Origin of the sequence: Listeria weihenstephanensis, from assembly GCF_003534205.1 — a bacterium.
GTDB classification, from domain to species: Bacteria; Bacillota; Bacilli; order Lactobacillales; family Listeriaceae; genus Listeria_A; species Listeria_A weihenstephanensis.
The window spans coordinates 3,145,620-3,203,290 of the sequence record NZ_CP011102.1 but is presented as its reverse complement, the minus strand read 5'-3'; the positions used below and the strand labels follow the sequence as shown (position 1 = coordinate 3,203,290).

The 57,671-nt window shown below is 43.2% G+C and carries 55 protein-coding genes and 1 riboswitch (2 of these 56 cut by a window edge); of the genes, 43 read left to right on the top strand and 12 right to left on the bottom strand.

The genetic code is table 11. The features are described from left to right. The 5 genes from UE46_RS15385 to UE46_RS15365 form a co-directional block, all read left to right on the top strand. Positions 1–1,560 carry the 3' portion of a right-handed parallel beta-helix repeat-containing protein gene (locus UE46_RS15385; protein WP_036063152.1) on the top strand. It extends 339 nt beyond the left edge of the window, so only the last 1,560 of its 1,899 coding nucleotides appear in the window; its start codon lies beyond the left edge, outside the window; its stop codon occupies positions 1,558–1,560. A 231-nt stretch (positions 1,561–1,791) separates the two neighbouring features. Further along, entirely contained in the window at positions 1,792–2,397 is a 606-nt protein-coding gene (locus UE46_RS15380) for a PBECR4 domain-containing protein (RefSeq protein ID WP_051493068.1), read from the top strand. A 96-nt stretch (positions 2,398–2,493) separates the two neighbouring features. Beyond that, the gene (locus UE46_RS15375) at positions 2,494–4,197 is read left to right on the top strand and encodes a DUF6044 family protein (protein ID WP_036063151.1); all 1,704 of its coding nucleotides are present in this window, start codon (positions 2,494–2,496) and stop codon (positions 4,195–4,197) included. Beyond that, a complete protein-coding gene (locus tag UE46_RS15370; protein WP_036063149.1) occupies positions 4,187–5,158 on the top strand; it encodes a glycosyltransferase family 2 protein in 972 nt (323 codons plus the stop codon). Before UE46_RS15375 ends, UE46_RS15370 begins: the two co-directional genes overlap by 11 nt. Continuing rightward, complete coding sequence (locus tag UE46_RS15365) at positions 5,155–5,619, top strand: 2-thiouracil desulfurase family protein (RefSeq protein ID WP_036063147.1); 465 nt, start codon at positions 5,155–5,157, stop codon at positions 5,617–5,619. The genes UE46_RS15370 and UE46_RS15365 overlap by 4 nt, the downstream gene beginning before the upstream one ends. Here UE46_RS15365 and UE46_RS15360 read toward each other — a convergent pair. Further along, a complete protein-coding gene (locus tag UE46_RS15360) occupies positions 5,606–6,550 on the bottom strand; it encodes a DMT family transporter (RefSeq protein ID WP_036063145.1) in 945 nt (314 codons plus the stop codon). The genes UE46_RS15365 and UE46_RS15360 overlap by 14 nt on opposite strands. Positions 6,551–6,761: 211 nt before the next feature. Then, positions 6,762–7,226, bottom strand: coding sequence for a universal stress protein (locus UE46_RS15355; RefSeq protein ID WP_118907754.1), 465 nt, complete (start codon positions 7,224–7,226; stop codon positions 6,762–6,764). A 180-nt stretch (positions 7,227–7,406) separates the two neighbouring features. Then, positions 7,407–7,513, top strand: a riboswitch (TPP riboswitch). A gap of 85 nt (positions 7,514–7,598) precedes the next feature. Between UE46_RS15355 and tenA the strand changes: the two genes are divergently transcribed. Genes tenA through thiE form a run of 4 tightly spaced genes read left to right on the top strand, consistent with a single transcriptional unit; the run spans position 7,599 to position 10,499 of the window. Next, positions 7,599–8,294: a thiaminase II gene (tenA, locus tag UE46_RS15350; protein WP_036063143.1), complete on the top strand. Its 696-nt coding sequence runs from the start codon at positions 7,599–7,601 to the stop codon at positions 8,292–8,294. Beyond that, positions 8,272–9,075, top strand: coding sequence for a hydroxyethylthiazole kinase (gene thiM, locus UE46_RS15345; protein WP_036063141.1), 804 nt, complete (start codon positions 8,272–8,274; stop codon positions 9,073–9,075). The genes tenA and thiM overlap by 23 nt, the downstream gene beginning before the upstream one ends. Beyond that, positions 9,076–9,879 (top strand): bifunctional hydroxymethylpyrimidine kinase/phosphomethylpyrimidine kinase, encoded by an 804-nt coding sequence (gene thiD, locus UE46_RS15340; protein ID WP_036063139.1) that lies wholly within the window; start codon positions 9,076–9,078, stop codon positions 9,877–9,879. It abuts the gene before it with no gap. 2 nt (positions 9,880–9,881) lie between these two features. Beyond that, positions 9,882–10,499, top strand: coding sequence for a thiamine phosphate synthase (gene thiE, locus UE46_RS15335; RefSeq protein ID WP_118907835.1), 618 nt, complete (start codon positions 9,882–9,884; stop codon positions 10,497–10,499). 36 nt (positions 10,500–10,535) lie between these two features. On the opposite strand, the gene UE46_RS15330 is transcribed toward thiE, so the two are convergent. Continuing rightward, on the bottom strand, positions 10,536–13,919 hold the full coding sequence (locus tag UE46_RS15330) for an FtsX-like permease family protein (RefSeq protein WP_036063135.1): 3,384 nt from the start codon (positions 13,917–13,919) through the stop codon (positions 10,536–10,538). Between the two features lie 10 nt (positions 13,920–13,929). After that, positions 13,930–14,631 carry an ABC transporter ATP-binding protein gene (locus tag UE46_RS15325; RefSeq protein WP_036063132.1) on the bottom strand — a complete coding sequence of 234 codons (702 nt, stop codon included), beginning with the start codon at positions 14,629–14,631 and terminating at the stop codon, positions 13,930–13,932. A 230-nt stretch (positions 14,632–14,861) separates the two neighbouring features. Between UE46_RS15325 and UE46_RS15320 the strand changes: the two genes are divergently transcribed. Genes UE46_RS15320 through UE46_RS15310 form a run of 3 tightly spaced genes read left to right on the top strand, consistent with a single transcriptional unit; the run spans position 14,862 to position 15,841 of the window. After that, a complete protein-coding gene (locus UE46_RS15320) occupies positions 14,862–15,164 on the top strand; it encodes a hypothetical protein (RefSeq protein WP_036063129.1) in 303 nt (100 codons plus the stop codon). Between the two features lie 14 nt (positions 15,165–15,178). Further along, positions 15,179–15,547, top strand: coding sequence for an ArpU family phage packaging/lysis transcriptional regulator (locus UE46_RS15315; protein WP_036063127.1), 369 nt, complete (start codon positions 15,179–15,181; stop codon positions 15,545–15,547). A 39-nt stretch (positions 15,548–15,586) separates the two neighbouring features. Next, the gene (locus UE46_RS15310) at positions 15,587–15,841 is read left to right on the top strand and encodes a BhlA/UviB family holin-like peptide (RefSeq protein WP_051493067.1); all 255 of its coding nucleotides are present in this window, start codon (positions 15,587–15,589) and stop codon (positions 15,839–15,841) included. A gap of 79 nt (positions 15,842–15,920) precedes the next feature. Here UE46_RS15310 and UE46_RS15305 read toward each other — a convergent pair whose 3' ends face one another. From UE46_RS15305 to UE46_RS15295, 3 genes are all read right to left on the bottom strand, one after another. Next, positions 15,921–16,823, bottom strand: a complete 903-nt coding sequence (locus UE46_RS15305; protein WP_036063176.1) for an ABC transporter permease — start codon at positions 16,821–16,823, stop codon at positions 15,921–15,923. A gap of 5 nt (positions 16,824–16,828) precedes the next feature. Continuing rightward, entirely contained in the window at positions 16,829–17,779 is a 951-nt protein-coding gene (locus UE46_RS15300; protein ID WP_036063125.1) for an ABC transporter permease, read from the bottom strand. A gap of 146 nt (positions 17,780–17,925) precedes the next feature. Further along, positions 17,926–19,488 (bottom strand): ABC transporter substrate-binding protein, encoded by a 1,563-nt coding sequence (locus tag UE46_RS15295; protein ID WP_036063123.1) that lies wholly within the window; start codon positions 19,486–19,488, stop codon positions 17,926–17,928. A 190-nt stretch (positions 19,489–19,678) separates the two neighbouring features. Between UE46_RS15295 and UE46_RS15290 the strand changes: the two genes are divergently transcribed. Further along, on the top strand, positions 19,679–20,641 hold the full coding sequence (locus UE46_RS15290) for a DNA polymerase beta superfamily protein (protein ID WP_036063121.1): 963 nt from the start codon (positions 19,679–19,681) through the stop codon (positions 20,639–20,641). 37 nt (positions 20,642–20,678) lie between these two features. Here UE46_RS15290 and UE46_RS15285 read toward each other — a convergent pair whose 3' ends face one another. Further along, on the bottom strand, positions 20,679–21,236 hold the full coding sequence (locus UE46_RS15285) for a DUF1269 domain-containing protein (protein ID WP_118907753.1): 558 nt from the start codon (positions 21,234–21,236) through the stop codon (positions 20,679–20,681). Positions 21,237–21,390: 154 nt separating this feature from the next. Here UE46_RS15285 and UE46_RS15280 point away from each other — a divergent pair, with 154 nt between their 5' ends. From UE46_RS15280 to UE46_RS15260, 5 genes are all read left to right on the top strand, one after another. Beyond that, positions 21,391–21,756: a VOC family protein gene (locus UE46_RS15280; RefSeq protein WP_036060752.1), complete on the top strand. Its 366-nt coding sequence runs from the start codon at positions 21,391–21,393 to the stop codon at positions 21,754–21,756. A 130-nt stretch (positions 21,757–21,886) separates the two neighbouring features. Further along, positions 21,887–22,066, top strand: coding sequence for a type II toxin-antitoxin system Phd/YefM family antitoxin (locus UE46_RS15275; RefSeq protein ID WP_077912509.1), 180 nt, complete (start codon positions 21,887–21,889; stop codon positions 22,064–22,066). A gap of 20 nt (positions 22,067–22,086) precedes the next feature. Next, a complete protein-coding gene (locus UE46_RS15270; protein ID WP_036060750.1) occupies positions 22,087–22,593 on the top strand; it encodes a GNAT family N-acetyltransferase in 507 nt (168 codons plus the stop codon). 242 nt (positions 22,594–22,835) lie between these two features. Continuing rightward, positions 22,836–23,057 carry a hypothetical protein gene (locus UE46_RS15265; RefSeq protein ID WP_036060749.1) on the top strand — a complete coding sequence of 74 codons (222 nt, stop codon included), beginning with the start codon at positions 22,836–22,838 and terminating at the stop codon, positions 23,055–23,057. A 3-nt stretch (positions 23,058–23,060) separates the two neighbouring features. Then, positions 23,061–23,405 (top strand): type II toxin-antitoxin system RelE/ParE family toxin, encoded by a 345-nt coding sequence (locus UE46_RS15260; RefSeq protein ID WP_036060748.1) that lies wholly within the window; start codon positions 23,061–23,063, stop codon positions 23,403–23,405. A gap of 52 nt (positions 23,406–23,457) precedes the next feature. Here the strand turns inward: UE46_RS15260 and UE46_RS15255 are convergent, their stop codons facing one another. Continuing rightward, the gene (locus UE46_RS15255) at positions 23,458–24,486 is read right to left on the bottom strand and encodes a LacI family DNA-binding transcriptional regulator (RefSeq protein WP_036060747.1); all 1,029 of its coding nucleotides are present in this window, start codon (positions 24,484–24,486) and stop codon (positions 23,458–23,460) included. Between the two features lie 230 nt (positions 24,487–24,716). Between UE46_RS15255 and UE46_RS15250 the strand changes: the two genes are divergently transcribed. The 10 genes from UE46_RS15250 (at position 24,717) to pgmB (ending at position 36,717) form a co-directional block, all read left to right on the top strand. Then, a complete protein-coding gene (locus UE46_RS15250; RefSeq protein ID WP_036060746.1) occupies positions 24,717–26,399 on the top strand; it encodes an alpha-amylase family glycosyl hydrolase in 1,683 nt (560 codons plus the stop codon). Positions 26,400–26,449: 50 nt separating this feature from the next. Continuing rightward, positions 26,450–27,709 carry an ABC transporter substrate-binding protein gene (locus tag UE46_RS15245; protein WP_411431061.1) on the top strand — a complete coding sequence of 420 codons (1,260 nt, stop codon included), beginning with the start codon at positions 26,450–26,452 and terminating at the stop codon, positions 27,707–27,709. 15 nt (positions 27,710–27,724) lie between these two features. Next, on the top strand, positions 27,725–28,606 hold the full coding sequence (locus UE46_RS15240; RefSeq protein ID WP_036060744.1) for a carbohydrate ABC transporter permease: 882 nt from the start codon (positions 27,725–27,727) through the stop codon (positions 28,604–28,606). Continuing rightward, positions 28,593–29,444, top strand: coding sequence for a carbohydrate ABC transporter permease (locus UE46_RS15235; RefSeq protein ID WP_118907752.1), 852 nt, complete (start codon positions 28,593–28,595; stop codon positions 29,442–29,444). Before UE46_RS15240 ends, UE46_RS15235 begins: the two co-directional genes overlap by 14 nt. A gap of 335 nt (positions 29,445–29,779) precedes the next feature. Continuing rightward, the gene (locus UE46_RS15230; protein WP_036060743.1) at positions 29,780–30,832 is read left to right on the top strand and encodes a zinc-dependent alcohol dehydrogenase; all 1,053 of its coding nucleotides are present in this window, start codon (positions 29,780–29,782) and stop codon (positions 30,830–30,832) included. A 16-nt stretch (positions 30,833–30,848) separates the two neighbouring features. Then, positions 30,849–31,640: a sugar phosphate isomerase/epimerase family protein gene (locus UE46_RS15225; protein ID WP_118907834.1), complete on the top strand. Its 792-nt coding sequence runs from the start codon at positions 30,849–30,851 to the stop codon at positions 31,638–31,640. A 57-nt stretch (positions 31,641–31,697) separates the two neighbouring features. After that, on the top strand, positions 31,698–32,732 hold the full coding sequence (locus UE46_RS15220; RefSeq protein WP_118907751.1) for a Gfo/Idh/MocA family protein: 1,035 nt from the start codon (positions 31,698–31,700) through the stop codon (positions 32,730–32,732). Between the two features lie 5 nt (positions 32,733–32,737). Continuing rightward, positions 32,738–34,921 carry a glycoside hydrolase family 65 protein gene (locus tag UE46_RS15215; protein ID WP_036060769.1) on the top strand — a complete coding sequence of 728 codons (2,184 nt, stop codon included), beginning with the start codon at positions 32,738–32,740 and terminating at the stop codon, positions 34,919–34,921. 21 nt (positions 34,922–34,942) lie between these two features. After that, positions 34,943–36,058, top strand: a complete 1,116-nt coding sequence (locus tag UE46_RS15210) for a glycerate kinase (RefSeq protein WP_036060742.1) — start codon at positions 34,943–34,945, stop codon at positions 36,056–36,058. After that, a complete protein-coding gene (gene pgmB, locus UE46_RS15205; RefSeq protein WP_118907750.1) occupies positions 36,055–36,717 on the top strand; it encodes a beta-phosphoglucomutase in 663 nt (220 codons plus the stop codon). The genes UE46_RS15210 and pgmB overlap by 4 nt, the downstream gene beginning before the upstream one ends. Positions 36,718–36,767: 50 nt before the next feature. Here pgmB and UE46_RS15200 read toward each other — a convergent pair whose 3' ends face one another. Beyond that, a complete protein-coding gene (locus tag UE46_RS15200) occupies positions 36,768–37,322 on the bottom strand; it encodes a helix-turn-helix domain-containing protein (RefSeq protein WP_118907749.1) in 555 nt (184 codons plus the stop codon). A 115-nt stretch (positions 37,323–37,437) separates the two neighbouring features. On the opposite strand from UE46_RS15200, the gene UE46_RS15195 reads away from it, so the two are divergent. The 4 genes from UE46_RS15195 to UE46_RS15180 all read left to right on the top strand — a co-directional run bounded on the left by UE46_RS15195 (position 37,438) and on the right by UE46_RS15180 (position 41,130). Then, positions 37,438–38,028 (top strand): LysE family transporter, encoded by a 591-nt coding sequence (locus UE46_RS15195; protein WP_036060740.1) that lies wholly within the window; start codon positions 37,438–37,440, stop codon positions 38,026–38,028. A gap of 88 nt (positions 38,029–38,116) precedes the next feature. After that, entirely contained in the window at positions 38,117–39,541 is a 1,425-nt protein-coding gene (locus UE46_RS15190) for an MBOAT family O-acyltransferase (RefSeq protein ID WP_036060739.1), read from the top strand. A gap of 18 nt (positions 39,542–39,559) precedes the next feature. Further along, entirely contained in the window at positions 39,560–40,726 is a 1,167-nt protein-coding gene (locus tag UE46_RS15185) for a DHHW family protein (RefSeq protein ID WP_036060738.1), read from the top strand. An 11-nt stretch (positions 40,727–40,737) separates the two neighbouring features. After that, positions 40,738–41,130 carry a DUF1398 domain-containing protein gene (locus tag UE46_RS15180; RefSeq protein ID WP_036060737.1) on the top strand — a complete coding sequence of 131 codons (393 nt, stop codon included), beginning with the start codon at positions 40,738–40,740 and terminating at the stop codon, positions 41,128–41,130. Positions 41,131–41,203: 73 nt separating this feature from the next. On the opposite strand, the gene UE46_RS15175 is transcribed toward UE46_RS15180, so the two are convergent. Beyond that, positions 41,204–42,082, bottom strand: a complete 879-nt coding sequence (locus UE46_RS15175; protein WP_118907748.1) for a helix-turn-helix domain-containing protein — start codon at positions 42,080–42,082, stop codon at positions 41,204–41,206. Between the two features lie 141 nt (positions 42,083–42,223). Here UE46_RS15175 and UE46_RS15170 point away from each other — a divergent pair, with 141 nt between their 5' ends. The 6 genes from UE46_RS15170 to UE46_RS15145 all read left to right on the top strand — a co-directional run bounded on the left by UE46_RS15170 (position 42,224) and on the right by UE46_RS15145 (position 48,727). Then, complete coding sequence (locus UE46_RS15170) at positions 42,224–42,667, top strand: MarR family winged helix-turn-helix transcriptional regulator (protein ID WP_036060736.1); 444 nt, start codon at positions 42,224–42,226, stop codon at positions 42,665–42,667. A 3-nt stretch (positions 42,668–42,670) separates the two neighbouring features. Continuing rightward, a complete protein-coding gene (locus UE46_RS15165; protein ID WP_118907747.1) occupies positions 42,671–44,023 on the top strand; it encodes an MATE family efflux transporter in 1,353 nt (450 codons plus the stop codon). A gap of 138 nt (positions 44,024–44,161) precedes the next feature. After that, complete coding sequence (gene xylA / locus UE46_RS15160) at positions 44,162–45,469, top strand: xylose isomerase (RefSeq protein WP_118907746.1); 1,308 nt, start codon at positions 44,162–44,164, stop codon at positions 45,467–45,469. Between the two features lie 15 nt (positions 45,470–45,484). Next, a complete protein-coding gene (gene xylB / locus UE46_RS15155) occupies positions 45,485–46,966 on the top strand; it encodes a xylulokinase (RefSeq protein WP_036060735.1) in 1,482 nt (493 codons plus the stop codon). Positions 46,967–47,284: 318 nt separating this feature from the next. Beyond that, complete coding sequence (locus UE46_RS15150) at positions 47,285–47,743, top strand: ASCH domain-containing protein (RefSeq protein ID WP_199897176.1); 459 nt, start codon at positions 47,285–47,287, stop codon at positions 47,741–47,743. A gap of 105 nt (positions 47,744–47,848) precedes the next feature. Then, the gene (locus tag UE46_RS15145) at positions 47,849–48,727 is read left to right on the top strand and encodes a DUF3800 domain-containing protein (protein WP_051492907.1); all 879 of its coding nucleotides are present in this window, start codon (positions 47,849–47,851) and stop codon (positions 48,725–48,727) included. A gap of 248 nt (positions 48,728–48,975) precedes the next feature. Here the strand turns inward: UE46_RS15145 and UE46_RS15140 are convergent, their stop codons facing one another. Continuing rightward, entirely contained in the window at positions 48,976–50,130 is a 1,155-nt protein-coding gene (locus UE46_RS15140; protein ID WP_036060733.1) for an ROK family transcriptional regulator, read from the bottom strand. Positions 50,131–50,283: 153 nt separating this feature from the next. Between UE46_RS15140 and yicI the strand changes: the two genes are divergently transcribed. The 5 genes from yicI to UE46_RS15115 all read left to right on the top strand — a co-directional run. Then, positions 50,284–52,551: an alpha-xylosidase gene (gene yicI / locus UE46_RS15135; protein WP_118907744.1), complete on the top strand. Its 2,268-nt coding sequence runs from the start codon at positions 50,284–50,286 to the stop codon at positions 52,549–52,551. A 252-nt stretch (positions 52,552–52,803) separates the two neighbouring features. Next, positions 52,804–54,189: a glycoside-pentoside-hexuronide (GPH):cation symporter gene (locus tag UE46_RS15130; RefSeq protein ID WP_036060729.1), complete on the top strand. Its 1,386-nt coding sequence runs from the start codon at positions 52,804–52,806 to the stop codon at positions 54,187–54,189. A 443-nt stretch (positions 54,190–54,632) separates the two neighbouring features. Then, entirely contained in the window at positions 54,633–55,877 is a 1,245-nt protein-coding gene (locus UE46_RS15125; protein WP_036060727.1) for an ABC transporter substrate-binding protein, read from the top strand. A 97-nt stretch (positions 55,878–55,974) separates the two neighbouring features. Continuing rightward, positions 55,975–56,841: a carbohydrate ABC transporter permease gene (locus tag UE46_RS15120; protein WP_036060762.1), complete on the top strand. Its 867-nt coding sequence runs from the start codon at positions 55,975–55,977 to the stop codon at positions 56,839–56,841. A gap of 2 nt (positions 56,842–56,843) precedes the next feature. Beyond that, positions 56,844–57,671 carry the 5' portion of a carbohydrate ABC transporter permease gene (locus UE46_RS15115; protein ID WP_036060726.1) on the top strand. The gene runs 9 nt beyond the window's last position, so only the first 828 of its 837 coding nucleotides appear in the window; the start codon lies at positions 56,844–56,846; its stop codon lies off the right edge, out of view.

The following is a 57,671-nucleotide window of genomic DNA, read 5'->3' as shown; positions in this document are numbered from 1 at the left end:
GTAAATGGGAAATACATAAAGAATATCTCGATTCGCGACCTAAGCATTCGCTATGACATTGATCCAGTCATAATGAGTGGATATGCTTACACTTTTTCACTGATTAATTTTGCGGGGGATTATAAAGATGACAGTACATCACTTGCGGAACCTTATGAATTGCTGGATAATATTCAGATTGACAACATTATTGCGGACGGAAACGAGCAGGCGAACTCGATTATTTACTTGGGTGGAATTAAGAACGGCTCCGTCGAAAACTCGAAAATTCGCAATTCGAATTTGCAGAGCGGCATTGTAATGGAGTATTGCCAAACGATGCTGATTGAGAATAATAAAATCGAGAATATGGGGCGCGTTGGGATTGTGATGTATCGCGGAAATGGTGGCAGTGGCACAAAACAAATCAGTATCATTGGAAACGAGATTAAAAATTGGATGCAGCGCTATGGAACGAAGCATTTTTATGCACCTGCCAACATGGAATATTCAGCGGAGGATCGTAAAGTGATGGTAGACGGCGGAATCGATAGCTATGGCGCTGGGAACACCAATATTGTCATTGATCGCAACAGCCTCATCGGTGGCGAGGGAAGCAACAAATACAATCCAAGCAATATAGTGATCAACAACACTGAACGTAAAAAGAAGGACCCACAAGCTACTGATTTAACGCCGCAACATGTGGTTCAAATGGATGACGCAGGCAAAATTATTCCAGGAACGCTAGATGATTCGTTGCAGAAAAACATGACTGGGTATATTGGAATCCGGTTATCGGGTGCTGAAAATGTGAGAGTTACGAATAACTTTGTTCAGATGGATAGCTATGATAATTTTGCGTTTATGGCACTGTACGAACGAGATCGCCAAGGTGTGAAGACAACGCCGAAAAATATTATCATCAAAAACAATGATTTTCATGCAAGTGGCAGGATTCGGTACCCAATTCGAATTTTATCAGGAACGATTAATAAATCACGCGGAATTAGTATCGAAAATAATACTTTTGACGTCAATGGTTTTGTAGATAATTATTATAAGGCAATGATCGAAGTTAGAAATCCTGTGGAGCTTTTGACCGTTACGGAAAATAAGGTGAGTTGGGATAAACAGGTGAATGGTTGGGTGACTGTCGCGAGTACGGGCTTGCCGAATTATGTAAATAACCTTGCTGTATGGGGAAATACGGGAACGAAGAAGAGTGATGTAACGAGATCTTTAGTGAATACGACCCCTTCTAGCTTGAGTATAACAACTGTGCCATTACCATCAAATACGACGCCGTTTATAGGAAATTTATACACGGGATATGCAGATTATAAAGTTGGTGAAACGAATGTGAAAGGCGCTATCAACAATAATTTCGGTCATTATCAAATTGTGACATTGGCGATTGATGGCGTCGGTCTCAAGAATGCAACGGTCAACTCAGATGGTACATTTCTTATCAATGCGAAGGCTAATAATATTACGAAAAATTCACAAGTTACGGTACGTTTTCGTGTGAGCGGGACGGAAACTTATGACTCGGAAATGCAGGTGAAAATCACAGAATAAGGGGTTGAAAACACACTGATACCAGTCATAAAAGTCCTTGCTGAAATTCGTCGCACGTGGTATACTCGTGGAGAAGAAAGCAAATGTGGGCAGGCACATGGTCAACTCGATATAGATGTCAGACATAAGGGCTGGCTGTTGGCGAGCAACGGAAAAACCTGTCATGGAAAGAAGGATAGCATTAGCTGTTCTTCTTTTCTTTATACATACTGATAATAAGGAGTGCAATCTATGTTAAAACAACTTACGACTGGACATGCATTTTTTAAGGAGCATTTTGTTAACAAGCGGGTTATTTATGTGTATAAGGAAAAACAAACGATAAAACAGTTCGAAATTTATATGACGGCAACGAACTTCATGCATTTATGTGGTGTACAGTATCGTCACGGTGCGGCTTCATTTTATAATGATATTACCAATAAAACATTGCGATTAAACGATGTCATTTTGAAAAAAGATGGGACAACAAAGCAGAATCTACAGGTACTTCCTCTGCTACATGAACTAGTTGGCGAGCATGTGAAAGTCTGTCTGCGTGGTAGTTATCTGCACTTATCTTATGATATGGCGATTAGATCTAATAAAAGTATTTTAGTAGTTACGCTGAAACATGCATCAACGGATAAATATGTGCCGACCTCTTTGCCGAATTTGCGGAATGGAAAATATGATACCCTTAATCCGAGTTTTGTGGTGCTCTGTATTATTAAGGAATGCTTGACGTCGGGAGCGCGTACGTATTTAGTTTATAAAGAAGATCATCAAGATGAAATACAGAAGTTTTTTGATCCAGATAGAAAATCGGTCCAATCTCCTAATGAGATAAAAATCTGACAAAATAGCAGCAATCTTCTCTTGTTTCAAGCGTTTCTTTGCGATGACTTCTAAGTATTGGTATAATTGGGAACATATGAGAGACATAGAGGTGATATGGGAATGAAAACATGGTTTATAGATAGAAAACTAGAAATAATAGCGATCGCATTGATTCTTATTTTTACGGCGCCATTATTTATTTTAGGTGGGAATAGCCATATTCGAATTCATGATAATTTAGATTCAAATATGACATGGTATAAGGTTTTACTGAATAGCGGGAACTATTTGGCGAAAACGGGAAGTAATATTCCTCAAATGCTCGATGGGGTCGCGCCAAGAGACTCTTTTGATTCTCAATTTGTAGGGATTGTTTGGTTGTATGCGATATTTCCAACGCCACTCGCTTTTGCTTTTAGCCAGCTGATTACGCGTATATTCGCATTTATCGGCATGCGCTTATGGTTACGTGATTACATCATTAAAGATCCATCCAAAAAATACATAACGCTGTTTGTAGCTGTAGCCTTTGCTTTGACACCGTTTTGGCCTTCGGGGATGCTTAGTACACTTGGAATGCCACTCGCATTGTGGGCGTTCTTAAATATCCGTAAAGGCAAAAAGAGCATCTGGAATTGGCTGATTTTGACGCTACTACCGTTTTATTCAAGCCTGATTCTTGGTTTTTGTTTCTTACTTTTCTTAGTTGCGTGTATTTGGATATACGATATCGTGAAGAAACGTGGCTGGAATTGGCGATTCTTTAGCAGTATAGCGTATATGTCGATCATTTATTGCATCGTCAATTATCGATTTATTTCACAGATGTTTTTCCAAACGAATGAGCCTGATTCGAGAAGTGCGTTTAGCTTGCCGAACAATAGTGTCTTAGGCTCCGTTAGGTTAACTTTTAAGAATTTTACTATAGGGCATACACATGACCAGCCACTTGCGACGTATGTTATCTTGCCAGTTATTCTTTTGGCATTGGTTATGATGCTGGTGAAAAAAGAGTGGCGGACGCAGAAACCATTTTTATGGTTAATGGCTCTTAATTTTTCATTGTCGATTTGGTATGCTTTTTGGTGGTGGGGCGCTTGGAATCCGATTAAAGAACAGATTTCAATTATGCGTTCGTTTAATTTTTCACGCTTTCACTTCTTGCAACCGTTCATTTTCTATGGATTATTTGCCTTGGCGCTTGTTTATTTTGCAAGTAAAGGTGGTTGGTGGAAACGGATTGCGATGATTGGCTTGGTCTTGCAACTATGTGTGGTGTTTGCGGGGAATTCGGAAATAGTATATCGTGCAGCTGGTACACCATCGATCGATCAGTTTTATGCGAAAAAAGAATTTCGGGAGATAAAAAACTATATTGGTAAGCCACAAAAAGATTATCGAGTGGCGAGTATTGGGATTCATCCGTCGATTTCGCAGGAAAATGGTTTTTATACGTTAGATGGGTACGTTAACTCTTATCCACTTAGTTATAAAGCGAAGTTTCGTGAGATTATTGCAAAAGAACTAGATAAGAGTCCGACTTTGAAGGATTATTATGATGGTTGGGGAAATCGCGTGTATATTTTCTCGGCAGAACTCGGTAAAAACTATCTTTTCGATAAGAATTCTAAGAAGCATATTAAGAATTTGGAGCTGAATACGCGAGCTTTCAAGGAAATGGGTGGCGAGTATATTTTTTCAGCCGTACCGATTGATAATGCGAGGGAAAACGATCTCCATTTAGAGAAAACATTTGACGATAAAGAAGCAGCTTGGAAAATATACTTATACAAAGTGGGTGATTTAAATGCGAGATAAACCTTTGTTGACAATTATTGTGCCTTGTTATAATGAGGAAGAAGTTCTGGCAGAAACGATGAAGCAGCTAGGCGCCATTTTGCACGATATGAAGGATAAATTGGTGATACATGAGGATAGTGACCTATTGTTTGTGGATGATGGTAGTCGGGATAAGACTTGGGAAGTTATTGAAAATGGGATAGCGATACAAGATCATATCAGTGGTGTCAAATTGAGTAGGAATTTTGGACATCAAAATGCGTTACTTGCAGGAATGAAGGCAGCTGAAGGTCGCGCGGATTGTATCATTTCGATCGATTCGGATTTGCAAGATGATGTTGGGGTTATTCCTGATTTTGTAGAGAAATATCGCGCAGGTTACGAAGTTGTATATGGTATTCGTGATGAACGTAAGACTGATACCCGATTTAAGCGAGGTTCGGCACACTTGTTTTACACGATGATGGGCAAGTTTGGGATTCATTTAATTCCCGATCATGCCGATTATCGCTTGCTCGGAAGTATGGCGCTGCAGGAGATGAACTTGTTCCCTGAGAATAATATTTTCCTGCGTGGTATTGTTCCGTTGATCGGTTTTAAGTCAGATAAAGTTTATTACCATCGTAAAGAACGTTTTGCTGGAGAGTCTAAATATCCATTGAAAAAAATGCTTGCTTTTGCGGCGGATGGCTTAACGTCATTTAGTGTCGCGCCGATTCGTTTTGTAACCGGCCTCGGAGCGCTGATGTTTATTGTAGCAATCGTGATTGGTATTTATACATTTATACAGCATTTATCAGGTACAGCAACATCAGGATGGTCCTCGTTAATGCTATCTATCTGGGTTATTGGCGGTATTCAGATGATGAGTTTGGGTGTAGTTGGTGAGTATATCGGACGTATTTATTCAGAAGTGAAGCAGAGACCGAGATTTATTATTGAGACAAATTCCTATGTCGAAAGTGGGCATGAAAAATGATTGGAATAAGTAGTTGTTTGACGGGGATCTGCTGTCGTTATGACGGTAGGTCCAATTTGGTAGAGGAATTAAAAAGGCTAATCGATACGGGGCAGGCGATCTCGTTTTGCCCTGAGGTTTTGGGTGGAATGCCGACACCTCGTGATCCCGCTGAAATCGTTGGTGGAAGTGCGGATGATGTTTGGTCGGGAAAAGCACGCGTGATGACGGTAAAAGGTGAAGATGTGACTGTGGAATTCAAAGCAGGAGCCTTAAAAGCTTTAAAAGAAGCACAAGCGCAAAATATTCATCAAGTTATTTTAAAGGCAAATAGCCCGTCGTGTGGTTCCGCGATGGTTTATGATGGCACTTTTTCTGGGAAGAAGATCGCTGGCGCTGGAATCACGGCGAGCCTGTTTCGTCAAAATGGTATTGAGGTCATGGACGAGGATGCATTCTTAGCGAGCATCACTCATCCATGATTTTTTCTGGATCACGGACTTTTTTTCTAGCGCGCAATAGTTCTGGTAAAGCGCCTGATCCAAGCATAACGCCGATAATGATCAAAATAAAGCCTAGAATTTGCATCATGCTGATTTGTTCATTTAGGAATAATGCTGCTCCAATGAGTGAGAAAAAGGGGTTCAGGTTCATAAAAATCGCAGTTTTTGATGGTCCAATTTGTCCGACTGCAAAATTGTAAATCAAATTTCCAAATGCTGTTGCGAATAGTGCAGAAGCAAGAAATAGTAGCCACATCGAAGTGGTTTGTCCGCTCATTTGGGCAAGTCCGTCTGGCTCTTGAATGAGGCTGGTGAAAAATAGTAATACGGAGCCAATTAAGAGCATGTATGCTGTCATTAAACGTGGGTCGAGTGAACCTGCGATGCGTTTAATAATGATGAAACTGAAGCATTGTGAGAGTATCGCGATGAAAACATAGATGTCCCCAAGAGAAATACCCGAAAGTCCTTGTCCGCCAGTGAGAACGATCAGTGAAACGCCGAGAAGTCCTGAGACGAGTCCGATTAATTGTGCTCTTGAAATGGCTTCATGTAAAAAAATAACCGCCAAAATAGCCGTCAAAATGGGACCGATTCCTAAAATAAGGCCACCGTTTGTTCCTGTTGTCATCGTTAATCCTGATGCTAGAAAATAGTGATGAATGACAATGTTAAATAGGCTGCCCGCAACAATATAGCCGAGTTCGCGCCGTGTTGGAAATCTGAATTTACGGATGGCAATGAGGAAAATGAAGACGGCGATTGCGGCTGTGAAAATTCGGAATGAAGTCATCGTTATCGGCGGAAAATGAGCGACTAAAACCTTTGTAGCGGTTACATTTAGTCCCCAACTTGCCATGACTAGAACGAGCAGTAGATAAAGTGATGTTTGTGTTTTCCCTTTTTGCATGTTGATTGAACCTTCTTTCTATGTAGACGATATGGCTAGTATAGCATAGAAACGGTCTGGGGTATAACCTAAATAAATCGGCGAAAAGCGCTCGTATTTAGGGAGTTTGGCGGACTTTCAGAGTCGCTCTGGATTCCGCCAAACTCCCTGAAGACAAACACTTTAGCTCGATTTGTGTAAAGCATGATTTTTCGTCCGGTTCTCTAGTCACTTAATCATTTTTTTTGCGGTCGCGCCAATTTTTACCGCGGACCACGATAACGTCACAAGGCGAGTGTGTGGCGATATAGTCAGAAACGCTACCTAATATAAATTGTTCTGTTGGTGTTAGCCCAGTGGAGCCGACAAGAACTAAATCGGGTTGGAATGCACCGATAATTTTTTTAACAAAAGTTGTTTTTGGTGTTCCGAATTTGACGAAGGTTTCTACGTTTTTGACGCCTAGTTTCTCGGCTTCATTTTTATAAATTTCAACAAGCTCTATGCCGTATGCTTTGGCTTTTTTTGCGTATGTTTGCTCGTAATCAATGAGTGGTGCGATTCGGCGAACATCTGCTACGAAGCCGATACCAAGCGTTGCACCGTCTTTTTTTGCGATTTGAATACCTCGTTTTAGGGCTTCTTCTGCTTCATTTGAACCGTCCACGCCAACTAGAATTTTATGGTAGATTGTCATTTTGATTTCATCCTCTCTGTGTCGCTATTCCCCTTATTAACACCATACCCATTTTTTAAGGGGATGATGCGTATTTTTTGGAGAATCGGATTTATTTGTGGTACACTTGTTGTGAAAAACGAATAATTAGAGACTGGAATGCTGACGCTTGCCGCCGATTTAGCTTGCGTATACACCAGAATCGTATACTGGGGGAGTCTTTCTTAAGACCGAGATATGGATATAATTCATGGACCCTTTGAACCTGTTGAGTTAGCACTCGCGTAGGGAAGTATTGGGGAACTTGATGTTACATATCATGACGCCTTTTCTTACGCTATTGCTGGCGCGAGGAAGGGCGTTTTTTTGTTTGGAAAAAAGGAGGAATTGGATATGGTACGTTTTTCGGAGGAATTGCATGCGGAGAATCGGGAAATTTGGCAGAGGAGTAAGGATCATCCGTTTGTGAAGCAGTTGGTGGCGGGGAGTTTGGGAAAGGCGGAGTTTCGTTATTATTTATTGCAGGATCATTATTATTTGACGCATTATGTGAAGGTGATTGCGCTCGGTATTGCCTATGCGGACGATTATGACGCGATGATAGAGTTGAGTCGGTCGCTTGCTTCTTTGGAGGTCTCCGAGCTTTCGATGCGTGAAAAATTTTATCCGTTTGTCGGGATCAAGGAGAAGGATTTAACGGGGATTGTACCGAGTCCAGCGGCTTATCATTATACGTCACATATGTATCGGGTTGCGGGATCGCAGTCACTAGGTCGAATTTTAGCGGGAATTTTGCCGTGTTATTGGCTGTATCAGGAGATTGGTGAGCAGTATGCGGGGGCGGTAAGTCCGGATCCGCTGTATCAGGCTTGGTTGGATATTTATCAGGATGCGGCTTACGCGGAAGGGTTACAGCGGCAGATTGATTTGCTTGATCGGGTTGCTCAGGGCTTGCCAGATGCGGAGTTGGAGGCGATGCGGGACGATTTTCGGATTAGTAGTTACGCGGAATTGGCTTTTTGGGACATGGCTTTTGAGAGGCAAACATGGGATGGGAGTGATTTAGATGGCAAATTGGCAACTTATTGAGGAGGTGCGAGCGCGAAATCCGTTGGTGCATGTGATTACGAATATTGTGGTGGCGAATGATTTGGCGAACGGGTTGTTAGCGCTTGGGGCATCACCGATTATGGCGTCGGCTGTGGAGGAAATGGTTGAACTGGGCGGTTTGGCAGATGTAGTCGTGATTAATATTGGGACGCTAAATGCTGATTTGGTAGCGTCGATGTTAGCAGTTGGAAAGGCGGCCAATGCTGCAGGAACGCCAGTTGTGTTAGACCCAGTAGGCGTTGGTGCAACGGCGTATAGACGGGAAACGGTTCGGCGATTATTGGCGGAGATTCAGTTTGCAGTGATCCGTGGAAACATTGGTGAACTTGCAAGTATTGCGGGAGTCGACTGGAACGCGCGAGGAGTAGACGCAGGTTCGGGCGATACCACGCAAGCGACGGATATAGCGTTAAAAGTAGCGCGCGAATACAAGACGGTGGTTGCGATTAGTGGCGCGGTAGATACGATTTCTGATGGAGAACATGTGCGGACTATCAAAAACGGTGATCCACTTTTACCTCAGATCACGGGTTCGGGGTGTTTGCTAAGTTGCATGATTGCTGCTTTTGTCAGTGTGACCGATGATTATTTAACGGCAGTTGTAACGGCATCAGCGAGCTATGCAATTGCTTCGGAATACGCTGCGAAAACGCTGAAAAGGAATTTACCAGCTTCTTTTCGGATCGCGTTTATCGATGAATTAGCCCTATTGCACACGCATGATCATGAAAAACTGGCATCGATTGAGGAGGTGCGTTGAATGTTCCCACAAGCAGTTACGATCGCAGGCTCTGACAGCGGTGGTGGAGCTGGAATTCAGGCGGATATCAAAACGTTTCAGGAACGCCGCGTCTTTGGAATGTCTGCTATCACAGCAATTACAGCGCAAAACACGAAGGGGGTTCAAGCGATTCACCCAGTTCCAATTGATATATTAGAGGCGCAGCTTGATGCTCTAAATGATGATTTTGCGATATCTGCCGTCAAAACTGGAATGCTCGTGGATGAGGCACATATTGCGAGTGTGATTTCTCGGTTGCAACGCTTCGACTGGGGGCCGCTCATCGTCGACCCAGTGATGATTGCTAAAGGCGGCGCCCGACTTGTAAGTAATGAGGCCATTGCTACTATCCGTGAAAATTTGTTACCGCTTGCAACAATAGTTACACCCAATATACCAGAAGCAGAAGTCATTGCTGAAATGTCTATCGAATCCACCGCTCAAATTAAAAAAGCGGCTAAACGTATCCAATTACTAGGGGTCAAAACGGTCATTATTAAAGGAGGTCATAGTGAGGATAAGGCGGAATCGCGAGACTATGTCTTAGACGGGGAGAATGAATTTTGGCTTGAGGCGAAGCGTGTTAAAACGAAGCAGACACACGGAACTGGTTGTACTTTTTCGGCATGCATCACGGCTGAACTCGCAAAAGGTGCCTCCACAGAGTATGCTATTCAGACCGCAAAAAAATTCATAACTAGCGCGATTTCTCAACCACTTAATATTGGGCATGGCAATGGTCCAACCAATCACTGGGCACATAGGAAGGAGAGTCAAGAATGATGATCAGCGAGATGTTAGACGTTTATTTTATTGCAGGGACACAGGATGTTTTGGCGGGAGAATTATTGCCAGTTTTAGAAGACGCTCTAAAGTCAGGGGTTACTTGCTTTCAATTCCGTGAAAAAAAGCTAACGGAGCCTGCCAAAATAGAATCACTGGCCAAGTCATGTCAGGAAATTTGCAGAAAGTATCAAGTTCCATTTTTCGTGAATGATGATGTGAAGTTAGCGCTTAAAATTGGGGCGGACGGCGTTCATGTAGGTCAAGAAGATATGGCGATTAGCAAAGTTATTGCGTCGTGTGCAGGGAAAATGAAGATCGGGCTTTCTGTTAATACATTGGAACAGGCGGACGAAGCAGCATCCTGTAAAGCGCTTGATTACATTGGTGTCGGGCCAATTTTTGCAACGATTTCTAAAGCGGATGCGAAACCGGTGACTGGTTTGAAATTGCTTCAGGAGATCCGCGATTCGGGGGTGACGTTGCCAATCGTAGCTATCGGAGGCATTACGCCTGAACGAGCAAAATGGGTTCGAGAGAGTGGAGCGCAAGGCATGGCAGTGATTTCAGCGATTACGAAATCAGAAAATCGTCGCGAAACCGTTGCAGCTTTTCAATAAAAATAATCGACTCCTGATTAAGAAGTCGATTATTATTTATTCTACAGATTTTAAAGCTTCAATCATGTCGACGCGCTTCAGTTTGACGTGCATAACAATCATGACAAGTGTTGAGAACAGCAAGGTTAAGAGCGCTGCATAGAGATAACTCATCGCGTGAATGGTTGGGCTGAACATCAAAATATCAACTTCGGCGGTTGATGTGACGAAGCGATGCAAGAATGTACCGAGGACGAACCCGACGAGAATCCCCATTACCGTTAAAATTAGATTTTCGCGGTACACATACATCGTGACTTCTTTCGGATAGAAGCCAAGCACTTTGATCGTGGACAATTCACGAATCCGCTCGGAAACGTTGATGTTAGTCAGGTTGTAGAGCACGATAAAGGCGAGTGCCGCCGCTGAAATAATCAAGACAATAATCACGATATCCAGGCTATCCATCGTACTTCCAAACGCATTGCTGGCTGTATTTGTGAATGTGACGGCTAACACGGCAGGATTTTTCAACATTTTCTCGGCAAAACTGTCCTGCCATTTTTGATCGGTATTTTTGAGTTGGAGCAGTTGAGTGTTATATTCTGGCTGGTTTTTGAAAACTTGATTGTAATAAGTTGGCGTCATATAAATATAATGCATCGCGTAAGTCTCTGTGATACCAGTGACTTTGATCGTGTAGCGGTTATTATCGCCATCTTTAATCGTCAAGGAATCACCAGCCTTGACGCCATACAATTTTGCCAATTTTTCTGAGAGAACTGCACCGTTGTTGGTTAGTGGCACCGGATCATGCGTCTTTCGGTCACGAAGCACAACGTAATCTTCGAAATTATCTAATGTTTTCGGTGTAATCAGTGTGGCACCTTGGTTAGCGACACCTTTTTCAACCGCCGTCATATTTTTCTGAGCAACATCGATGGCCCCTTTAATATTTGGCGTGTTTGCAATAGCGTCGTTGTAATCTTGAAGCGGCGTTTTCGTAGCATTGCTATCCAAAACAACGACAGCATCGTATTTCATAATTTGATCATATTGTAGAGGCACAATGTCACCAATCGAATTTTTCAGGCCGAATCCTGTGAGTAGAAGTGCGGTACATCCTGCTACGCCTAGAACCGTCATTAACATTCGCTGTTTGTAACGGAAAATATTTCGGGCGGTCACTTTGCTGGTGAAATTCATCCGTTTCCAAATGAAAGGCATGCGTTCAAGTAGGATTCGTTTCCCGTTTTTAGGTGCTTTCGGTCGCATCAAGGAAGCGGCATTTTCGCGTAATTCTGTGCGACAAGATACGAAAGCCGTTAACGTGGTACAAAATAGCGCTACCGCTAGGGAAATGAGGCTGTAGCTCCAATAAAACGAGATATCAAGCGCTGGTAAATTATAAAGCGAACCGTAGGCCACGAAGATGATCTGCGGGAACACTTGGAAGCCAATCGCGAGTCCAATCGCTGTACCCGTAATACTTGCGAGCGAACCATAAACAAGAAATTTAGCGATGATATCCATATTACTGTAACCAAGCGCCTTCAGCGTCCCAGTCTGCGTTCGCTGCTCCTCAACCATCCGCGTCATCGTCGTTAAACAAACGAGTGCTGCGATTAGGAAAAAGAAAACAGGGAAGGCGGTCGATAAAGAAGCAATCCGGTCCGCATTATCTTTATATTCCGTATAACCAGGATTATCCGTTCGGTCACTAATAAAATACTTCGGTAACTCAAGCGCATCCAGCTTTTCTTGCGCGATTTGGATGTCTTTTTTCGCTGTGGCAATTTTAGCAAGAGCTTTCTTTTTCTCCGCTTCAAAAGTGGCTAAGTTCGCTGCGTATGTTGCTTCGGCCGCGTCGAGTTTGGCTTTGGCAGCGTCCAACTTAGCATACCCATCTGCCTTAGCGTCGGCAAATTTCTGTTTTCCGCTTTCCAGTTGCGCCATACCATTCGCGTAATCTTTTTTGCCCTGCGCTAGCTTATCTTTAGCTTGAGCTAGTTCGCGTTTTTTGGCTTCTAATTCGAGCTGTTTATCTGCCAGCAATTGGCGATTTTGGTTTATTTCTTTTTGCGCAGCGGCTACCTCTTTATTGGCTGCCGCGAGTTGTGTCGTAGCTTCTTTTTTCAGGCGATTTAACTGGGTTTCAGAAAGCGTGCCGTCAAAATAGTCTTGAATGTAGCCACTGAGCTCTGGGCTGAATTCATCCGCGTTATCGATGATTTCTTGCTTGGTTTCGTCATCCAGATCCGCAACGGGAATATCGCCAAGCGTGTAGTTTTTGACAGAATCGTACAAACGTTGAACCATCGCGAGCTGTTCTTTACTCTCATCAAGCATCATTTGACCGTCTTCAAGCTCCAACTGCGCTTCATCCAATTGTATCTCGGCATCACTGATTTGCGCTTCGCCGTCTTTTATTTTCCGTTCAGCAGCCGCGATATCTTTCTTCGCCTGCGCTAATTTTGCTGTATTGTTATCAATTTCTGCTTGACCGTCCGCAAGTTTCGTTTCTAGCTCGCGTTTGCCATCGTAATACGTGGCCCAGCCTTGATCAATCTGTGCGCGCGCATCGTCTAATTTCTGTTGATTCAGGTCGATTTCTGCGAGACCATCCGCAATCTCCTTTTTCCCATCATTAATCTTCGTTTGACCATCCGCACGAATGGCACTAAGTCTAGCTTCTGGCTGTCCCTTCAACGCTTTTTTCACAAGCGCAGTATTGCGCTCAATCGCTGAATCATAGGCATCACTGTAGGCTTCTGCGCTCGCGGTATTGTCAAACGTCATGAATGCCGTCGAATAATATTTCGAATCAAAATCCGCCTCAGGAATCACCGCAAAAATATCAGCGCGTCCATTGCCAATCGTAGAAGTTCCACGTGTCCCTTTTTCGATGTATTCAGCGCTGGAAACCATGCCTACCACCGTAAAAGTTGTCGTTTGGAACTTGCCCTTTATCGCGCTCCCATCACTATTTACAAACGTGATCTTATCGCCAATTTTGTATTTTTTTGACGCTTTGGCAACGGAATCAATCGCTATTTCGCCGCTTTTCTGCGGTAGGCGTCCTTTTGTGAGTGTATATTTATTGATAACATTATTTTCAGGCAAAGAAAAAACCTTCGTAATGAGCAGCGAATCTTTCAACATCACATCAGACGTATAGCCAGGTTGCACATTTTTCGCACCTGGAATATTTTTTAAAATCGCGATGTCATCCTTGTTTAAACCGTACGTAGATTGTACCTGTAAGTCCATCAAATTCTGTGACGCATAATATTTATCGGTCGTGTTAATCATGTCGGGACCTGTTGCTTTCAAGCCAACAAAGAAGGCAACACCGAGCGCGATCAATAGGAAAATAGAAATAAATCGGCCTTTAGATTTTGCGATTTCTCGCCATATATCTTTCCATAATGCTTTTTTCATATGATTCTCCTTACCATTCTATGCTGTCGATCGAAACAGGATTTTTCTGGATCTTGACATCACGAACCTTAGCGTTATTAATCTCAATAATGCGATCGGCAATGGGCGTAATTGCTGTATTATGCGTGATGACAATAACAGTCGTACCAGTATTTCGACACGTATCTTGGAGTAACTTCAACACCGATTTCCCAGTATTGTAATCAAGCGCCCCCGTAGGTTCGTCGCACAACAATAATTTTGGCTGTTTCGCGAGGGCCCGAGCAATGGCAACACGCTGCTGCTCCCCACCTGAGAGTTGTGCTGGGAAATTATCCATTCGTTCTTCCAAGCCAACCTGTTTCAAAACGAGCTCCGCATCAAGCGCGTTCGGCGAAATCTGCGTTGCCAGCTCCACATTTTCTTTTGCCGTTAAACTTGGCACCAAATTATAAAATTGGAACACAAAGCCGACATCTGTTCGCCGATAACCAGTTAATTGTTTTGCATTATAAGCCGCGATATCCGTCCCATCAATGAAAATATGCCCCTCATCGCTCATATCCATGCCACCCAAAATATTGAGTACCGTGGATTTTCCTGCACCAGAAGGTCCGACAATGATAACAAATTCTCCTTGTTCTATCTGGAACGTAATGCCATCATTCGCAGTAACCACTTTTTCGCCTAATCGGTAGCGTTTATAGATTTGATCCATTTCAACAAAAGCCATGTGAGCATCTCCCTCATCGTATGTTAGTTTCCGAACATTAATTCTTTTATTATAGCATAGTTATTCTGGGAAAACTCCCAAATTCAAAAAAAATAAACCGCTGCATCCTTGCCATACAGCCAACGAAAAAAACATTACAGAACAAGTGTTCGTTTTTATCTTGACTTCGCATTCAGAGGGGTTTATAGTAAGATTACTCCTTAAAAATGGGGCGGGGGGAGATGAATAATATGAATAAAAAGAGACAAAGAGAGATCAATATTCTATTTTCGCGGCTGGTTGATTTTCACAATGAACAAGAGATGACGTTTCATCAATGTAACCGTAAATGTTTTATTTGTCGTAAAATCAGAAATCTGAGAATAGAGCAGGAAAAACTAGAGAACAATGATGAAGCGGCTAGCAGAGTAAGAACACAATTATCACTTATTAGTTATTTTTCGACCCACTCCAAAGATCAAATAGCACAGTGGGACGAACAAGAACGGGAACAATTATATGACACTATTTTAACCAAAATTAAGCAGTCTTAGGGGGAGTACAATGAATGAACAAGTGCAGAGAAGCAGAGCGTCTATTATTCAAGTACAACGCATTATTACAAGGTTTACCAAAGAGAAGTATGCCCAAACAGAATGAGGAGCACCAACTAAGATTACCCAAAAAACTAGTCGAAAATACAATGTATAGCGAAATTAAACAGATCACCGACGCGATAAATAAGCTGAATTATGATCAACGGGAGGTCATTCTGATGAAGTATTTATCGCAGAAGAGGCAGACCAATATCGAGGTTTATATGAATATTGGTTGGAGTGAATCTCATTACTATCGCCTGAAGAAGAAAGCGTTAGAAGACTTACTGGATGCCTATAAAGTAGAGTGTGGGGAAATGAACGGGCTACCGATGAATTAAAGAAGAAATGTCATACTAGAACGGGGAGGTATGATGAAGATGGGAAAGAAAAATTTGTATAGTTTGGAAGTGATTATTACGGGACTTGAGAATCTAGTAGCGAATGCCACCGAGATTACATTTGGTATCCTTTTTGTAGCCTTGCTCGTCTGGGTGATGCGAAAGAATGATGAGCGGGAAGAACGCTATCAAAAAACAATCGATAATTTGAGTGAGTTGGCACAGGAAATGAAAATCATCGAACAAGCGGTCAACGAGATGAGAGCAGATGTGATTGAGTTGAAAATGAAATAAAAAACAGTCTGGAGATTTCCTGCAAAGCCAAATCTTCAATTAAGAAAGGCTTTACAGGGATTCCAGACTGTACATATCGTTATTTGTGTATATCTCGAGGCTCTAATCCTTTACGGAACACATCACCGAGCACATTGAAGGCTAGTATTGTTAGTAAAATAAAGGCACCAGGGAAGAGCGCTAAATAAGTCGCATCTCCAATATAACCTTGCGCATTGTTCAGCATACTGCCCCATGAAGAATTGGGTTGCTGTACACCTAGACCAAGGAAACTTAGTGCAGACTCGGTTAGAATTGCAGCAGCGATATTTAGAGAAGCCGCCACGACAATAGATGGCATCGCGTTCGGAATAATATGCCGGGTAATAACGTGCCAAACGCTCGCGCCACTGGATTTAGAGTACAGAATAAACTCACGTTCTTTTAAGGATAACGTTTCTGCACGCACGATCCTGGCAACATCCATCCAAGATAGGAGACCGATAATCAAGATAATATTACCAATACCAGGTTTTAGGTAGGCATTCAAGATCATCAATAAGAAAAAAGATGGAATAGACATGAAAATATCTAAGAAACGCATCAATAAACTATCCACAATGCCACCAAAGTAACCACTGACGGTTCCAGCTACTGTTCCCACAACGAGGGCAATTAACATAGCAAGGAAGCCAACAGATAAGGAAACACGACCACCATATAACACACGAGTGAAATAATCGCGTCCATGGTCATCCGTCCCAAACCAATGAGAAGCACTTGGTGGAAGTAGTTTATCTTGAATCGATAAAGCATTTGGATCATAGGGGGAAAGAAACGCAAAGATACATGCTAAGGCGAATACTACTAAAATACCGATAGCAAACAGGCCACGTTTTTCACTTAATAGAAAATGCCAAAAAGTTCGTTCGCGTGGTAACTGTGCTTTTTCAACAGGTTGTGTATTTTTTGGCTTTGTAAATTTTGAAAGATCTGCTTTCATCATCGTCAGCTAACCTCCCTTATACGTGGATCAACAATGGTGTAGGCGATATCGGCAAGTAAATTACCAATAATGAGTAGTAGAGCTGAGAACATAGTGATCGCCATAATCATGGGATAATCTAGTTGAAAAATCGCGTTGATACCAAGAGACCCCATACCAGGCCAAGAAAAGACGCTTTCAGTAATAAAGGCTCCAGTAATAATTTGTGGTAGATACATGCCGAGCAACGTGATAACGGGAAGTAATGAGTTTTTTAAGACATGATCACGCATAATTTGCGATTTTGAAAGTCCTTTAGCATAGCCGAACAGCACATATTCTTCTTTTAGTTGATTAATCGTATTGGAGCGGACGTACCGATAATAGGAGGCACACCCTTGGAAAGTCAGGGCTGTAACGGGAAGAATCGCATGTTTAGCAACGTCCCAAAAAGATTCCACACCAATTGTACGCATACCAAGACTTGGCAACCAATGCAATTGAATAGAAAAAACGTCGATCAATATCATTGCAAACCAAAAAATTGGAATGGAAATACCGACATAAGATACGGCGTTAAGAAAACGATCTAATTTTGTATTTTCGTATGCAGCGGCAATTAAGCCAAGTGGAATAGAAAAAAGTAATGTAAAGAAAAGTGCAGTACCCATGAGACCGATTGTTGCTGGTAGGCGATCAAGAATTTGGCCAAGAACAGGCTGATTATTAATTAAAGAGTAGCCAAAGTTACCTTGAAGCACATTGCCTAGCCATTTGAAATATTGAACGTATATCGGCTGATCGAGGCCTAAGCTTTGTCGAATTCGTTCGACATCATCTGGGTTCATATTTGGCGTAACGAAAGAAGAAATTGGATCTCCAGGTGCCAGTTGAACCAGTGCAAAAGATACCAATGAGATGATAAATAGCATCGGTATAATTTGTAACACACGTTTTGATATGGTTTGTATCATGAAGAAAAGCCCCTAACAAAGAAAGTATAGTGAAACAACGTAAAGCCCTCACCAATAGGAAAAAAGCTTTAGAATGGCTCTTCTCCAATTGGTTTGGGGCTTCATTTTATACACATTAAGTTATTATAGCATGCGGGAGGCGATTTTTACTTAATATAAAGCTTAGATAAATCGCGGAACATGGTTACTGGTTGTGGTGTTGCTGCTTTTGTTCCTTGATATTGTTTGCCAATTGCAAGAACGGCATTATCATAAGAAATTGGATAAACAACGGCATCATCAGCTAATGTTGTTTGGATTTGTTCGTAAATCGCTTGACGTGCAGTATCATCAGCTGTTACCGCGCCTTTATTCCAAAGCTTATCTAATTCTGGGTTGCTATAATTCGCGTAGTTATATGGTTCGCCTGTCATATATAGCGTTTTATATGGATCAGGATCATTACCCATAATATATCCGCCAAGCATTAACGAGTAAGCAGCACTCTTACGATCAAGTGTGATATTGCTCATTGCCGTTGGGTCAGTTGGTTTAAGTTCAAGGGAAACGCCAATGGATTTCAGCTGTTCTTGAATATAAAGGGCGATACTTTCTTGGGCTTTACTGTTATTTAGATAGATAATATTAAGTTTATCGGAATCTTTATAACCACTCTTAGTCAAAAGTTGTTTTGCTTTGTCTAAATCTTGGTCGTAGGTTTCTACTTTATCAGTAAAGAACTTCGTGTTTTCAGTTAAGATGGAGCTTGCTGGTTTCGCATATTCTTGTGAACCATAGGCTGCGTCAATTAAATCTTTGCGATCTAGTGTTAAAGAAATCGCTTGGCGTAAGTCTTTTGATTTCAAAGCTGGTACGTTTTGATTGAAAGCAACATAGCTTAAACGATTTTCAGGATATGTGATGATATTGACATCACTTGCTTTTTCTACTTTATTTCGTTCTGCGGGCTGGATTGTTTTTAGGTTGATCTCGCCATTTTGCAAGGCAAGGTTGGCCGCATTTTGATCTTTTGTAATTCGGAATGTGACCTTATCAAGTTTTGGCTTGCCGTCGAAATATTTGTCGAACTTCTCTAATGAGTAGTATTCACCAGATTTATAGTTTACGAATTTATAAGGTCCAGAACCTACGGGATTATTATTTTTATCGCTTTTATCAATATTAGCTACGCCATCAAAAATATGTTTTGGAATAGGGAAGAATGTTTTTAATGTGTTTTCAAATGCTGGTGCTACTTGTGGTAAAGTGAATTTCACGGTTGTTGGATTTTCAGCAACTACTTTCACAGGCTTGTTATCGAAGACCCAGTTGCCACGATAAGGACTGTTTTGTTTTTCATCAATCATGGCATTTACTGAAAATACAACGTCATCCGCTGTCAAAGGCTTACCATCATGCCAAGTTAGGCCATCTTTCAATGTGACAGTATATGTTAGGTTATCTGCTGAAACGTCTAATTTATCAGCTAAAGCAGGTTTGCCATCAGATTCCCAAAATAGTGGCGCGTAAAGTGCTTGTTGAATTGTTAAGGTCACACGATCGCTGGAATAGTTTGGATTAACAACTTCGGGCTCACCAGGAACTCCGATAATGATAGAATTACTATCTTTTGAGCCGCTTGCGCTGTCAGATGAACTTCCAGAGCCTCCGCAAGCTGCTAATACCAACATTAATGCTAATGTAAAAACGAATACAATACCTTTTTTCATATATTCTCCCCTTTTCTGCAAATATGTTCTTTTTTAATTCTTACTGAATAAGTAGGAATTGGTTATATATAAAGTACCTCGATTCGCTTTTAAAGTCAAGGTATTTTGACTGGAACGAAAAAGTATTTTTTAAGACATGCTTTTTGGTATAATATAGAGGGAAATATCAGGATGGGATGTGTGGACATAAATGTTGAAATACGATTCGATATTGGAGACAAAGGCATACGATTTTCTTAGGCATAATAGGGATTTGAATAATATTGCTTATTTGGTGGCAAGTGGTTCCCATGGTTATGGGACGAATATTGCTGGAAGTGATTTAGATTTGCGGGGATTTTTAATAGAAGATGATCGTTATTTATTCGGTTTAGATACATTTGAACAGTTTGAGGAAAAGGATACGGATACTGTGATTTTTGGCGCGCGGAAGTTTATTAAATTATGCGCACAGGGAAATCCGAACATGCTGGAACTCTTGGGTGTTGACGAAGAGGAGATTGTGATTTGCTCAGAAGCGGGGCGGATAGTTCGAGATAACGTTGGTCTATTTTTGACGAGGCGGGTGGAGCAGACATTTGGTAATTACGCGAATGCACAGTTAAAAAGATTGCAGAACGGATTAGTTAGAAATGAGGAGTCGATCGCTTTACAGGAAAAGCATGTACTTGAAACGCTACATCGACAAATGCGTCATTTCAATGGGAAATATGCAAACTTGGAGGACGGATTACAGCTTAGAATAATAGAAGACGAGATTGTGATGGATGCGGGTTTGAAGAGGTATCCGTTACGGGATTTTGTAGGGATATACGGGGAATTACAAGCTACTGTCCGGACGTATGAGAAGTTTGGGAAGGCTACGGATACGCCAAAGGAATTGCCGCGTTTGTATAAGCACGCGATGCATTTAGTGAGAATGCTTGTGACGGGCCGTGATATTTTGGAGGGAAAGGGCGTCGTGACAAAGCGGAGAGCTGAGCATGATGTATTACTGGCTATTCGGAACGGCGATTTGTCGTTTGAGGAAATTTTTGAGCAAGTGGCGGTATTTCAAGAGGAGTTTGAGCGAGCGGCACGTGAGACGAGTTTGCCGGATAAAGTAGATATGGGGCAAGTTGAGGAGTTGCTAGTATCTCTATACAAAAAATAATCCACCCAAGCTAGAAATAAGCCTGGATGGATAGGATTTAATCTTCTTTTTTGTTGAACCAACGTTTTTTAGCGCTGACTTGTGCTTCTTTTTCAGCTTGTTTTGCTTCATTGATTTCGTGTGATACAAGCGCTTCGTCCATACGAACAACGCGACCGCCTAATTTGCTATTTACAAGATCATTGATGTATTCGTTATGCTCTTCCTCAGCGATAAGAATAACGCCAGTTTGACCTTCAGGTATTGTTTCTAGTGTTTTCTCAAAGACGTTCATGGCATCGCGAATTTCTTTGGCATCTTGCGTAGAGCCGATAATTGCACCGGTCATCCAGCCAAGTAATACGCCTAGTGGACCGCCTAAGATCCCAACTAGCATACCAATCAAGCTGCCTTTCATGTTTTTATCGCCACCTGTGAAGTCTAGGAAATCTTTTGCATTTATCTTATGGTTGCCATCATGTTCTACAACTGCCATTTGTTCGCCGTGAATTTTTCTTTCTGTGTGTAATGTCTTTATTTCTGAAAATGCTTGGTAAGACTTACTTTCTGTTTCGAAATTCATGATGAGAACTGTTTTGTTAATCTGTTTACTCATGTCGAATAGCCTCCTACTTTTCTATAAAATGTCGGGACGTTACGCCTCATGTCCAGTATACTCGTTCTGGGCTGCAAAAACAAAATATAAACTATTTTTAGTTTTTCCTGTGCGAGTTTCGGGAAAAGAATAATAAGATGATGGAGGGGATAGTATGATTAATGGTTTTGAAGGAATAAATATAGCGGTAGAAAATCCGGAGCAGTTTGTGCGCTTTTATAGTGAACAGTTGGGTGTTCCGCTCGTTTTTGAAGGGCATGGAGGCTATGTTGGGGCGAAATTAGCTTTTTCGCGTCATGATCCAGGTATTATTGTTTGGAGTAATGCGAACGATGATGTGGCAACTCACGGACTTACCGAGTTTGTTTTTCGGTCGGATGATCTAGATAAAACGTATGAAAAACTGAAATTGAACGGTGTCGATATCCAGCCTCCATTTATGGCTGATTGGGGTGGAAAAGAGCTGAGATGCGCTGATCCAGAAGGAAATAGCGTTTTAATTTTGGAAGGTGCCTATTAAGTTATAAAATGGAAAACAGCTGGTTTTGCGACGGGCTGTTTTTTTTGTTGCGAAAAGGGGATTTCACTAGCAATTATATCATAATTATGATATAATAATGATAATATTATGATAAGAGGAGGGCAAGGAAATGCCTGAAATTAGACCGGTTTCTGATTTAAGAAATAATTTTACTGATATTTCCAAGATTGTCCACGAACGTAGTGAACCTATTTTCTTAACGAAGAATGGACATGGAGATATGGTAGTTATGAGTATCGAAACGTATGAAGAAATGTGTCAATATGAGACGCGTGCGCTTACGAAATAAATAGGGAAATGGTGAGATAATTGGATAAAAAGAGAAACTATCATGTGAAATTTTTGACGGAAAAAGATGTAGCTATAGCTGAGGAAGTTTGCGTGAAATGTGAGGATTACTTCTTGATAGAACAAGGCGTAGCGGCAACAACAGAGAATGCAATGTCGATTATTACGGAGATACCTAAAGGGAAAACCAAGCACGATAAGTTTGTAATGGCAGTGCTTGACGAAGCGGATAAGCCGATCGGATTGATTGATGTGGTCGCGGACTTCCCTCGAAAAGGGCAGTGGATTATCGGATTGTTAATGCTAATACCGGAAGAGCGTGGGAGCGGATTTGGTAAAGTGCTGTATCAAGTTATTAAGGATTGGGCTTCAGATGGCAGTGCGGACTCGTTGCGGATTGGTGTTCTTGAAGAGAATAAAGAAGCCATTGGATTTTGGTCACATCTTGGTTTTGAAAAAGAGGAAGAGAAGCAGCAAACATATGGTGGGAAAGAGCATCTTGTGCACGTGATGGTACAAAAAATATAGGTGGTTACAAAGGGGAGCTATCCTCGTTATTTTTCGGGGACTATTTGAATCTCTACTTCACAAAAATCGGCGCTTGTTGCCGTTTTTTTGTTTACACCTATATATCTAGTTCGCTTTTCTGTAAGGGGTAAAAAAGCGTGAAGAGCATTGGAAAAGCAAAATTGACACAAAATGAATGAATTGCTTTTAGGTAGTTGCAATTTGTGTTATAATAAGAATATAAAAAGACGGAGGTGCGTAGGATGACATCAAGTATGGAAGAGAGCTTTGTGAATGAAACTGCAACAAAATTTGCTTATGAGCATACATGGGTAGCCTCGACGGATGAGATTATTAGTGAGAAATTAAGAGAGGCAGAAAGAGACTTTGTAACTGGAAATACAAGTACTTGGGAAGACGTGAAGAGTCGAGTAGCCATTTTGACAGAACGAGCGCGTGCTAAATCTGTTTTTGAAGGGAAATAACCTATGGATGGTAGCGTTAAGGTTAGCCTTTCTAGGCATGCTAGCATTGATTACGAGCGCATTTCGCTTTATTTATTAGAAGATTTGTATCAGTCTCGAGCAGAAGAGCATTTTAGCAGAAATATCGATACGTTGTTTTTAAATTTAGCGATATTTCCTAAAATGGGTAATCTGTATGATACTGACAAAGAGTTATCTAGGCCATATCGCAAACTTAATTTGGATAAGTATACGGTGTTTTATGTGTATTATGAAGAGCAGCGGTGTATTGAAGTGTATCGTATTTTAGCTGGGCTATCCAATTATATGGCTATTATTAAAGATGCTACGCCAATCTATGAAATATAAAAAATCTGGAAAGCGCATGTCTAATATAGAGACAGCATACTTTCCAGATTTTTTAGCGTGTTTTCAAATGACTTATTGATGCGCCGTTAATGAGTTTTGTTTCGATAATCATATTTTTGCTAGGGGTATCGTTTTGCTGGATTAAATCAAAAAGTAACTCGGTAGCAGCTTTTCCTAATCGCTTGGTGGGGATGTCAATCGCTGTCAGTGGCGGTGATAGAAAGGTGGAGACAACGCGATCATTGTAGCCGACGATGGAAAGATCTTCTGGTATTTGTAAGCCATGTTCGGAGGCTACTTTGTAAATGCTGAGTACTTTTAAATCATCTGTGGCAAAAATGGCAGTGGGCCGATCTGGGTGTGATAGCAACTGATGTGCGGCGTTATAAGCGTCTTCGGCGGTGTATCCGCTATCTAAAATCCAGTCGCGCCGAATGTCTAGGTTGTGATCAAATAGACAACTGCGATACCCGGCTAGTCGATCGATGGAGACGTGATAATTCAGTGGCGCGTGAAGACAGGCGATGTTTTTATGCCCATTTTTGATGAGTAGATTTGTTAGCTCGTAGGAGTCTTTGAAATTGTCTGTATCGACAGAATAAACATTTGTGTAGTTGCCATCGATTTTCCCGGTAACAACGATGGGGATGTTGAATGGATCTAGTTTTTCGAAAAAGGATTCGTCTGCGGGCGAGCTTAGCATGATAATTCCTTTGATCATTTTTTCTTTGATTTTGGCAATACATTTATCGAGTTCATCATCGGTATTTCGGGATGTTTGCAGAATTAAGTCGAAGTTCTGATCTTCTGCAATCGCCGAGATGGAATGAATGATTTCTGAGAAAAATGGATTTCCTGCTGTGGTCTTGGTTGGGCGATTTGAAATGACCATAATGGCGTCGAATCCTGAATTTGTTAGTGCTCGGGCTAATTTGCTCGGTTTATATTGTAGTTCTTCAATGGCTATGAGGACGCGTTTTTTTGAATCAGCAGAAATGTTTGTTTGATTGTTTAGTACGCGTGAAACGGTAGATTTCGAGACTCCGGCGTGGCGTGCTATGTCGTAAATAGTAGCTCCCATTTTAGTTATTTCCTCCTTGTTTCTATCTTGATGAGACCGTTCCCATCTTTATATATACTTATGCTATCTATTCTACTCAATTGTGGTAAAGATGTCCAATAAGAAATGAAACGTGTAGGGACAAAGTTTTGGATGAAATATTTTTACGATGTGTTAAAAAAGGTATTGACAGAAAGCGCTTTCTATAATATACTCTTTTTGTGGGAGCGGTACCATAAAAGGAGGTAAAAATGGATATTCTTTTAAGACGATTGGAATGTATATATGAAAGTGAAAGCGCTATATCTCTAGAGGGGAAGATTAGAGAGCGAATACAAGAAGCGAAAATGAAGAAATTAAAGCAACGGAAGTCAGGTTGGGATCAAGAAGATGTGGTTATGATTACATATGGTGATCAGTTTTGCGAAAAGGATCAACCTACACTGACGACGCTTAAGAAGATGTATGATAAGTACTTGGATGAGATGTTTGAAGTAGTTCATATTTTGCCGTTTTATCCGTATTCTTCGGATGATGGCTTTTCGGTGATTGATTACAAAAAGGTGAATCCGAAGCTTGGTGATTGGCGAAATTTTGCGGATTTGACGCAATCGACACGGTTGATGTTTGATTATGTTTGCAACCATATGTCGGCGAAAAGTGACTGGTTCGAGGGTTTTCTGAATCAGGACGCGGAGTATGATGATTTCTTTGTTTCGCTGCCGCAAGATACGGATTTGACGGCGGTTACTAGGCCGCGGGCGACGCCGGTTTTGACGGAGTTTGAGATGGCAGATGGTACGAAAACGCATATTTGGACGACGTTTAGTGCGGATCAGATTGATCTTAATTTTAGGAATCCGAATGTGTTGTTGAAAATGATTGATGTTTTGGCGTTTTATTTGGAAGAGGGCGCGGAGTATATTAGGTTGGATGCGGTCGGTTTCATGTGGAAAGAGCCTGGGACATCTTGCATTCACTTGGAAAAAACGCATGAAATTGTGAAGTTATTCCGCGATATTCTGGATGAAATTGCTCCAGGAACGGTGATGATTACGGAGACGAACGTGCCGCATAAGGATAATATTACTTACTTTGGAAATGGCCAAGATGAGGCGCATATGGTGTACCAGTTCCCGTTGCCACCGCTTGTTTTGCAGGCGATACATACTGGTGATGGGCAAGCTTTATCGGGCTGGGCGCGTGATTTGGAGTTGCCTGGTGAGAATGCTACGTTTTTCAATTTCCTAGCTTCGCATGATGGTATTGGCTTGAATCCGATTCGTGGAATTTTGTCGGAAGAGGAAATTTTGGCTCTGGTGGCGGATTTGGAAAAGGAAGGCGCGCTTGTTTCGTATAAGCAGAATCCTGATGGAACGAAGAGTCCATATGAGGTGAATGTGACGTACATGGATGCGCTGAATCGCTTGGCGGACAATGATGATACGCGGTTACAACGGTTCTTGTTGGCGCATTCGATTTTGCTGACTATTCCTGGGGTTCCAGCGGTTTACGTGCAAAGTATTCTTGGCGCTCGAAATGATCTGGATGGTGTTGCGGAAACGGGACATAATCGCTCAATCAACCGTAAAAAATACCCGATTGCGGAGATTGAAATGGGACTTGCGGACGCGGAAACATTGATGCATCGTACTTTTGAAGGAATTAAAGAAATGATTCAAGTTCGTAAAACGCAAGGCTTATTCCATCCCAATGTGCCGATGGAGGTTGTGGATTTAGGGAAAGAAATTTTTGCGATTAGGCGTGTGGATGCTTCGGGAGACAGTGTTCTTGCATTGCATAATTTATCTGATCAGCCGATATCATGTGATGTCGCTGTGAATTGGGATATTTTAAAAGATCAGCCGATTTCTGGGAGCGCTCCAATTGTTCTTGCTCCTTACGAATTCCGCTGGTTAACAAACAAAAACTAGGAGGGTTTTAGGTGAAAAAGAGAGGTTCGATTTTACTTGTTGTTGTGTTAATGTTGAGTGCGATTTTGGCGGCGTGTGGTGGTTCATCGGGAAGTGCGGATGATAAAGAAGTGACGATTGAATTCATGCATTCTTCGGTTGAAAAGGAACGTTTGGACGTTATTAAAGAATTAGTTGCGAAATTTGAAAAGGAAAATCCGAATATTAAAGTGAAGCAAGTGCCTGTCGAGGAAGATGCGTTTAACACGAAAGTTGTAACGTTGGCGCGGTCTGGTAAGTTGCCAGCAGTTTTGGAAGTAAGTCAAGATTTTGCGAAAGTAATGGATAAAGATAAATTGATCGATCAAGACGCGGTCAAAGACGTGATTAAAGAGGTTGGCGAGGACAGTTATTATGAAGGCGCGCTGAACTTGGTGCGTTCTGAGAATGGCAAAAGTTATATCGGCGTTCCGCTTACGGGCTGGGTGCAAGGTATTTGGTACGACAAGAAGGCTTTAGCTGCGGCGAATTTCGAGGAGCCAAAGAATTGGAATGACATTTTGACAATCGCGAAGCATTTTACGAATAAAGCGAACAAGAAATATGGTATTGCGATTCCTACAGCAGAAGGCGCGATGGCGGAGCAAGCATTTTCTCAGTTTGCGCTTTCTAATGAGGCGAACGTTTTAGATGCGAAAGGCAATATTACGATCGATACGAAAGAAATGAATCAGGCATTGACGTTTTATCAAGAATTATCGAAATACACGATGCCTGGATCGAATGATGTAACGGAAATCAAGGATGCGTTTATGAATGGTACGGCCCCAATGGCGATGTATTCGACGTACATTTTGCCGGCGGTATTTACGGATGGCGACCCGAGCAACGTTGGATTTATCATCCCGGAAGAGAAGGAAAAAGCGGTGTACGGAACGGTTTCGGCGCTGGCACTTTCGGACGGTCTGGATGATGCACAAAAAGATGCTGGTAAAAAGTTCGTGGAGTTCTTGTCAAAACCTGAGAACCAAACGAAATGGGTATTAATGTCTCCAGGTGGGGCGCAACCAGTAAATAAAGGCGTTATCGAAAACGAAGCGTATAAAAACAATGAAGTCGTGAAATCATTCGGCGCGTTGTCTGAGGAAATCGCGAAATCGTTCGATGATATTCAGATTTTCGGCTTAGTTGACGGTAAAAATTTCACCAAAATGGGCGATATCACAAGTTCAGGCGTTATCGCGAAAATGGTGAATAATGTGACGGTTGGCGGCAAGGATGTCGATTCGGAGCTTGAAAAAGCGCAGAGCACGGCCGAATCTAATAACTAAGAATAAGGAGGCACTATGAAAACAAAAGCATACAAACGCTCGGATGCAAAAATGGCGCTGGCCTTGCTGTCGCCTAGTATCCTCTTATTACTTGTGTTAGTGGCATATCCGATGATTTCAAACATTCAAATTAGCTTTTTAGAGTTACCGCTCAATCCGAATTTGGATTCAACGTTTATCGGTTTGCAAAATTACATTGATATTTTAACGGATGCTGAATTTTACAAGTCATTGGCTTTAACATTTGGCTATACGATTCTAGTAGTAGTTGGTAGTACAGGGATGGGGCTTCTGGTTGCGATATTCTTCAACCGGGAGTTCCGATTCCGGAAAACGGCGCGTTCGCTTATTATTTTGTCATACGTGACGCCGTCGATTTCCTTGATTTTTGCTTGGAAATACATGTTTAACAATAGTTATGGTGTAATCAACTATGTTGGTGGCGATATTCTTCATCTTTGGAAGGATGCACCACTTTGGTTTGATAATCCCGTTTCGAGTTTCATTTTAGTTGTGTTATTCGCGATTTGGCGCTATTTCCCGTATGCTTTCATCTCGTTCTTAGCGATTTTGCAAACGGTGGATAAATCGCTTTATGAAGCCGCAGAAATGGACGGGGCAAGTGTTTGGGATAAATTCAAAATTGTCACGTTACCAGCAATCATGCCAGTTTTGGCGACAGTTGTGACATTGCGTGCGATTTGGATGTTCTACATGTTTACCGACGTATATCTGCTGACGAACAAAGTAAATATTCTTGGGGTTTACCTGTATCAAACGGCCTTCGCGTTCAATGATCTAGGTAAAGCATCGGCGATTTCGGTGATTCTGTTTGTCATCATCTTCGTGGTCATCATGGTTACAAGAAAGCGAGTGAATTTAAATGGCGGTAAGTAGTAAAAAATCAAAACGGACGAAGAAAATTGTTTTTTATGTGAGTTTAGTGTTATTTCTCTTGTTCACGCTGTTTCCATTCTTGATTATGATGATGACGTCGTTTAAGAGTCCAAAAGAGGCGATTTCTACAACGCCAACATTTTTCCCGAAAGATTGGACATTTCAGCATTATTTAGATATTTTCAACCCGGATATTTTCCCGTTTTTGACGTATTTTAAAAATAGTTTTATCGTTGCGTTAATTGCAGCGGGGATTGCGGTAGTTTTAGGGATTTTAGGTGCATATGCCCTATCAAAATTGCGTTTCCGAGCGCGGACAACGATTAATGCGAGTTTTTATACGGTTTACATGTTTTCAGGTATTTTGTTAATTGTGCCGTTGTTTAAAATTATTTCGAGTGTTGGATTATATGACACGAGAACGGCGTTGATTATCACGATGGTTGTACAGACATTGCCGACTGCGATTTTCATGTTGATTAGTTATTTTGACACGATTCCAGTGGATATTGAGGAAGCCGCGATGATGGATGGCTTGAATCGGATGCAGATTATTTTGCGGATTATCGTGCCACTCGCGATTTCAGGGATTGTCTCTGTATTCGTGTATTGTTTCATGGTAGCTTGGAATGATTATCTGTTTGCGTCGATATTCTTGTCGGATTCAGAGCTGTTCACGTTACCGATTGGCTTGAATACGTTGTTTAGTACACCAGATTATATTTGGGGACGCATGATGGCAGCGTCACTTGTGACGGCATTGCCAGTAGTTATCATGTACGCTCTATCAGAACGTTTCATAAAAGGAAATCTTACCGACGGCGGCGTCAAAGGCTAGGTCAGAGCAACGAGAAGCATTCATCTTCGTCGTTAAAAGTTCCGTTCCAGTGCTCACGTACGCAAGTACGCTCCGCACCTGGTACTCACTTTTGCCTAGAAGCTGAAAGCTTCTCGTCGCTCTGACGGTTTGGTGGCACGGAGTTGGTTTGTAGGTGAAAGAATAATTTGGGTGAAAAGGTATTTGAAAGCACTCATATTCTTTATTACGTACGAAGTACGTTCTGTGTTGCTATTGCTTTTGTTTGGAAGCTGAAAGCTCCATATGGCTCTGATAGTTCGAGAATGAGGATTGCTTAAAAAATAGATTTGGAATTTAGAAGGGAAGTTTGACTGATGAAGAAATTGATTGCTACGGAGCCGCGGGTTGCGGATTTGGTGGAATATGTGGATCGGGAATTGGCTAAGGATGAGGCGCGGATTCAAGTGAAGTTTGCGTCGCCGAAGCATGGTACGGAGGTCGTTGATTTTCGTGGTGTGAGCCCGTTTATTGATGAGGAGTTTAACGAGGAATGGAATATGTTTATGCCGCGTGCGGAAGGTTCTGCGCGTGGGATTGTGTTCGGGGAGTTTCAGCTCGGGAACATGGTTGTCGGCGAAATTGTTGAGATTGGCGCGGATGTGACGGAGTACGCGATTGGGGATATGGTTTGCTCGTACGGGCCGATTATGGAGACGGTGATCGTGAAGGCGGTTGATAATTATAAGCTGCGGAAAATGCCTGCGGGCGCGAGTTGGAAAAATGCGGTTTGTTATGATCCAGCGCAGTTTGCGATGAGTGGTGTTCGTGAGGCGCATGTGCGTGCGGGCGATTACGTTGTGGTCGTTGGGCTCGGCGCGATTGGCCAAATTGCGATTCAGCTGGCGAAAAAGGCTGGTGCGAGTATCGTGATTGGCGTCGATCCTTTGGAACATCGTCGCGAAATTGCGATGCGTCATGGTGCGGATGCTTGCTTTAACCCGATTGGGACGGATGTCGGGTTTGAGGTTAAGAAATTGACTGGCAAACTTGGCGCGGACTCGATTATTGAGACGAGCGGGAATTCGCAGGCTCTTGAGGCGGCGCTACGCGGGATTGCATACGGCGGAATTATTTCGTATGTGGCGTTTGCGAAGCCGTTTCCAGATGGATTTAATTTGGGACGCGAGGCGCATTTTAATAATGCCAAAATCGTGTTTGCACGCGCGTCGAGTGAGCCGAATCCGGATTATCCACGTTGGAATCGGAAGCGTATCGAGGAGACTTGCTGGGAGCTTTTGATGAACGGGTATTTGGATTGTGAGGATTTGATTGATCCAATTGTGAGCTTGGACGAGAGTGCGCAGGCCTACATGAAGTACGTGGATCAGAATCCAGATTTGAGTATTAAGATGGGAATCGAACTTTAAAAGGAGACGGACAATGATGAAAATTGGGACGCAGAATCAGGCATTTTTTCCAGAGGGTATCATGGAGAAATTCGAATATGTGAAGGAAATGGGTTTTGAAGGTTTCGAAATCGACGGAAAACTGCTCGTGGAAAACGTGGCGGAGGTCAAAGCGGCGATTGCGGCGACTGGAATTCCAGTTTCGACAGCGTGTGGTGGTTATGACGGCTGGATCGGTGATTTTATCGAGGAGCGTCGTTTGCGCGGGTTACAGGAAATTAAGGTAATTTTGGAAGCGCTGCAAGAGGTTGGTGGAAAAGGGATTGTGGTTCCTGCGGCTTGGGGAATGTTCACGTATCGCTTGCCGCCGATGGTTTCGCCGCGTTCGGAAGCTGGTGATTTCAAAGCTGTGAGTGAGTCGCTCGTTTATTTGGACGGCATTGCGGCGGAGACTGGGACGACGATTTTTCTGGAACCGCTGAATCGCTATCAGGATCACATGATTAATTTGCTGGGCGATGCGCGTCGTTATATTGAGACGAATAACTTGAAACATGTGAAAATTATCGCGGACTTTTATCATATGAATATTGAGGAAGACGGGATTTCGGAGGCACTTCACGCGAATCGTGATTTGGTGGAGCATGTGCATGTGGCCGACAATCATCGCTATCAGCCTGGCAGTGGATCGCTTGATTTAAAAAAACATTTCGACCAGTTGAAGGCGGATGGCTATGACGGATTCTTGACGTTTGAATGCCGAGTTCGTGCGGAAGATCCGGAAAAAGCATACAAAGATGCATTGGAACATTTGAAGAGCTGTAGATAATAGTGAGCTGCCTCTAAAATCCGATTTTGGGGGCAGTATTTAGAGGGGGAACATGAAGTGAAGAAAGTGGCGATTATTGGCGCGGGGCAGGTGGCTGAGAAGGTGCATGCGGCGTATTATAAAACGCGGACGCAGGAATTGGAGCTGGTTGCTGTCGTTGATCCGGATGCGACTCGTGCGGCGGATTTTGCAGAACAAAACGGTTTTGCACGTAGTTACGTGGATGCGGCGGAGATGTTTGAGACAGAAAAACCGGATATGGTGAGTATTTGTACGCCGAATCGGTTTCATTTTGATAATGTCATGTTAGCGTTGTCACACGGTTCGGCGGTCATGTGTGAGAAACCGCCTGCGATGACGGCGAATGAGGCGCAGCAGATGCGTGATTTGGCGTTGGAGTGTGGTCTTGTTTTGGCGTACGATTTTCATCATCGATTTGCGACGGATATGCGCGACGTGAAGCAGGCTTATGCGGATGGCGTTTTGGGCGAGGTTTACATGACTAAAGCAAAGGCGCTGCGCCGTTCGGGGGTTCCAGGTTGGGGCTCATTCACGAATAAGGCATTGCAAGGCGGTGGCCCATTGATCGATATTGGTATTCACATGCTCGACGCGGCGATGTACGTGTTGGATTTTCCGCAAGTCAAGAAAGTGACTGCCAAAATGTTTCAAAAAATTGGGACAAAGAAGTCGGAAGGGACTTTTGGCACGTGGGACCCTACAAAATATGACGTGGAAGACGCGGTTTTTGCGTTTATTGAATTTGAAAATGGTGGCTTGTTGCAGTTGGAGACTTCTTTTGTATTGCAGATGAAGGAGAGTTCGGTTTTGAATGTGGAATTTTTCGGTGATGAGGCTGGTGCGACGTTGTTCCCGGCGGAGATTTACACGGATCAGGCTGGTGAATTGGTCACGATTTTGAAGAAGGAAACGGCGGATGAGGAACGACATGCAAAAAGTATGCAGGCGTTTGTGGATCGGGTACTTGGCGCGGATGTGATGGTGGCTGACGCAGAGCAGGGTTATCAGGTTCAGCGTTTGATTGAGGCGATTTACGAATCAGCAGAAAAAGGTGAGAGTGTATATTTATGAGTAGAATCAGTGTATTACGGGAGAGTAAAATAGATCCACATTATTTTGATACGTATGCCAGTTTGATGACGACTGGGAATGGCTACATGGGCGTTCGTGCGGGATTTGAGGAGGATTATCCGGAGCAGACGCGTGGCATGTTTGTGGCGGGAATTTATAATAAAGCGCAGGGGCAAGTGAGTTCTGATTTGGTAAATTTGCCTGATGTGACGCGGTTTGAGATTGAAATCGATGGTGTGAATTTCTCGATGCATAGTGGGGAAGTTCAAGGTTTTGAGCGGGTGCTGGATTTGGCGACGGGCGAGGTGTGTCGCGAATTGGTTTGGCAACACCCTAATGGGAAGCGGTTTGAGCTTTGTCTGAAGCGTTTTGTGAGTAAGAAGGAATTACATAAGGTGTATGCGAAAGTTGTGATTACGAGCCTTTCGGGAGACGCAGATGTGCGGATTCGGACGGGAATTGATGGTCAGCAGACGAACTTTGGGACGCAGCATTTGGTGGAGAAATCGCTTCGTGTGTTTAGCGAAACGTGGATGCAGGGCGGTTATGTGACGACGCAAAGTGGGCAGGATGTGACGGTGACGTCGATGATTAGCACGCCAGGAAGTTTTGCAGCGAAGAATCGGCAGTTGCTCGTGACGGTGAATGAGAAGTTGGTGGCGAATGAGCCATTTTTACTGGAAAAGGTAAGCGTTATCGCATCGAGTTTGGAGACGGATAATCCGGCGGAATTCGGACTTGGCGAAATCCGCGAGGCAAGGAGTTATGAGGAAGCTTTGGCGGAATCACGCGGTTCTTGGCAGGAATTTTGGCAGGATTATCGGGTTGAGGTGACGTCGGAAAATGCGTTTGATCAGTTGGCGCTGGATTTTGCGGCGTATCATCTGGAAGCGATGACACCGGCTCATGATGAGCGTTTTAGTGTTGGGGCGAAAGGGCTGACGGGTGAGGGTTACAAGGGGCATGTGTTCTGGGATACGGAGATTTTTATTGCGCCGTTTCATTTGTATAATCATCCAGAAAAGGCGCGGAAGTTGTTGCGTTATCGTTATCTTCATTTGGAGCAGGCGCGCGAAAAAGCGGCGATTAATGGCTACCAAGGGGCGTTGTTTCCATGGGAGAGCGCGTTTAGTGGGGAAGAAGAGACGCCTGAATTTGCAGCGATTAATGTTCGGACTGGGAAGCGTCAAAAAGTGGCGTCGGCTCTTGCGGAACACCATATCGTGGCGGATGTTGCGCATGCTGTGGTCAATTATTATGAGGCGAGCCAAGATGAACTGTTTATGGAGCATGATGGGTTGCAAATTTTGCAGGAAACGGCGCGTTTTTGGTTAAGTAGGGCTGTATTAAAGGACGGGAAATATGTTATATTAGATGTAATCGGTCCGGACGAGTATACGGAACATGTGGATAATAATGCATACACGAATTATTTGGCGCACGAAAATGTGTATCAGACGTTGCGCTTTATGGCGAGATATGGTCAAAAACATACGCCGTTTTATGATTTATGTGAGGCGTTTTTACGGAAAATTTATTTACCGCAGGCGGATGCTTCGAAGTTGATTCCGCAAGATGATACGTTTTTGAGTAAGCCGGAAATTGATTTGACGGAGTATAAGGCGCGGCAAGGGTCTCAGGCGATTTTGCTGGATTATTCACGTGCGGAAGTGAATGAGATGCAGATTTTGAAGCAGGCGGATGTGGTGATGTTGCTTTATTTGATGCCGAATCTCTTTGCAGAGGATATTGTGGCGCGGAATTTGGATTATTATGAGGCGCACACGATTCACGATTCTTCGCTGAGTAAGGCGATTCATGCGATTGTGGCAAATCGGGTTGACCAGCAGGATAAAGCGTATCGGTTTTTCGAGGAGGCGTGCCGAATTGATTTGGAGGCGGCTCCTGGTGGGACGGATGAAGGTGTGCATGCGGCGTCGCTTGGTGCGATTTGGTTGACTGCGATTTTCGGATTTGGCGGAGTCGCGATTGCGGATGGCGAGTTGCATTTGAATCCGCGACTGCCCGCTGGATGGAAGCGCTTGGCATTTTCGTTTGTTTGGCACGGGGAGCGCTTGGAAATCGAGTTGGAATCGGACAAAATTCGGGTGACAAAAGAGACGACAGCGCCAATTCAGATTCACATTTTTGGTGAGAAGCATCGTATGACGACAGGACTAGAAATTTAAATTTTGGAAGGAAGAGCGATCATGAAGATAGTCATTGCCCCAGATTCATATAAGGAAAGTTTAACCGCGCAGGAGGTTGCCGAGGCGATTCGAGTGGGATTTGCTGGCGTATTTCCAGACGCGGAGTATCGGCTTTTGCCTGTGGGCGATGGTGGGGAAGGAACGATTGCGATTCTTGCGGCGGCGTCTGGTGGCGTGATGGAGGAAGTGCGCGTGACGGGGCCGTTAGGGGATGTTGTGACCGCGAAAATGGCGTTTAGTGCGGATCGGACGCGTGCGTTTATTGAGATGGCGGAAGCGTGCGGCTTGCATTTGGTGCCGCTTGCAAAACGTGATCCGCTTGCGGTTAGCACGGCGGGTGTCGGCGAGTTAATTAAGCATGCGCTGGACGCGAAGGTGCGGGAAATCGTGATTGGTGTCGGCGGAAGTGCCTCGAATGACGGCGGAATCGGCATGGCTGCGGCACTTGGCGCGCGATACTATAACTTGCGTGGCGAACTGCAGACGCCGATTGGTGCGAATTTGAGCGCGATTAGCTCGGTTTCGCTGACGGATCTCGATTCGAGACTCAAGGAAACGACGATTCGGATTGCGGCTGATGTGGAGAACCCGCTATGTGGCGAGAATGGCGCGGCGGCTGTATTTGGACCGCAAAAAGGATTGGCGCAGGACAAGATTGCGAGCATTGATAACGCGATGCAAGGCTTTTATTCGATTTTTGAGCATGATGTACGCGCGTTACCAGGAAGTGGTGCTGGTGGCGGAATGGGCGCTGGTTTGATGCTATTTACCGGTGCAAAATTTGAGCCAGGAATTGAGCTTGTTTTGCGGGAGTTGAAGATGGAAGAAGCTTGCGCGGATGCAGATATTATCGTAGTTGGCGAGGGTCGCATGGACGGTCAGACTGTCTTTGGAAAAGCGCCGATTGGTATTGCGAACTGCGCGCCTGATAACGCGACGGTAATTGGGATTTGTGGTAGTATTGGAGATGGAATTGAAGCGGTTTATTCGAAAATAGATGCGGTATTTCCGACGATTGCAACAGCTGGGACGCTCGCTGAAATTTTGCCTAAAACGCGTGAAAATATTGAACGAACAGCCCGAAATGTGGCGGTTCTGCTGAAGGGGAGAATATAGTGAGACAGTTAGAAGCAGTTATTTTTGATTTAGATGGAGTCATCACAGACAGCGCACATTTTCATTATTTGGCTTGGAAGAAACTAGCAGCGGACATTGATATCGAGATCGACGAGGCCTTCAATGAAACGTTAAAAGGAATCAGCCGCATGGATTCGCTCGACTTGATTTTAGCAAAAGGTGGGCGCGAAAATGACTTTACGCTAGAGCAAAAAGAGGAACTGGCGGCGAAGAAAAACGCGCATTACGTGGAGTTGTTGAAAGATTTGTCTCCCGCGGATATCTTGCCCGGCATCAAGCCATTGCTCGACGCGATTCGTGCAGCAAACTTGAAAATCGCCCTAGCTTCGGTTTCTAAAAATGCGCCGATGGTTCTGGCAGCGCTCGATTTGACGGACAGTTTTGACTACCTTGCTGATGCAGCTAAAATCACGCATTCCAAACCAGACCCAGAAATCTTCCTAGTAGCAGCCGCTGGACTTGGCGTGGAGCCTGCGAACGCGGTCGGAATCGAGGATGCACAAGCTGGTGTTGACGCGATTAAATCGGCTGGTATGAAAGCAATCGGCGTTGGAACAGGGCTTGTTGGAACGGACGAATTAGTTAGCGATACATCGAAACTGACGCTTGCCATGATTCAAAAAGTATTTCAAATATAGTAAAACGTAGCTTGGGAGTTGATAAAAACATCTCAAGCTACGTTTTTTGTTTAATTAGGATAATAAATAATCATGCTCAACCGACACATATCGGGGCTCGGGTTCGTGTAGACATGCTCTTGATCCGCCTTAAAACGAATCGAATCACCATCTTGCGCTTTTAACTGCTCGCCATTTGTCGTAATCACAAGCTCACCTGAAAAAACATTAATAAATTCTTCGGTACCATCGGGATGAGGCGTTGATTCAAGCCTTCCACCAGGATCAATTTCCAAATAGTATGTCTCAAAGCGGCGTTCACTATCAAAAGTAAACATCGGGTAATTGCGACATTTCCCATCATCGGCGATCAACGGTTCACGCGTTTTCCGATCAATCACTTCATAATCAATTTTTGGCTTCGTAACAAGTTCTGTAAAAGAAACCTTTAAACCGTTCGCGATTTTCCATAAGGTTGAAATTGTCGGGTTGACGTCTCCGCGTTCGATTTGTCCTAGCATACTTTTGCTGACACCAGTAAGTTTCGCTAGTTCATCGAGGCTGAGGCGTTTTTTTTGACGGGCCAATTTTAAATTTTCTGAGACTACGGCACTGATATTATCCAAGTCTTTTCCTTCTTTCACATTGACAATATAACGCACGTAATGTATTGTATACTGTATAAACGTTATAGTATCCTTTTTGTGTATTATATCATCCGGTGAGAGGAAGGTAAAGAATATGTTTAATATAGCAGCATTTTTATCATATATTTTTCTGACAGCGTACACACCAGGACCGAATAATATTATGGCGATGTCAAATGCAAGTAATGATGGCTTTAAAAAGAGTTTTAAGTTCTGTTTAGGAGTTTTAGCAGGCTTTTTTGTAATTGTAGTCGCTTCTGCGGTTTTTAGTGCCGCTTTATATGATTTTATACCAACCATTGAGCCATTTATGCGTTTTATCGGGGCTGCGTATATTTTGTGGTTAGCTTGGACAATTTTGCGAGATAAACCGAAGAATTCGAACACGAAAAAAGTGCGCTTAGACCCAAATTGCTTTTTTACAGGAATGGTCATGCAGTTCGTGAACGTAAAGGTGATTTTATATGGGATTACGACTTTTTCGACGCTTGTTTTGCCGTATTTTAGCGGTGTATGGCAAGTATCTCTTTTCATCTTGATTTTGACCATTGTCGGCTTTTCAGGAACATGTTGTTGGGCGATGTTTGGCTCGATTTTTAGCAAGGTATTCGCAGAACATAAAAAAGGACTCAACATTGTCATGGCGCTGTTACTCGTTTACTGCGCTGTCTCGATTTTGATGTGAAAATGTGGATTGTCTTTTAACTCCTAGCGTAGTAAAATGAATGAGATATACAGAATTCGAAATACTTCGAGAAAAAGGAGAAAAAAGTATGCTATTTAGTACGACGACATTTTTATTTGTATTTTTACCAGTTGTTTTAGCTATTTACTTTATCACACCGAAAAAGTTGAAAAATATCATGTTGCTGCTAGCCAGCTTATTTTTTTATGCATGGGGAGAACCGAAATTCATTTTTGTTATGTTACTTTCGATCGCGCTTAACTATGTGTTTGGACTGCTTGCGGACAAGGCGAAGCGGGAAGGAAAGCATGGTAAGTTAGTCATCACGTTGATGGTTATTGGGAATTTAGCGGTTTTGGGAATTTTTAAATATGCGAACTTTGTTGTTTTTAATTTGGAAACGCTTTTCGGCACGAATTTTGAATGGACGGCGATTGCGTTGCCGCTCGGGATTTCATTTTATACATTCCAGGGGATGAGTTACGTGCTCGATGTCTACCGTGGTGACGGGCGCGTGCAGAAAAATCCGCTTAATATCGCGCTATACATATCATTATTTCCGCAACTTGTCGCAGGTCCAATCGTACGTTATCAAACGGTTGCGGATCAAATTGAGAGTCGGAAAGTTGATGTTAACTTATTTACGAGTGGAGTGAAACGCTTCGTCATCGGTCTAGCTAAAAAAATGTTTATCGCAAACAATTGTGGACTCGTAGCGGATCAGATATTTCAAAGCCAAGGCGGGGGCTTATCGGTCGGTACGGCGTGGATTGGTCTGATTTTCTACTCATTACAAATTTTCTTTGATTTCTCAGGTTACTCCGACATGGCGATCGGTCTTGGACGGATGTTCGGCTTCAAATTCCTTGAGAACTTTAACTACCCATACATCGCAAAATCAGTATCCGAATTCTGGCGGAGATGGCATATTTCGCTTGGAACGTGGTTCAAAGATTACCTCTACATTCCACTTGGCGGGAATCGTGTTTCTCCTATTAAAGTCTATCGAAACTTGGCAATCGTTTGGCTTGCGACGGGAATTTGGCACGGTGCGAGTTGGAATTTCCTGCTTTGGGGCGCGTATTATGGACTGTTCATCATGCTTGAAAAAGCCTTTTTAGGAAAAGCGTTATTGAAAGTTCCAGCAGCTCTACAGCATGTTTATGCATTAATCGTCATCATCTTCGGGTGGCTACTATTCCGAATCGACAATGTAAGCGATATTTGGAGTTACCTTGGTTCGATGTTCGGTTCTGGCGTATTCTGGGACGCGCGGGCAACCTATTATATGCATGAATATGCAGTCGTGTTGATTATCGCGATTATCGCGTGTACACCGCTTGTGAAGAACCTTTTTGCTAGCGAAAAATTGCTATCGTTCATGCAAAGTCATCGCGCGCTACACGTAACAAAAGATGTGGCGACACTTGCCGTTTTGGCTTTCATTTTCGTATACTCCGTCGCGCTCGTTGTTGGCTCGACTTTCAATCCATTCATTTATTTCAGATTTTAAAACGTTAGGAGAATCACTGTGAATAAAAAACTATTTAACATATTACTATCGGCAGGATTTCTACTCTTTATTTTCGGCGTCTTTTTCTTCTATCTTTTTGCTGGAAAAAACCAAGTTTCGATTTTGGAGAGCCGAAATTTGGCACAAGAACCTGAGTTTAGCGCTGAGGCAGTAGCAAGCGGCGACTATATGCGGAGTTGGGATGTCTTTTTCAATGATCAATTCCCGCGTCGTGATGCGTTTACGGAGTTGAATATGCGTGTGAATCAGTTGGCGTTGGGGCAAGATGTGTATAAAGATGTATACGTCGCGCCAGATGGCTATTTACTGACAAAAGTGGAGCAATATACGAAGGCAGATGCGGATGAAATTGCTGATCGTGTGAACAATGTTGGTAAGGAGTTGCAAAAACAGGATGTTAAAACAAGTTTAGTGCTCGTTCCGAATAAATCAACGGTATTTGAGGACAAATTCCCAACCTACTATCCAAGCTTTGGCCGTGAAGGATACGAGCGTTTAATGCCACTCATTAACGAGCAGTATGTGCAAAATATCGATGTCTCGAAAATCCTTTACAAAAACAAAAACGAGAAAAATATGTTTTACTACACGGATCATCATTGGCAAGCAAAAGCGGCATTTTTAGCTTCGGAAAAAGTGACGAAAGCGATGAATCCGGACGTGAAACAATTGATGATGGACGACTGGACTTGGAAATTGGAAGGTTTGCCATTTTACGGTTCGGATGCTCGGAAAACAACATCTTCCCTTGTGTCTAAGTCTGATCAGGTGATGGTTGCGACGCAGAAAAATCTGAGTGCTCCATATCAATTGGATGTTATCAAGGAGAAGCGCGATTCTTTGTATGTGATGAGTCGTTTGACGGACCCTGCGGTATACGCGAATCGTTACACAGCCTACATTGGGACGGATTATCCAGAGCTTCATATTAAGACGCCAGATCCGCTGACACAGAAGAATTTGTTGATTTTCAAAGATTCTTATGCGAACGCGTTTATCCAGTTTATCGCGCCGTACTATGCGAATGTACACGTGTTGGATCTGCGTTACTATAAAAATCTCGACTTGCAAGCGTACGTGAAAAAATATGATATTGACCAAGCGTTGTTGTTTTTCAATAATAATTCGATTTACGCGACACCGCAATTAACAACATTTAAATAGGAGGCGATACCATGTTAACGCAAGAAACGATTATGCAAGTCGCAACGAGTGAGGCGAACGCTGGCGATTTCCCGAAAGTCGTGCAAGGGTTCAAAGCGGCCGGCGTTGTGAAATACGATTATCTCGTGGAACCAGGAATGTATGTATTCTGGGACGAAGAAGGCGCGAAAGTCGAAGCACAATTGAATGGTATACCAAAAAGTGTGGGCTCGGTATCATCTGAGCAAGGTATAAAAGACGCGGTGAAACAAGCCCAATCTGGGAAAATTGATTTCGAACAGTTTTGCGGGTTAGCGGGTGCGGCAGGTGTTCCGGTCTGGCATTCGGATTTGATCGAGATGGTAGTTACGTATGAGGATGGGGACGGCAAGGTGCTACTGCAAGAGCCGATTCCTAGTAAATAATTTGATGTGACGAATAAATGAAAAACAGGCTAGGTTACCGCGAATATGCGTGGCAACCTGGCCTGTTTTTCATTTATTTCTTCGTTTCATAAAGCAAACAACTAAGATACGCAAACAGCAACCCGTCTGTTTTTCGCAGCGACAGGTTCGTTAATTCCTGAAATTTATCGATCCGATACTGAATCGTGTTGCGGTGCATAAATAGGGCTTTCGCAGTCATGCTCAGGTTTCCTTGCTGCTCCCAAAGCGCCTTAATAAGCGGTTTCCAAGTTTCATCTTTCTCAAAAAGCTGGCCGATCGCGCGTGAGAGTAAACTGCTTGTCAACTGCTCAGCAATCATTGGCAGGCAATTGGATTCAACGGTTTGCACGAGTTGGCTGGAATTTTGTCGAAATAGGCGTTGTTCCTCGGCAAATAAGTCGCGGAGCAAGGCATCTTTCTCGTGGAATAGTCCCATGAAAAAGTGAACCTGAATGTAAAAATCACTTTCAAGCGTTGTCGCGATGGCGTCGAGTTCTTCTTCACCAAGCAGGGACCCGACTACTTTTTCGATCAGAATGCCATAATCTTCGGTCAGCATGAGTAATTCGGTATCCTGCGCGAAGAAACTAATCAACGCTTTTTGCCACTCAAGCAATGTTTTTTTTGAGGGAGGCGTGGATTGAATTTGGAATTGTGTGATGCGGTAGGAGGGTTGTTCTGGCTTGATTATCACCTCTTCTTGTGTGAATAGTAAGGTGTGCCATTCTGCGAGTCGTTCATTTTTGAAAATAGGTGCGGGTGCTTGAAAAAGGGTTTGCAGTAATTCTGTTTCTGCCGATGTCAGCGTTCTCTTTGGAATCGCGAAATAGTATGGATTCTCATAAAAGAAGAGGTGTGCTGTATTTATTTTTAACGGTTTTTCGGAATATGTAAGGTCGGGATAGCGCTCTTTAAGTTTTTTGATTTGCATGGTTCTGGCCTCGCTTTCTACTATATTTATTGTGTCAAAACCGTCTGTTAAAGTCAAATTTGATTGCGAAGGTTAGTTATATTCGCTATAATGGATAAAGTTGATGACGCAACCAATTGTAGGTTGGGAAAGAGGAGAAGTATGGCAGAACATTATGAAATTATCGCGAAATCAATGTCTATTGTGAATCGAAATGGAAATGCATTTAAATTAGATAGATTGAGAAAGTACGGTCTCGGTGTTGGGCAATTACGTTATATTACGACGCTTTATCATGAGAATGGCCTGTCGCAGGACACGATTGTGAAGCGTTTTATGGTTGATAAGGCGAATGTGGCGCGGCATATTCGGCGCTTGGAGGAACTTGAGATGATTCGCCGAGAAGTCGACAAGCAGGATAAACGGAAACATCGCATTTATTTGACGGACAAAGGCAAGGCGGTACAACCAGATATTGAAGAAACGATGAAGGCTTGGTCGGGCATTTTGACAGAGGGATTTTCAGATGCGGAACGCGCGCAGTTGCTAGATTTATTAGTACGGATGGCTGAAAATGCGCAAAATCATGAAAAGGCGGGTGAATAAAATATGAAGGAGCAGAGTAAACGATTAGGGGAAGATAAAATTGGATCGCTGATGTGGCGTCTGTCGGTTCCGGCATTTATCGGAATGTTTGTGATGGGCATGTACAATATTGTCGATACGATTTTCGTGGCGCGGGGCGTGGGATCGCTTGGTGTGGCAGCACTTTCGATCGCGTTTCCGGTGCAGATGATCATGATGGCGATGGCCGCTATGTTCGGAATCGGTGGGGCCTCGATTATTTCGCGGGCACTTGGCGCAGGAAAGCAGGAGGAAGCTAATCGCGTGTATCATCAAGTCGTTTGGTTGGTGATTATCTCGAGTTTAGTCCTTGCGATCATCACGTTTATTTTTCTTGATCCACTCGTAACGATGTTTGGCGCAACGCCTGAAATTCACCAATACGCGAAAGATTTTTTGCAGATTTTATTGCTGGGTTCAGTGTTTCAAACCTTTGCGATGGCGATGAATAACATTGTTCGTTCAGAGGGTAACGCCAAAATTGCGATGCTGACGATGATTATTTCGGCAGTTTTGAACATGATTTTGAATCCAATTTTTATTATGGGTCTTGATATGGGGATTCGTGGCTCGGCATTTGCAACCTTGATAGCGCAAGCGGTCGGCGCGATTTGGCTGCTTTTATACTTCCTTTCTGGAAAAAGTTCGCTTACGTTGAAAGGTATCCGATTCCATATTGACTGGAAATTATCTGGAAGTATCGTCGCGATCGGTTTTCCATCCTTTATTATGATGTCGGCGGGAAGCATCGTGTCGATATCGGTGAACTGGATGCTTAATATTCATGGCGGAACGATGGCCATTGCGGCGTATGGTGTGGCGAATAGAATCGCGTCCTTCATGATTATGCCGATCAATGGTGTGACACAAGGAATGCAGCCAATTGTCGGATTTAACTACGGTTCGCGCGAATATAAACGTGTGGTGAAAGCGGTGAAACTATCGATCGTGGCGGCGACAGCGATGTCACTTATTGCGTTTGCGGTTGTGGAATTATTCCCAGATCTGCTTGTTAGCGTGTTTACAACGGATCAACAATTGTTAAGAGACGGTGCGCATGCGGTGCAAATTGTCTTGTTAGCAGCTCCGACAATTGGATTCCAAATCGTCTGTGGTGGCTTGTATCAAGCCCTTGGTCGCGCCCGAATTTCCTTTGTGATCTCGCTAATGCGTCAGATTATTTGTTTGATCCCGTTACTCTTGATATTGCCGAATTTCTGGGGATTGGACGGCGTTTGGTATGCCTTCCCGCTTGCAGATGTCGCAGCATTTACGGTGTGTTTGATTATCATGTTGCGGACGTGGCGTGGATTGTTTAAGAATCCGGAAATGGTTTAGAAATAGAGGATCTCACTGCGGTGGGGTTCTTTTTTTAGAGTTCCTAAATGAAAGCGCTTGACAAAGGCTGGTTGATGAACTAAGATGTGTTTATATAGTTTGTTTGCAAAACTAACCAACCTGAGGAGGAACAAGAATATGAGTTATTTTCCGAATGTAAAAAAAGTACAATATGAGGGCGCGGAGTCTGATAATCCGTTTGCTTTTAGACATTATAATCCCGAGGAGATCGTTTTAGGGAAGCCGATGAAAGAGCATTTACGCTTTGCGGTGGCTTATTGGCATACATTGACACAAGATGGTTCTGATCCTTTTGGACAAGCGACGAATCAGCGTACTTGGTTGACAAATGACCCACTTGAGACCGCTAAAAATCGCGTCGAAGCGGGATTTGAATTTTTCACAAAGTTGGATGTACCGTTTTATTGTTTCCACGATATTGATATTGCGCCTGAGGGAGCGAGCTTGGCGGAGACGTTTAAGAATCAGGATATTATTGTGAAAATGTTGAAGGAAAAGCAGGACGAGACGGGTGTGAAATTGCTTTGGAATACGGCGAATATGTTCTCGAATCCGCGTTATGTGCATGGTGCAGCGTCAACGAGCAATGCGGATGTGTATGCATATGCGGCGGCGCAAGTGAAGAAGGCGCTTGAAGTTGGTAAGGAACTCGGCGGGGAAAACTATGTGTTCTGGGGTGGCCGTGAGGGTTATGAATCGCTACTCAACACGGATATGGGCTTGGAGCAGGATAATATGGCGCGATTCTTCCATATGGCGAAGGATTACGCACGTGAAATTGGCTTTGACGCTCAGTTCTTGATTGAGCCGAAACCAAAAGAGCCTTCGAAGCATCAGTATGATTTTGATGCGGCGACAACGATGGCTTTCTTGCAAAAATATGATTTGGCGAAGGACTTCAAGTTGAATTTGGAGGCGAATCATGCGACACTTGCGGGACATACGTTTGACCATGAGCTGAATGTGGCGCGTTGTTACGGTGCGCTTGGATCAATTGATGCGAATCAGGGCGACTTGTTGCTTGGGTGGGATACGGATGAGTTCCCGACGGATCTTTATGCGGTGACGCTTGCGATGCACCAAATTTTAGAGAATGGTGGAATTGGTCGTGGTGGCGTGAACTTTGACGCAAAAGTGCGACGTGCTTCGTTTGAAATGGACGATCTTTTCTTAGCTCATATTGCTGGTATGGATACGTTTGCGCGCGGTTTGAAAGCAGCGGCACGTATGAAGGAAGCTGGATTCTTGGATAATTTGGTCGCGGATCGGTATGCTAGTTTTAAAACGGGCGTTGGTGCGGATATCGTTGCTGGCAAAATGGACTTCCATTCGTTAAGCAAATACGCGATGGAGCATGATCAAATCAAGAATTCATCGACGCATTTAGAGTTTGTGAAATCGCGTTTGAACGACTTTTTGTTCTAAGAAGGTGGTAGAAAAATGAGATATGTATTAGGCGTTGATTTAGGTACGAGTGCATTAAAGACGGTGCTTTTTGCGGAAAATGGTGAGAAAATTGCGGAGGCTTCGGCGGAATACCCGATTTTTGCGGACCGAGCGGGTTTTAGTGAGCAGAATCCTGAAGATTGGTTTGATGCTTTCACGCGTGCGGCGACGCAGATTGCGAAGCATCCGGAAAGCCAGGAGATTGCGGGAATCAGTTTTTCGGGTCAGATGCATAGTTTGGTGCTGCTTGGGGATGATGAGCAGGTGTTGCGGCGCGCGATTTTGTGGAATGATGTGCGGACGACGACGCAGTGTGAGGCGATTACGGAGAAACTTGGCGCGAAGCTGCTTGATATAACGAAAAATAAGGCGTTGGAAGGCTTTACGTTGCCGAAATTGTTGTGGGTGCAGGAGCATGAGCCGGAGATTTGGACGCAGGTTTCGCGTTTCCTCTTGCCAAAAGACTATCTTGGATTCCGACTGACAGGCACGATGCATATGGATTATTCGGACGCGGCGGGAACGCTGTTGCTCGATTTGGCGCGCGGGACTTGGAGTTCGGAAATTCTGGATACGTTCGGGATTTCGGCGGGAATTTGCCCAGATTTGCTTGCTTCGACGGATCAGATTGGGACGCTACTGTCTGAGATTGCGGACGCGACGGGCTTGCCGAGTGGAATTCCGATCTTTGCTGGTGGCGCTGATAATGCGTGCGCGGCGGTCGGGACGGGAATTCTTGAGGAAGGCAAGGCGTTACTCAGCATTGGGACGTCGGGCGTGTTTCTGACGTATGAAGCTGATGAGGACAAGGATTATCACGGCGATCTGCATTTATTCCATCATGCGAACGCGGACGGTTACTATTCGATGGGCGTGACGCTCGCTGCGGGCTATAGTTTGAGCTGGTTCAAGGATCAGTTTGCGCCGGGTGAGAGCTACGCGGAGCTTCTGGACGGCATTAACGCGATTCCTGCTGGCTCGGACGGTTTGCTTTTCACGCCATACATTGTGGGAGAACGGACACCATACGCGGATAGCAAAATTAGAGGTAGTTTTATCGGCATTGATGCGCGCCATACACGGACGCATTTTGCAAAAGCCGTTTTAGAAGGGATTACATTCTCGTTACGCGATTCGATGCAATCGATGAAAAACCGAGCACAGAAAAAATTTGAATCGGTCATTTCCACGGGTGGCGGAGCGCAAAATGAAGACTGGCTTCAAATGCAAGCGGATATTTTAGGTGTACAAATCGAGACGCTGGTTAGTGAACAAGGTCCAGCGTTAGGCGCAGCGATGATTGCCGCGGTTGGTAGCGGGATATTCGATGATTTAGCGAGCGCTGTTCCAACTTTTATTAAGAAAAAAGCGTCATATAGCCCTAATATGGAGAATCATAAGGTATATGACGATTTTTATGAGGCGTATCAAGAAATTTATCCAGCGACGAAGCAGATTTGTGAACGCCTAAATTAGGTTGAAAAACTAATTTATGAGTTGCGAGAGCATTGACAAAGTTCCCAAGGATAGCGGGGCGGAAGTATCAATAACATATAAAAACAGCAGGCAAAGCCCTATTGGGTGTTTTCTTGCTGTTTTTTGTACGCTGTCCTTTATAGATCTGTTTTTTTTGATACAATGGGACTTGGGAGAGTAGAAAAGTACTCCATTATTTGTTTGGGAAAAGGTACAAAAATATGAGTCCATGATGCTTTCCAAAGTGATGTGAAAAATGTAGACTGAGATTATGGACTCGGTATCTTATTTTGAAGGAACATGAAAGGGGAAAGTGAAATGATGGAAGCGTATTGGGAAAGTTTTGCGAAGAAGAATGGGCTTGATTTGGAATGCCCTGCGGCGTGGGCGTTTGGGGATGGTGCGGAAATGGCGGATCGGCTGGGAGCGCTCGTTGTGAACGGGGTGAAAACGGCGACTTGTGCGGCTCATTGTGTGCATGAAATAGAAGGTGAGGCAATTCCACAAGTTGGCGAGTATAATATCATTTTGGATGGGAAAAATGAACCATTGGCGATTATTCGTTATACGGAAGTGGAACTTGTGAAGATGAATGAAGTATCGCGGGATTTTGCGAGGTCGGAAGGAGAAGGCGACCTTAGCTATGAGTATTGGTATGAGGCTCATGTGAACTTCTTTACCTGGGAATTGGGGCAGTATGGGCGGGAGTTTACACCAGATTTATTGTTGGTTTGTCAGCGGTTTGAAGTGGTAGATGTTTTTGAACTGTATGAATAAATATAACTAATGAAAATTGTTAAAAGGTATTGATTAGGGACGTATTTACTATTTGCCTGATTTCCATTATAATGAAGTTAAACACAAAAAGGAAGGTGAATCGGCTTGGCAGAAACGCTCTATTATACTTATTTGGATGAGGCTAAGAAAACTACATTAACAAAAGAATTTGAGCGCCAAGAAAAAGTTGTGCCTAATTTTTATGGGATTACAAGTATTACTTTTGAACAAAATTATTATATCCAGACCTTTGAAAAGTTATGGTTAGAATTTAGGCGGAAGCACGGAGTACCAGATGAGGAATGCATGCATTTTGTGGAGTATAGAAAGCTCTGGAATTTAGCTGATAGAGAAAAGTCTCTGGTATACAGTCGCTATTGTCAAGATGGAATTTTTAATGAAGAGAAATTGATTGCATTTTTTCAGGAGTTGCAGGATCTCCTTTTGCAAGCGAATTTTTATCTCATATACTCGGATCGCTATTTTTATAGCAGAAAATATTTAGACAAAGAAGGCAATGTGACGAGGAAAAGGTCTGAAATTGGCAAGAAAACTGTATATCGTTTACCATATGTTGTTATGAAGAAGCATCTAGATTCCCTTTTAAAAAGCTTGCTAATAGATCCAGCCAGTGGTTTGCTAAGCGATAAACGTATCAGGCAAGTAAGTACAAAATTGAGATTTGATGCGGATGGAAAAGATTTTGATGGGAAAGTAGATTTGAAAATGGCATACCATCATACCATGGCTACAGGAAGTGAACGAATAAATACCAAGGCAGCAAACGAACTTTTAGATGAAATTCGTTTTATTAGAAAAGAAGAGGTAGGAAGTTACTGTGAACCATCGCATGCGGGGCTTGAGGTAGTTGATTTTATTTGTTCGTTACTCGCTAGTGATATTAGGTATAATCTATTCTTGGATAGTAGAGATGTGGAAAAGCAGTTGATGGCTCATAGTGGGAAAAACAGGCATGCATATTGATGTTTGAGGATAGCATGGGTGGAATAATAGATTTTTCACAGGTGTTTCACTCGAAATTAAAGTATATTAATATTTGTGAAGAAGAGTTATAATTGCTTTGACATACGGATAAATTCTGTGGTATAATTAGGGTGTCTTAGGAATAGTATTGCTGAGGCGACCCTCGCGGATAGAATCTGGCGAGTTTTTTTGTACCAAAATAAAGGCCTGGACCCACTGCGCGCGGTGAGTTCAGGCCTTTATTTTGGTTAGTTTTTCAGCTCAAATCGTGGTACTTCCAAAAAGTTCGAAATCGTCACAACTGCAGCGCCGAAAAGGATGGATTCTTCTCCGAGACTGGCTTTTTTTATTTCGATATTTTTGGCCGTTAGATGTGGTAATTTCTGCTTTATCTTTTCTGGGAAATCTGGAATAAGGCGGCTAATTTCGCTATGAATCGCGATCACTTTCGGGTTGTAGAGCGTGATAGCGTTGTGAACGGCGATGCTTAGGTAATCAATCATATCACCGAGAAGCTTCGTCGCGATTGGGTCGTTTGCGGCATAGGCACGATACAGATCAGGAATGATAGCTTCTGGATTTTGTGTGAGGTCGCGATACGTGTCTAAAATCACTTTTTCGGAGCTATACGTTTCTAGGCAACCATTGCCACCGCATGTGCAGTGATTCCCGTTCACTTGCACGATCATGTGGCCGATCTCGCCGCTGAGGCCATTTTCACCAGTGTACAGCGCGTCATTCATGATGATTCCAGCACCAACTCCAGCGTGAATACTGATGCCCACAAGGTTATGATAGGAGCTATTTTTGGCATGCTCACTAAGCGCGAAAAGATTGGCTTCATTTTCGAGAAAAATCGGAAAATCAAAATGTGCTGCGAGCTCTTCGGCTAGCGGGAAATCGGTGAAATCATAGGCGGGCGTAAAGACGATCTGATTGTTATGAATCACACCATGAATGGCGATCGTCATGCCAACAATGCCAAAAGGTGATTTCGGAAGCTTTTCCGTTATTTCTTCGATGATTGTGATTAATTCAGCGGTGATTGTTGTTTTTTCGATCGTTCGGAAGGGGAGCAGTTTTCGTTTTCGGATCGTGCCATCTAGATAGTGAATCATCGTGTCTATGTAATCATAGCCGATATCGATGCTAACCGCGAAACCGGCAGCTTTGTTGAGCTCAAGCATGATCGGTTTGCGACCGCCTTGGATAGTACTTTCACCGATGCCGACTTCTTTGATCAGCTTTTGTTCGATCAGTTTTTTGACGATCGCGGAAACACTTGCTTTATTTAAGCCGATTTTCTCGGATAATTTGGCGCGTGAAAGAGGTCCATCATTGACGATGACGCTCAAAACGGTGCGTTCATTGGTTTCTCTAATACCTATTCGATTTGCAAACATTGCAGTACCCCCTTGTTCTCTTATCTATTGTAGCTTTTAAAGAGTGCTTTGTCTAATAAGAAAGCGCTTGACAAAATGAGATATTCGTATTATTATAATGTTAGTTAGTTTATCATGCTAACTAACTCGTTTTAGAAACTGGAGGGACAAGAAATGAAATTTACAGATGGTATTTGGCTTGTAAAAGAGGGTTTTGAAATCCAGAATCCGAAAGAAGTATTTGACTATCAATTGAAAGCGGATACAGTTACCGTTTATGCTCCTTTTAAAAAAATTAAATCGCGCGGAGATACGCTAAATCTTGGTTTGATGACGACAGAAATAAGTTCGCCGCGAGAAGACGTGTTCACTGTTCGCTTGAAGCATCACGATGGTGGGAATCGCACGTCGCCTGCATATGCGATCAATGAAGAGCAAGTTTCACTGAAAACGACGGATGAAGAGAAAGCGATTACAATTGAGTCTGGTGATTTGAAAGTTGCGATCGATAAGGAAAACTATGCGTTATCTTTTTATGGAAATGAGCAGTTTTTGACGAAATCGGATGTGAATGGTCAAGGTTACGTTACGTCTGCGGATCAGAATTACATACGCGAACGGCTTGATTTGGGCGTTGGAGAGAATATTTATGGACTTGGTGAGCGCTTCACAAACTTTGTGAAAAATGGCCAGACCGTGGATATTTGGAATAAGGATGGTGGCACGAGTAGTGATCAGTCATACAAGAATATTCCGTTTTTTGTGAGTAATAAAGGTTATGGCGTATTTGTGAATCATCCCGAGCATGTGTCGTTTGAGGTTGGTTCGGAGCATGTGTCAAAAAACCAGTTTAGTGTTGCGGGTGAGACGCTTGAGTACATGATTATTTACGGTCCGACGATGGAAGAAATTTTGCGGAAGTATACGGATTTGACTGGGAAACCTGCATTGCCGCCTGCTTGGTCGTTTGGTTTATGGCTCAGCACGTCGTTTTGTACGGATTATGATGAGGCGACGGTGAATTCGTTTATTGATGGGATGAAGGAACGCGATATCCCGCTTGATGTGTTCCATTTTGACTGTTTCTGGATGAAGGATTTTGAGTGGTGTAATTTTGAGTGGGATCGTCGTGTTTTCCCAGAACCTGAGAAAATGCTTGCGAACTTGAAGGCGAAGGGTTTGAAAATCTGCGTTTGGATTAACCCGTATATTGCTCAGAAATCGGCGCTTTTTGCGGAAGGTAAGGAGCATGGCTATTTCATCAAAAATAAAGACGGTTCTGTGTGGCAGTGGGATTTATGGCAAGGTGGGCAAGCGATTGTCGACTTTACGAATCCAGCGGCGTGCGCGTGGTATCGCGATAAGTTGAGCGCTTTGATGGATATGGGCGTGGATGCGTTTAAGACGGATTTCGGCGAGCGGATTCCGACAGATGTGCAGTATTTCGACGGCTCGGACCCTGAAAAAATGCATAACTATTATTCTTACATTTACAATGAGGTCGTGTTTGATCTTTTGAAGGAGAAACGCGGTGAGCAGGATGCGGTATTATTCGCGAGATCGGCGACGGTTGGATCGCAAAAATTCCCAGTTCATTGGGGCGGTGACTGCCTTTCTACGTATAGCTCGATGGCGGAATCGTTGCGCGGCGGCTTATCGTTCATGCTATCTGGATTCAGCTTCTGGAGTCATGATATTGGTGGCTTTGAAGAGGGCGCGACACCTGATATTTATAAGCGCTGGACGCAGTTCGGCTTGTTGTCTTCGCACAGTCGCTATCACGGGAATGTGGAATATCGTGTACCATGGATCTTTGATGAGGAAGCGGTGGACGTGACGCGGAAATTCACGAAACTGAAAATGCGCTTGATGCCGTACTTGTTTAAGCAAGCGGTGACGGCGCAGCGTGATGGGATGCCGATGATGCGCCCAATGGTACTTTCTTATATGGAAGATCCAGCAACAGCAACACTTGACCGCCAGTACATGTTAGGGGAAAATTTACTTGTAGCGCCGATTTTCAATGATGAGGGACGCGCGGAATTTTACCTTCCAAAAGGCAAGTGGACCAATATTTTGACGGACGAAGTGTATGACGGTGGCGCTTGGGTTAGCGAGCATCATGATTATATGAGCTTTCCGCTATTGGCGAAGGAGAACAGCATTATCGTGTGTGGCGCGAAAGATGATCACGCGGAATATGATTATGCCGAAAATCCAACCATTCACGTTTACGGTTTTGAAACGGCTAGCGCACACGCCGAAACGGTTATTTTCCAAGCAAACGGTACGCAAAAAGCAACGATCCGCGTTGAAAATAATAATTCTGAAATTACAGTTCACACAGAAGGCTTAGCGAACTACGAAGTAATCTGGCATAAACAACAGGAATCAGGCGTAAAAAAATACGAAACATCTGAAAAAACAATAAAACTAGTATAAAAACTAGAGATTGGGACACAAGCCAAAACAAGGACGAAGACTACTGCACCATCTATATTGGGTAGGATGTACATTTGGCTGTAAACAAATTGAGCGAAAGCGTTTGCATTCCGGGAGTTTGGTGGAAGCCGGAAGCGGAGTGTACGACTGTACATGAGAACCGGAAGTCCGCCAAACTCCTGGAATGCGAACGCTTGTCGCCGATTTATTTAGGTTATGTCCCAACTAAACTAAAAAAGGTGGGAAAAATTTATGGAAGCAACAGGAAGAATTTCGACGGAAGAACCATTGAAAGCGATGGTGCCATGGAAAGAACGAATTAGTTATGGTTTAAGTGATACTGCATGTAATCTAGCATTTCAAGTTATTTCGACCTATTTAATGTTTTTCTATACAGATGTATACGGACTAAGCGCTGCGGCAGTAGGAACTTTATTTCTAGTTGCGCGTGTCATCGATGCTTTTGATGGACCGATTATCGGGATTTTCATCGACCGTACCAATACACGTTGGGGCAAAAGTCGACCATTCTTCTTGTGGTTTGCGATTCCATTTGGCCTCATGTGCGTATTAACCTTTACAACACCAGGCTTTGACGACGCTGGAAAACTGGCATGGGCATATATCACATATATTTTAGTAGGTATTTTATATTCTTGCGTGAATTTGCCGATCACATCGATTTTGCCAAGTTTGACGAATAACCCGCAAGAAAGAACGGTACTTGGAACGGTTCGCCAATTCGGTGGAACGCTAGGACAAATCATTGTAACTGTGTTTACATTACCAATCGTAGCAGCACTCGGAAAAGGTGATGACCAAAAAGGCTTTTTCCTCACGATTTTGATTTTTTCGATCGTGGCAGTTGTTTTATTACTCAACACTTTCTTCAATACAAAAGAACGGATTGAAAATGTGCAAAAAGTCGTGCGTTTGAAAGACAGCGTGAAGGCGATTAAGCGTAACTGGCCTTGGGTTATCATGATTTTGATGAACTTCATTTATTGGATGGCAATGACCATGAAAAACCAAACAACGATTTACTTCTTCAAATATAATTTAGGCCGTGAAGACTTGGTGCCGATGATTATGGCGCTGGCTTTTGGTTCACTTTTGACACTTCTTATGACTCCTGCTGTAGCTGGTCGATTAGGAAAACGAAACACGATGGTTGGCGGACTTATTTTGGCGATTATCGGGCAGGCGGTTATGGGTGTTGGGGCGTATAGTTTGAGTGTACCAATTATCATCGTCGGCGTTGTGATTAACGCGTTTGGAACTGGATTTATCTCCGGACTTCTGTCGGTTATGCTTGCCGATACTGTCGATTATGGCGAGTGGAAAAGCGGTGTGAGAGCACAAGGCTTGCTGACGTCCGCATCAAGCTTCGGCGCGAAATTCGGTATGGGAATTGGTGGCGCGATGACTGCGGGAATTTTGGCTGCAGGCGGTTACCAAGCGAATAAAACCCAAACAGCGAGCGCACTACACGCGATTGAGTTCAACTTTATTTGGATTCCGATTGTCGGTTTTGCGATTGCAGGAATTGCGTTGATGTTCTATAAAGCCGATAAACAAGAGAAGATGTATCTTGTGGAATTGGCGGAACGTAACGCGAAATTGAAAAATGAAGAATAAACGAGTAGGCGCAACCAGAAATTTTCTGGTTGCGTTTTTTGATTTAGAGCATAAAAAAACAAGCTAGCAGGGGAACTAGCTTGGAAAAAGGAGTGGATAGTCAATTACGAAAAAGGGGGGAAACGTAAAAGCTATCTTGTTTACAATTACTATATTACAGAAAGCGGATGAAAATAAAAGGAAGGGAATCTAAGAGTTTCATGAAAATGAAAACGTGCAAGCCACACTGAAATTCACGATGCCGTTTTTTTCGTCCAGCGAAAACCGTTTTCGAAAATGTTGTAACCGCTTGCACGAGCGCGCCTATATCCTTATAATGAACCTAACAAATACGTAAGACAGAGTCATTTTCAAAAATTATCAAGGGCGCTAAAATAAAATTGGAAAAATGGGAATATTTAGTCGTTTCTCTATTTTAACCAAACAAAAAGGAGAGTTTAAGGATGAAAAAAATCGTATCAATCAGTTGTATCGTAGCGGTCTTAATGCTTCTAGCGAGTTGCGGCAGCGGAGACGCTTCGAGTTCAGAAGTGGAATTTTACACCGATAAAGGCGGAGAAAACGTTGGTATTATGAATTCGATGTCGGACAAAATTAAGGATGATGGCGGTGTTGGTTTCAAAACAGTAGGATACACAGAAGTGACGGCGTATGAAACAACGGTACAGCAATCACTTGATAGCGACAAAGCGCCAGGCCTGTTCACATGGTGGAGCGGCGATAAATTGAAAAAATTAGTAGATAATGATTTAGTCGTGGATTTGACGAAGGAATGGAAAGACTATTATGAAAAAGAAGGCGTGAATCCAAGCCTCGCGGATGCCTTCACCATCGATGGCAAAGTATACGCAGCGCCATTTAGCGTCCTATATAACGGTATTTTGTACAACAAGCATATATTCGATAAGTATAATTTAGAAGTGCCAGAAACATGGGACGATTTCATCAAAGTATGCGACACCTTAAAAGCGAATAAAATAGATCCAATCGGTTTGAAAAATGATCCTTGGGCCAGTTTCCTATGGTTCCAAACGCTAATCGCGAGCTACGATCCTGACTTGTATGTCGGACTAACGAATGGCGATATTAAATATACCGATCCTGAAATGAAAAAAGTGATGAAAATCTGGCAAAAGATGATTAAAAAAGGCTATTTTGGCGAACCGGTAGATCCAGCGTCACAGATCAAAATGTTCTCCTCAGATAAAAGCGCAATGGTTTACGAACCGACTGTGACCTCTGCTACGCTGAAAAAAGACTACAACATGGAACCAGGAAAAGATTTTGACGTATTTGTTCCTCCTTCCATGACAGCGAACGCCAAAAAAGTTATTTTCTTCGAGGCATCGCCAATCGTTGTTTCCAAGGAGAGTAAACAAAGCGGAGATGCGAAAAAAGTATTGCAGAGCTTCTACAAGAAAGATGTCCAACAGATTTTTGTGGATGAGGCTGGAATAATAAATACAGATAATACAAAATCAGACGATCCAGTCAATGGTAGCTTTGTTAAAGAAGCGGCTGATGCGAATAAATATCAGTTGCTGGTGCGTTATTACGAAGCAACACCGAGTGAGGTCGTAACCGTTGCTACCGATGAATTATGGAAGTTTTTCTACAATCCGACAGATGCGATGCTGGATGACACGTTAAATACAATCCAAAAAGCTGCAGATGGTGCATTCAAATAATGTGGGAGGCAAGGGGGAGCGGGCAATTATAACGCCGCTCACCTCTTGTTTTTAAAAGAAAGGTGTGTCATATATGAGTCTACAAGCCAAAGTGAGCATGAAAAGAGCCAATGGATGGAGAAATTATTTGTATATTGCACCAGCAGTACTTTTTGTTTTCTGCTTTTGCATTTTGTCCATTATTTTCACATTATTTATTAGTTTTACGGATTGGACTGGTTTAGGCAGGTTTAAATTTGTTGGGTTTAGCAATTATGTCGCGGTTTTCCAAGATAAAAACTTCTTGCTATCTTGTATTAATACGCTGGTTTGGGTGGCTGCAGGGCTCATTATTCCAGTCGTGTTCCCGTTACTTTTTGCGATTGCGATTACGAAAAGCTCTTTTTCAACGCTATTCAAAAATATATTTTACTTCCCGAACGCGGTTTCAGGTGTTATTGTAGGGTTGATTATGACGAGTTTGCTGTCCATGTATGGCTTGCCGCAACTACTCGGGATGCTGGGATTTGAAAATTTGGATAAAAACTGGCTCAACATTCCTTACGTTAATACTGGCGTCATGATTGGGGCTAGTGTTTGGCAGGGCATCGGCATGAATATGTTACTTTTTATCATTGGTTTGGTGAATATGCCAACAGAACCAATCGAGGCGGCAAAAATGGAAGGGGCGTCCGGAATCGGTTTATATACGAAAATAATTTTACCGTTATTAAAACCGACGATCATTGTTGTTGTACTTATGTCCTTGGTAAACAGTTTCAAGACATTTGATAGCATTTGGATCATGACTGGCGGGGGGCCTTATCGAACTTCGGAAACGCTTGCCGTGACGATGTACAAAGAAACATTTTCGAATAACCATCTAGGAATGGGCTCGGCAATCGCTGTGATGCTATCCGTGATTATACTCTTTATTTCTATTTTTTACTTACGAAAAACATTCACTAGGGAAGGGAGTCATTAATTATGATGCAAACAAAGCACGCGGGAGTCGGGAAGTGGACGGTAAATATCATACTTATTATTCTTGCGGTCATCTGGATTTTCCCGTTCCTATACGTTATTGTCAATGCCGTGAAAAGTTCTGCGGAATATAGCACGGGAAACTTCTGGGACTTGCCAAAATCATTTTCTATTTCGGAAAACTGGCAGTACTTAACGCAACAAGTTCAGCTGGGTTCGGGTTTTATTAATAGCATACTTTACGGCGCGCTAGGCGGTGGACTCGGTATTATTATGGCAGCACTGGCAGCTTACGCGATTGAAACGCTCAAAATTAAGCACGGTTTGCTGTGGTTTTTCATCATTTATAGCGGGACTATTTTTCCGTTTCAAGTGTATCTGATTCCGATTTTTAAAGCGTATAACAAAGTGGGGCTTTACGACACGCGAGTCGGCATGATCTTGATTTATGCGGCGCTGATTATCCCGTTTAGTGTGTTTGTATTGCGAAACTTCTTGATGGGTGTGTCTAAAGAAATGCTGGAAAGCGCTCGAATAGACGGGGCATCGGATTTCTATATCTTCCGGAAAATCTACATGCCAATGGCCCGTGCACCACTCGCAGCGGTGTTTTTATTCCAATTCACGTGGATTTGGAGTGACTTGCTATTCGGGATGACGTTGACGAAATCAGAATCGGCGCGACCAGTAATGGCAGCGGTATCACTACTCGGCGGCGCAACAATACAGAAAGTCCCACCGATTTTGCTCGCGGCTATCATCGTTTCGATTCCTACCATTATTTTATTCGTCCTGTCACATAGAAACTTGGAAAAAGGATTTATCGTTACT

Bases quoted from the DNA above. Each gene is read 5' to 3' on its own strand.
- UE46_RS15165 (WP_118907747.1), top strand. From the start codon at position 42,671: ATGAAGGAGCAGAGTAAACGATTAGGGGAAGATAAAATTGGATCGCTG.
- UE46_RS15360 (WP_036063145.1), bottom strand. From the start codon at position 6,550: ATGCAAAAAGGGAAAACACAAACATCACTTTATCTACTGCTCGTTCTA.
- UE46_RS15175 (WP_118907748.1), bottom strand. From the start codon at position 42,082: ATGCAAATCAAAAAACTTAAAGAGCGCTATCCCGACCTTACATATTCC.
- UE46_RS15125 (WP_036060727.1), top strand. From the start codon at position 54,633: ATGAAAAAAATCGTATCAATCAGTTGTATCGTAGCGGTCTTAATGCTT.
- UE46_RS15190 (WP_036060739.1), top strand. From the start codon at position 38,117: ATGCTATTTAGTACGACGACATTTTTATTTGTATTTTTACCAGTTGTT.
- UE46_RS15235 (WP_118907752.1), top strand. From the start codon at position 28,593: ATGGCGGTAAGTAGTAAAAAATCAAAACGGACGAAGAAAATTGTTTTT.
- UE46_RS15355 (WP_118907754.1), bottom strand. From the start codon at position 7,226: ATGACAATCTACCATAAAATTCTAGTTGGCGTGGACGGTTCAAATGAA.
- UE46_RS15370 (WP_036063149.1), top strand. From the start codon at position 4,187: ATGCGAGATAAACCTTTGTTGACAATTATTGTGCCTTGTTATAATGAG.
- UE46_RS15255 (WP_036060747.1), bottom strand. From the start codon at position 24,486: ATGGGAGCTACTATTTACGACATAGCACGCCACGCCGGAGTCTCGAAA.
- yicI (WP_118907744.1), top strand. From the start codon at position 50,284: ATGAAATTTACAGATGGTATTTGGCTTGTAAAAGAGGGTTTTGAAATC.
- UE46_RS15315 (WP_036063127.1), top strand. From the start codon at position 15,179: ATGAACAAGTGCAGAGAAGCAGAGCGTCTATTATTCAAGTACAACGCA.
- UE46_RS15180 (WP_036060737.1), top strand. From the start codon at position 40,738: ATGTTAACGCAAGAAACGATTATGCAAGTCGCAACGAGTGAGGCGAAC.
- UE46_RS15250 (WP_036060746.1), top strand. From the start codon at position 24,717: ATGGATATTCTTTTAAGACGATTGGAATGTATATATGAAAGTGAAAGC.
- UE46_RS15230 (WP_036060743.1), top strand. From the start codon at position 29,780: ATGAAGAAATTGATTGCTACGGAGCCGCGGGTTGCGGATTTGGTGGAA.
- UE46_RS15275 (WP_077912509.1), top strand. From the start codon at position 21,887: ATGCCTGAAATTAGACCGGTTTCTGATTTAAGAAATAATTTTACTGAT.
- UE46_RS15210 (WP_036060742.1), top strand. From the start codon at position 34,943: ATGAAGATAGTCATTGCCCCAGATTCATATAAGGAAAGTTTAACCGCG.
- UE46_RS15305 (WP_036063176.1), bottom strand. From the start codon at position 16,823: ATGAAAGCAGATCTTTCAAAATTTACAAAGCCAAAAAATACACAACCT.
- UE46_RS15290 (WP_036063121.1), top strand. From the start codon at position 19,679: ATGTTGAAATACGATTCGATATTGGAGACAAAGGCATACGATTTTCTT.
- UE46_RS15225 (WP_118907834.1), top strand. From the start codon at position 30,849: ATGAAAATTGGGACGCAGAATCAGGCATTTTTTCCAGAGGGTATCATG.
- UE46_RS15195 (WP_036060740.1), top strand. From the start codon at position 37,438: ATGTTTAATATAGCAGCATTTTTATCATATATTTTTCTGACAGCGTAC.
- xylA (WP_118907746.1), top strand. From the start codon at position 44,162: ATGAGTTATTTTCCGAATGTAAAAAAAGTACAATATGAGGGCGCGGAG.
- UE46_RS15140 (WP_036060733.1), bottom strand. From the start codon at position 50,130: ATGTTTGCAAATCGAATAGGTATTAGAGAAACCAATGAACGCACCGTT.
- UE46_RS15375 (WP_036063151.1), top strand. From the start codon at position 2,494: ATGGGAATGAAAACATGGTTTATAGATAGAAAACTAGAAATAATAGCG.
- tenA (WP_036063143.1), top strand. From the start codon at position 7,599: ATGGTACGTTTTTCGGAGGAATTGCATGCGGAGAATCGGGAAATTTGG.
- UE46_RS15300 (WP_036063125.1), bottom strand. From the start codon at position 17,779: ATGATACAAACCATATCAAAACGTGTGTTACAAATTATACCGATGCTA.
- UE46_RS15380 (WP_051493068.1), top strand. From the start codon at position 1,792: ATGTTAAAACAACTTACGACTGGACATGCATTTTTTAAGGAGCATTTT.
- UE46_RS15325 (WP_036063132.1), bottom strand. From the start codon at position 14,631: ATGGCTTTTGTTGAAATGGATCAAATCTATAAACGCTACCGATTAGGC.
- UE46_RS15320 (WP_036063129.1), top strand. From the start codon at position 14,862: ATGAATAAAAAGAGACAAAGAGAGATCAATATTCTATTTTCGCGGCTG.
- thiM (WP_036063141.1), top strand. From the start codon at position 8,272: ATGGCAAATTGGCAACTTATTGAGGAGGTGCGAGCGCGAAATCCGTTG.
- UE46_RS15150 (WP_199897176.1), top strand. From the start codon at position 47,285: ATGATGGAAGCGTATTGGGAAAGTTTTGCGAAGAAGAATGGGCTTGAT.
- UE46_RS15260 (WP_036060748.1), top strand. From the start codon at position 23,061: ATGGATGGTAGCGTTAAGGTTAGCCTTTCTAGGCATGCTAGCATTGAT.
- xylB (WP_036060735.1), top strand. From the start codon at position 45,485: ATGAGATATGTATTAGGCGTTGATTTAGGTACGAGTGCATTAAAGACG.
- UE46_RS15310 (WP_051493067.1), top strand. From the start codon at position 15,587: ATGGGAAAGAAAAATTTGTATAGTTTGGAAGTGATTATTACGGGACTT.
- UE46_RS15285 (WP_118907753.1), bottom strand. From the start codon at position 21,236: ATGAGTAAACAGATTAACAAAACAGTTCTCATCATGAATTTCGAAACA.
- UE46_RS15170 (WP_036060736.1), top strand. From the start codon at position 42,224: ATGGCAGAACATTATGAAATTATCGCGAAATCAATGTCTATTGTGAAT.
- UE46_RS15130 (WP_036060729.1), top strand. From the start codon at position 52,804: ATGGAAGCAACAGGAAGAATTTCGACGGAAGAACCATTGAAAGCGATG.
- UE46_RS15245 (WP_411431061.1), top strand. From the start codon at position 26,450: ATGTTGAGTGCGATTTTGGCGGCGTGTGGTGGTTCATCGGGAAGTGCG.
- UE46_RS15265 (WP_036060749.1), top strand. From the start codon at position 22,836: ATGACATCAAGTATGGAAGAGAGCTTTGTGAATGAAACTGCAACAAAA.
- UE46_RS15280 (WP_036060752.1), top strand. From the start codon at position 21,391: ATGATTAATGGTTTTGAAGGAATAAATATAGCGGTAGAAAATCCGGAG.
- thiD (WP_036063139.1), top strand. From the start codon at position 9,076: ATGTTCCCACAAGCAGTTACGATCGCAGGCTCTGACAGCGGTGGTGGA.
- UE46_RS15365 (WP_036063147.1), top strand. From the start codon at position 5,155: ATGATTGGAATAAGTAGTTGTTTGACGGGGATCTGCTGTCGTTATGAC.
- UE46_RS15330 (WP_036063135.1), bottom strand. From the start codon at position 13,919: ATGAAAAAAGCATTATGGAAAGATATATGGCGAGAAATCGCAAAATCT.
- UE46_RS15295 (WP_036063123.1), bottom strand. From the start codon at position 19,488: ATGAAAAAAGGTATTGTATTCGTTTTTACATTAGCATTAATGTTGGTA.
- UE46_RS15120 (WP_036060762.1), top strand. From the start codon at position 55,975: ATGAAAAGAGCCAATGGATGGAGAAATTATTTGTATATTGCACCAGCA.
- UE46_RS15240 (WP_036060744.1), top strand. From the start codon at position 27,725: ATGAAAACAAAAGCATACAAACGCTCGGATGCAAAAATGGCGCTGGCC.